This is a genomic window from Halomonas salsilacus (assembly GCF_051216275.1).
Classification (GTDB): Bacteria; Pseudomonadota; Gammaproteobacteria; order Pseudomonadales; family Halomonadaceae; genus Halomonas.
Genome location: NZ_JBPKAQ010000002.1, coordinates 333933 through 388781 on the forward strand (window position 1 = coordinate 333933; position 54849 = coordinate 388781).

56 protein-coding genes (2 of these 56 running past the window's edge) are annotated in these 54849 nt (G+C 68.1%); 37 read left to right on the top strand and 19 right to left on the bottom strand.

The annotated features are described in order from the left end of the window. From ACR80S_RS04990 to ACR80S_RS05020, 7 genes are all read left to right on the top strand, one after another. Window positions 1–847, top strand: partial view of a RodZ domain-containing protein gene (locus ACR80S_RS04990; protein ID WP_435399400.1) — the 3' portion only. 119 nt of this gene lie to the left of the window's left edge; 847 of the gene's 966 nt are visible here — the last part of the coding sequence; its start codon lies off the left edge, out of view; the stop codon is at window positions 845–847. A 9-nt stretch (window positions 848–856) separates the two neighbouring features. After that, window positions 857–1969 (top strand): flavodoxin-dependent (E)-4-hydroxy-3-methylbut-2-enyl-diphosphate synthase, encoded by a 1113-nt coding sequence (gene ispG / locus ACR80S_RS04995; protein ID WP_435399401.1) that lies wholly within the window; start codon window positions 857–859, stop codon window positions 1967–1969. Between the two features lie 44 nt (window positions 1970–2013). Beyond that, entirely contained in the window at window positions 2014–3324 is a 1311-nt protein-coding gene (hisS, locus tag ACR80S_RS05000) for a histidine--tRNA ligase (protein WP_435399402.1), read from the top strand. A gap of 55 nt (window positions 3325–3379) precedes the next feature. After that, window positions 3380–4120: a YfgM family protein gene (locus tag ACR80S_RS05005; protein WP_435402697.1), complete on the top strand. Its 741-nt coding sequence runs from the start codon at window positions 3380–3382 to the stop codon at window positions 4118–4120. Next, entirely contained in the window at window positions 4117–5265 is a 1149-nt protein-coding gene (gene bamB, locus ACR80S_RS05010) for an outer membrane protein assembly factor BamB (protein ID WP_435402698.1), read from the top strand. The genes ACR80S_RS05005 and bamB overlap by 4 nt, the downstream gene beginning before the upstream one ends. Beyond that, the gene (gene der, locus ACR80S_RS05015; protein ID WP_435399405.1) at window positions 5262–6668 is read left to right on the top strand and encodes a ribosome biogenesis GTPase Der; all 1407 of its coding nucleotides are present in this window, start codon (window positions 5262–5264) and stop codon (window positions 6666–6668) included. The genes bamB and der overlap by 4 nt, the downstream gene beginning before the upstream one ends. A 188-nt stretch (window positions 6669–6856) precedes the next feature. Next, window positions 6857–7483 (top strand): hypothetical protein, encoded by a 627-nt coding sequence (locus ACR80S_RS05020; protein WP_435399406.1) that lies wholly within the window; start codon window positions 6857–6859, stop codon window positions 7481–7483. 47 nt (window positions 7484–7530) lie between these two features. On the opposite strand, the gene ACR80S_RS05025 is transcribed toward ACR80S_RS05020, so the two are convergent. After that, window positions 7531–8397, bottom strand: coding sequence for an ATP-binding protein (locus tag ACR80S_RS05025; protein ID WP_435399407.1), 867 nt, complete (start codon window positions 8395–8397; stop codon window positions 7531–7533). A gap of 127 nt (window positions 8398–8524) precedes the next feature. Here ACR80S_RS05025 and ACR80S_RS05030 point away from each other — a divergent pair, with 127 nt between their 5' ends. Both ACR80S_RS05030 and ACR80S_RS05035 read left to right on the top strand, forming a co-directional pair. After that, window positions 8525–9328 carry a M48 family metallopeptidase gene (locus ACR80S_RS05030; RefSeq protein WP_435402699.1) on the top strand — a complete coding sequence of 268 codons (804 nt, stop codon included), beginning with the start codon at window positions 8525–8527 and terminating at the stop codon, window positions 9326–9328. A 37-nt stretch (window positions 9329–9365) separates the two neighbouring features. Further along, window positions 9366–9623 carry a hypothetical protein gene (locus tag ACR80S_RS05035; protein WP_435399409.1) on the top strand — a complete coding sequence of 86 codons (258 nt, stop codon included), beginning with the start codon at window positions 9366–9368 and terminating at the stop codon, window positions 9621–9623. A 38-nt stretch (window positions 9624–9661) separates the two neighbouring features. Here ACR80S_RS05035 and aroE read toward each other — a convergent pair whose 3' ends face one another. Genes aroE through ACR80S_RS05060 form a run of 5 tightly spaced genes read right to left on the bottom strand, consistent with a single transcriptional unit; the run spans window position 9662 to window position 14231 of the window. Then, window positions 9662–10474, bottom strand: coding sequence for a shikimate dehydrogenase (gene aroE, locus ACR80S_RS05040; RefSeq protein WP_435399410.1), 813 nt, complete (start codon window positions 10472–10474; stop codon window positions 9662–9664). After that, window positions 10471–11400, bottom strand: coding sequence for an oxygen-dependent coproporphyrinogen oxidase (hemF, locus tag ACR80S_RS05045; RefSeq protein WP_435402700.1), 930 nt, complete (start codon window positions 11398–11400; stop codon window positions 10471–10473). The genes aroE and hemF overlap by 4 nt, the downstream gene beginning before the upstream one ends. A gap of 39 nt (window positions 11401–11439) precedes the next feature. Next, window positions 11440–11997 carry an L-threonylcarbamoyladenylate synthase type 1 TsaC gene (tsaC, locus tag ACR80S_RS05050; RefSeq protein ID WP_435402701.1) on the bottom strand — a complete coding sequence of 186 codons (558 nt, stop codon included), beginning with the start codon at window positions 11995–11997 and terminating at the stop codon, window positions 11440–11442. 53 nt (window positions 11998–12050) lie between these two features. Then, window positions 12051–13163: a DNA-processing protein DprA gene (gene dprA / locus ACR80S_RS05055; protein ID WP_435402702.1), complete on the bottom strand. Its 1113-nt coding sequence runs from the start codon at window positions 13161–13163 to the stop codon at window positions 12051–12053. A gap of 9 nt (window positions 13164–13172) precedes the next feature. Next, a complete protein-coding gene (locus ACR80S_RS05060) occupies window positions 13173–14231 on the bottom strand; it encodes a LysM peptidoglycan-binding domain-containing protein (RefSeq protein ID WP_435402761.1) in 1059 nt (352 codons plus the stop codon). A 227-nt stretch (window positions 14232–14458) separates the two neighbouring features. Here ACR80S_RS05060 and def point away from each other — a divergent pair, with 227 nt between their 5' ends. The 7 genes from def (at window position 14459) to ACR80S_RS05095 (ending at window position 21970) form a co-directional block, all read left to right on the top strand. Then, on the top strand, window positions 14459–14971 hold the full coding sequence (gene def / locus ACR80S_RS05065; RefSeq protein WP_435399414.1) for a peptide deformylase: 513 nt from the start codon (window positions 14459–14461) through the stop codon (window positions 14969–14971). Between the two features lie 112 nt (window positions 14972–15083). Beyond that, window positions 15084–16088 (top strand): methionyl-tRNA formyltransferase, encoded by a 1005-nt coding sequence (fmt, locus tag ACR80S_RS05070; RefSeq protein WP_435402703.1) that lies wholly within the window; start codon window positions 15084–15086, stop codon window positions 16086–16088. Continuing rightward, window positions 16085–17455, top strand: a complete 1371-nt coding sequence (gene rsmB / locus ACR80S_RS05075) for a 16S rRNA (cytosine(967)-C(5))-methyltransferase RsmB (RefSeq protein ID WP_435399416.1) — start codon at window positions 16085–16087, stop codon at window positions 17453–17455. Before fmt ends, rsmB begins: the two co-directional genes overlap by 4 nt. Before the next feature lie 45 nt (window positions 17456–17500). Then, complete coding sequence (locus tag ACR80S_RS05080) at window positions 17501–17707, top strand: dodecin (RefSeq protein WP_435399417.1); 207 nt, start codon at window positions 17501–17503, stop codon at window positions 17705–17707. 100 nt (window positions 17708–17807) lie between these two features. Then, entirely contained in the window at window positions 17808–19181 is a 1374-nt protein-coding gene (gene trkA / locus ACR80S_RS05085) for a Trk system potassium transporter TrkA (protein WP_435399418.1), read from the top strand. 27 nt (window positions 19182–19208) lie between these two features. Further along, window positions 19209–20657: a TrkH family potassium uptake protein gene (locus tag ACR80S_RS05090; RefSeq protein ID WP_435402704.1), complete on the top strand. Its 1449-nt coding sequence runs from the start codon at window positions 19209–19211 to the stop codon at window positions 20655–20657. A gap of 65 nt (window positions 20658–20722) precedes the next feature. Next, window positions 20723–21970: a TraB/GumN family protein gene (locus ACR80S_RS05095; RefSeq protein WP_435402705.1), complete on the top strand. Its 1248-nt coding sequence runs from the start codon at window positions 20723–20725 to the stop codon at window positions 21968–21970. A 5-nt stretch (window positions 21971–21975) separates the two neighbouring features. Here the strand turns inward: ACR80S_RS05095 and ACR80S_RS05100 are convergent, their stop codons facing one another. Together ACR80S_RS05100 and ACR80S_RS05105 are read right to left on the bottom strand one after the other, a co-directional pair. Continuing rightward, window positions 21976–22770, bottom strand: a complete 795-nt coding sequence (locus ACR80S_RS05100; protein ID WP_435402706.1) for a tRNA-uridine aminocarboxypropyltransferase — start codon at window positions 22768–22770, stop codon at window positions 21976–21978. 54 nt (window positions 22771–22824) lie between these two features. Then, window positions 22825–23562 (bottom strand): SIR2 family NAD-dependent protein deacylase, encoded by a 738-nt coding sequence (locus tag ACR80S_RS05105; RefSeq protein ID WP_435399421.1) that lies wholly within the window; start codon window positions 23560–23562, stop codon window positions 22825–22827. A gap of 138 nt (window positions 23563–23700) precedes the next feature. Between ACR80S_RS05105 and ACR80S_RS05110 the strand changes: the two genes are divergently transcribed. Beyond that, on the top strand, window positions 23701–24288 hold the full coding sequence (locus tag ACR80S_RS05110; RefSeq protein WP_435402707.1) for an ATP-binding cassette domain-containing protein: 588 nt from the start codon (window positions 23701–23703) through the stop codon (window positions 24286–24288). On the opposite strand, the gene ACR80S_RS05115 is transcribed toward ACR80S_RS05110, so the two are convergent. Next, window positions 24279–25046, bottom strand: a complete 768-nt coding sequence (locus tag ACR80S_RS05115; RefSeq protein WP_435399452.1) for an ADP-ribosylglycohydrolase family protein — start codon at window positions 25044–25046, stop codon at window positions 24279–24281. The genes ACR80S_RS05110 and ACR80S_RS05115 overlap by 10 nt on opposite strands. A gap of 24 nt (window positions 25047–25070) precedes the next feature. Further along, window positions 25071–25490: a SpoIIAA family protein gene (locus tag ACR80S_RS05120; protein WP_435402708.1), complete on the bottom strand. Its 420-nt coding sequence runs from the start codon at window positions 25488–25490 to the stop codon at window positions 25071–25073. A 261-nt stretch (window positions 25491–25751) separates the two neighbouring features. Between ACR80S_RS05120 and ACR80S_RS05125 the strand changes: the two genes are divergently transcribed. Then, complete coding sequence (locus ACR80S_RS05125) at window positions 25752–27200, top strand: DUF2867 domain-containing protein (RefSeq protein WP_435402709.1); 1449 nt, start codon at window positions 25752–25754, stop codon at window positions 27198–27200. Here ACR80S_RS05125 and ACR80S_RS05130 read toward each other — a convergent pair. Continuing rightward, complete coding sequence (locus tag ACR80S_RS05130) at window positions 27182–28114, bottom strand: TIGR01777 family oxidoreductase (protein WP_435399455.1); 933 nt, start codon at window positions 28112–28114, stop codon at window positions 27182–27184. The genes ACR80S_RS05125 and ACR80S_RS05130 overlap by 19 nt on opposite strands. 131 nt (window positions 28115–28245) lie before the next feature. Between ACR80S_RS05130 and ACR80S_RS05135 the strand changes: the two genes are divergently transcribed. Then, window positions 28246–28770 carry a DUF2867 domain-containing protein gene (locus tag ACR80S_RS05135; RefSeq protein ID WP_435402710.1) on the top strand — a complete coding sequence of 175 codons (525 nt, stop codon included), beginning with the start codon at window positions 28246–28248 and terminating at the stop codon, window positions 28768–28770. Between the two features lie 58 nt (window positions 28771–28828). Here ACR80S_RS05135 and ACR80S_RS05140 read toward each other — a convergent pair whose 3' ends face one another. Next, entirely contained in the window at window positions 28829–29344 is a 516-nt protein-coding gene (locus ACR80S_RS05140) for an MgtC/SapB family protein (protein ID WP_435399457.1), read from the bottom strand. Window positions 29345–29483: 139 nt separating this feature from the next. Between ACR80S_RS05140 and ACR80S_RS05145 the strand changes: the two genes are divergently transcribed. The 6 genes from ACR80S_RS05145 to ACR80S_RS05170 all read left to right on the top strand — a co-directional run bounded on the left by ACR80S_RS05145 (window position 29484) and on the right by ACR80S_RS05170 (window position 34920). Next, on the top strand, window positions 29484–30824 hold the full coding sequence (locus tag ACR80S_RS05145; protein ID WP_435402711.1) for a glycosyltransferase: 1341 nt from the start codon (window positions 29484–29486) through the stop codon (window positions 30822–30824). A 150-nt stretch (window positions 30825–30974) separates the two neighbouring features. Then, window positions 30975–31940: a phosphate/phosphite/phosphonate ABC transporter substrate-binding protein gene (gene phnD, locus ACR80S_RS05150; RefSeq protein ID WP_435402712.1), complete on the top strand. Its 966-nt coding sequence runs from the start codon at window positions 30975–30977 to the stop codon at window positions 31938–31940. A gap of 89 nt (window positions 31941–32029) precedes the next feature. Then, a complete protein-coding gene (gene phnC / locus ACR80S_RS05155) occupies window positions 32030–32878 on the top strand; it encodes a phosphonate ABC transporter ATP-binding protein (RefSeq protein WP_435402713.1) in 849 nt (282 codons plus the stop codon). Then, window positions 32875–33684, top strand: a complete 810-nt coding sequence (phnE, locus tag ACR80S_RS05160) for a phosphonate ABC transporter, permease protein PhnE (RefSeq protein ID WP_435402714.1) — start codon at window positions 32875–32877, stop codon at window positions 33682–33684. The genes phnC and phnE (ACR80S_RS05160) overlap by 4 nt, the downstream gene beginning before the upstream one ends. Window positions 33685–33715: 31 nt before the next feature. Then, window positions 33716–34531, top strand: a complete 816-nt coding sequence (gene phnE / locus ACR80S_RS05165) for a phosphonate ABC transporter, permease protein PhnE (protein WP_435402715.1) — start codon at window positions 33716–33718, stop codon at window positions 34529–34531. Window positions 34532–34557: 26 nt separating this feature from the next. Beyond that, window positions 34558–34920, top strand: a complete 363-nt coding sequence (locus tag ACR80S_RS05170; protein ID WP_435402716.1) for a phosphoglycerate mutase family protein — start codon at window positions 34558–34560, stop codon at window positions 34918–34920. Between the two features lie 7 nt (window positions 34921–34927). Here the strand turns inward: ACR80S_RS05170 and ACR80S_RS05175 are convergent, their stop codons facing one another. Further along, the gene (locus ACR80S_RS05175; protein ID WP_435399464.1) at window positions 34928–36157 is read right to left on the bottom strand and encodes an MFS transporter; all 1230 of its coding nucleotides are present in this window, start codon (window positions 36155–36157) and stop codon (window positions 34928–34930) included. Between the two features lie 243 nt (window positions 36158–36400). Between ACR80S_RS05175 and ACR80S_RS05180 the strand changes: the two genes are divergently transcribed. The 4 genes from ACR80S_RS05180 to ACR80S_RS05195 all read left to right on the top strand — a co-directional run bounded on the left by ACR80S_RS05180 (window position 36401) and on the right by ACR80S_RS05195 (window position 40683). Continuing rightward, window positions 36401–37570, top strand: coding sequence for an ABC transporter ATP-binding protein (locus ACR80S_RS05180; RefSeq protein WP_435402717.1), 1170 nt, complete (start codon window positions 36401–36403; stop codon window positions 37568–37570). 16 nt (window positions 37571–37586) lie between these two features. Next, window positions 37587–38870: an ABC transporter substrate-binding protein gene (locus ACR80S_RS05185; protein WP_435402718.1), complete on the top strand. Its 1284-nt coding sequence runs from the start codon at window positions 37587–37589 to the stop codon at window positions 38868–38870. Window positions 38871–38950: 80 nt separating this feature from the next. Next, window positions 38951–39838 carry a carbohydrate ABC transporter permease gene (locus tag ACR80S_RS05190; RefSeq protein WP_435399467.1) on the top strand — a complete coding sequence of 296 codons (888 nt, stop codon included), beginning with the start codon at window positions 38951–38953 and terminating at the stop codon, window positions 39836–39838. Further along, window positions 39835–40683: a carbohydrate ABC transporter permease gene (locus tag ACR80S_RS05195; protein ID WP_435399468.1), complete on the top strand. Its 849-nt coding sequence runs from the start codon at window positions 39835–39837 to the stop codon at window positions 40681–40683. The genes ACR80S_RS05190 and ACR80S_RS05195 overlap by 4 nt, the downstream gene beginning before the upstream one ends. A gap of 11 nt (window positions 40684–40694) precedes the next feature. Here the strand turns inward: ACR80S_RS05195 and ACR80S_RS05200 are convergent, their stop codons facing one another. After that, the gene (locus ACR80S_RS05200) at window positions 40695–41369 is read right to left on the bottom strand and encodes an SDR family oxidoreductase (RefSeq protein ID WP_435402719.1); all 675 of its coding nucleotides are present in this window, start codon (window positions 41367–41369) and stop codon (window positions 40695–40697) included. 178 nt (window positions 41370–41547) lie between these two features. On the opposite strand from ACR80S_RS05200, the gene ACR80S_RS05205 reads away from it, so the two are divergent. The 4 genes from ACR80S_RS05205 to ACR80S_RS05220 are packed head-to-tail and all read left to right on the top strand — an operon-like array spanning window position 41548 to window position 44723. Then, a complete protein-coding gene (locus ACR80S_RS05205; RefSeq protein ID WP_435402762.1) occupies window positions 41548–42750 on the top strand; it encodes a cation diffusion facilitator family transporter in 1203 nt (400 codons plus the stop codon). Between the two features lie 54 nt (window positions 42751–42804). Next, window positions 42805–43578, top strand: coding sequence for a pseudouridine synthase (locus ACR80S_RS05210; protein WP_435399470.1), 774 nt, complete (start codon window positions 42805–42807; stop codon window positions 43576–43578). 13 nt (window positions 43579–43591) lie between these two features. Further along, window positions 43592–44449, top strand: a complete 858-nt coding sequence (gene tcdA / locus ACR80S_RS05215) for a tRNA cyclic N6-threonylcarbamoyladenosine(37) synthase TcdA (protein WP_435399471.1) — start codon at window positions 43592–43594, stop codon at window positions 44447–44449. Between the two features lie 49 nt (window positions 44450–44498). After that, complete coding sequence (locus tag ACR80S_RS05220; protein ID WP_435399472.1) at window positions 44499–44723, top strand: DUF1653 domain-containing protein; 225 nt, start codon at window positions 44499–44501, stop codon at window positions 44721–44723. Between the two features lie 117 nt (window positions 44724–44840). Here ACR80S_RS05220 and bfr read toward each other — a convergent pair whose 3' ends face one another. The 5 genes from bfr to lptF all read right to left on the bottom strand — a co-directional run bounded on the left by bfr (window position 44841) and on the right by lptF (window position 48444). Further along, on the bottom strand, window positions 44841–45323 hold the full coding sequence (gene bfr, locus ACR80S_RS05225) for a bacterioferritin (protein WP_435399473.1): 483 nt from the start codon (window positions 45321–45323) through the stop codon (window positions 44841–44843). Window positions 45324–45492: 169 nt separating this feature from the next. Next, window positions 45493–45699 (bottom strand): bacterioferritin-associated ferredoxin, encoded by a 207-nt coding sequence (locus ACR80S_RS05230; protein ID WP_435399474.1) that lies wholly within the window; start codon window positions 45697–45699, stop codon window positions 45493–45495. Between the two features lie 111 nt (window positions 45700–45810). After that, window positions 45811–46287, bottom strand: coding sequence for an RDD family protein (locus ACR80S_RS05235; RefSeq protein ID WP_435402720.1), 477 nt, complete (start codon window positions 46285–46287; stop codon window positions 45811–45813). 13 nt (window positions 46288–46300) lie between these two features. Next, complete coding sequence (gene lptG / locus ACR80S_RS05240; RefSeq protein ID WP_435399476.1) at window positions 46301–47365, bottom strand: LPS export ABC transporter permease LptG; 1065 nt, start codon at window positions 47363–47365, stop codon at window positions 46301–46303. Next, window positions 47362–48444 carry an LPS export ABC transporter permease LptF gene (gene lptF / locus ACR80S_RS05245; protein ID WP_435402721.1) on the bottom strand — a complete coding sequence of 361 codons (1083 nt, stop codon included), beginning with the start codon at window positions 48442–48444 and terminating at the stop codon, window positions 47362–47364. The genes lptG and lptF overlap by 4 nt, the downstream gene beginning before the upstream one ends. A 134-nt stretch (window positions 48445–48578) precedes the next feature. On the opposite strand from lptF, the gene ACR80S_RS05250 reads away from it, so the two are divergent. The 4 genes from ACR80S_RS05250 to ACR80S_RS05265 form a co-directional block, all read left to right on the top strand. Then, complete coding sequence (locus ACR80S_RS05250) at window positions 48579–50111, top strand: leucyl aminopeptidase (protein ID WP_435402722.1); 1533 nt, start codon at window positions 48579–48581, stop codon at window positions 50109–50111. Between the two features lie 145 nt (window positions 50112–50256). Beyond that, window positions 50257–51357 carry a branched-chain amino acid aminotransferase gene (locus ACR80S_RS05255; protein ID WP_435399479.1) on the top strand — a complete coding sequence of 367 codons (1101 nt, stop codon included), beginning with the start codon at window positions 50257–50259 and terminating at the stop codon, window positions 51355–51357. A 10-nt stretch (window positions 51358–51367) separates the two neighbouring features. After that, entirely contained in the window at window positions 51368–51829 is a 462-nt protein-coding gene (locus ACR80S_RS05260; RefSeq protein WP_435399480.1) for a DNA polymerase III subunit chi, read from the top strand. 103 nt (window positions 51830–51932) lie between these two features. Then, a protein-coding gene (locus ACR80S_RS05265) for a valine--tRNA ligase (RefSeq protein ID WP_435402723.1) crosses the window boundary here: on the top strand, window positions 51933–54849 show its 5' portion. Its footprint extends 74 nt past the window's final position; only the first 2917 of its 2991 coding nucleotides appear in the window; it begins with the start codon at window positions 51933–51935; its stop codon lies beyond the right edge, outside the window.

Genomic DNA, 54849 nt, shown 5'->3' on the forward strand with positions numbered 1-54849 from the left:
CAACCTGCGCCCGGCGGTGGTTCGCGGGCTCGAGGAAGACAGCTACGAGGAGGTGCCGGTCGCCGCCTATCGGCGCGGCTATCTGCGCGCCTATGCTCACCTGCTGGGCATCGATGACAAGCCGGTACTCGACGCCTATCGCACTCGCTTCGGCGGCGAGGAGGCAGAACGCCGCGTCACGCCCGTGCAGATCACCCGGCCGCCGTCGCGCATCGGCGCCTGGCTGTTTCGGCTGGTGACCCTGCTGGTGATCGCCGGCCTGATCGGCCTGACCCTGATGTGGTGGCAGAGTCGCGGCGGCAACGAGCCCCCCGGCATCGGTGACAGTAGCCCGGTAGCCGTAGACGGTCTGGACGGCACCACCACCACCATCGCCGAACCCGAGACCCCTCCGGTCACCGAAGCGCCCGCCGAGAGCCTGCCGCCGCTGCCCGCGGGGGCAGAGAGCCTGGGGCTGGTGGAAGACCCCGCCGCCCTGGCCGATGAGCCCGCCGAGGTCGACGCCGAGAGCGCCCTGGCGCTGGACGATGCCGAGCCCGACATTGGCGACGAGGTGTCCGACGAGGCCGCCGCGGAGGAAGAGGTCACCACGACCGCCGCCAGCCCGCGCCGGCTCGAGTTGACCTTCAACGAGCAGTCCTGGACCGAGATCTTCGATGCCAACAACCAGCGCATCTTCGTCGGCCTGCAGGAACCCGGCACCACAGCCAGCGTCGAAGGCGAACCGCCCTTTCGCCTGACCGTGGGCAACGCCACCGGCGTCGAGCTGGTGTGGGCCGGCGACAGCGTCGACCTCCCCGCCCGCGCCGGCGCCAACAACGTCGCTCGCTTCACCCTGGGAGATTGATCCGTCATCATGCACGCCCCATCCCCCATCATTCGTCGCAAGTCACGCCAGATTCACGTCGGTCATGTACCGGTCGGGGGCGACGCCCCCATCTCCGTGCAGAGCATGACCAACACCAACACTCTGGACGTGGCCGCCACCGTGGCGCAGATCCGTCAGCTCGAGACCGCCGGCGCCGATATCGTGCGCGTCTCGGTGCCCGACATGGACGCCGCCGAGGCCTTCGGCAGGATCAAGCGTGAGGTGGACGTCCCGCTGGTCGCGGACATCCACTTTGACTACAGGATCGCCCTGCGCGTCGCCGAGCTCGGCGTCGACTGCCTGCGCATCAACCCCGGCAACATCGGCCGCGAGGACCGGGTGCGCGCCGTGGTCTCGGCCGCCCGGGACAACGGCATCCCGATCCGCATCGGCGTCAACGCCGGCTCGCTGGAGAAGGACCTGCAGAAGAAGTACGGCGAGCCCACCCCGGACGCCCTGGTCGAGTCCGCCATGCGCCATATCGACCATCTCGACCGCCTCGACTTCCAGGAGTACAAGGTCAGCGTCAAGGCCTCCGACGTCTTCATGGCGGTGGCCGCCTACCGCAAGCTGGCCGGCCTGATCGAGCAGCCCCTGCACCTGGGCATCACCGAGGCGGGCGGGCTGCGCTCGGGTACCGTCAAGTCCTCGATCGGCCTGGGGCTACTGCTGATGGACGGCATCGGCGACACCATCCGCGTGTCGCTGGCCGCGGATCCCGTCGAGGAAATCAAGGTCGGCTTCGACATGCTCAAGAGCCTGCGCCTGCGCGCCAAGGGCATCAATTTCATCGCCTGTCCCAGCTGCTCGCGCCAGAACTTCGACGTCATCGGCACCATGAACGCCCTGGAGGAGCGCCTCGAGGACATCATGACCCCGCTCGACGTCTCGGTAATCGGCTGCGTGGTCAACGGCCCCGGCGAGGCCAAGGAAAGTGACATCGGCCTCACCGGCGGCACCCCGGCCAACCTCGTCTACATCGACGGCAAACCCGCCAGCAAGCTGCGCAACGAGCACCTGGTCGACGACCTCGAGCGCCTCATTCGCGACAAGGTGCGCGAGAAGCAACAGGCCGACCAGGACATGATCGCCCGCGGCTGAGCCGCAGCCCCCCATCGCCGCGGCGACCCATCGAGGAGCAAGCGTTGAGCAAGTCCGACAGTAGCAAGAAGAAGATCCAGGCCATCCGCGGCATGAACGACCTGCTGCCGGAGCACTCCCCGCTCTGGCAGTACTTCGAGGGCAAGGTGCGCGGGCTGCTGGCCCGCTACGGCTATGCCGAGATCCGCACCCCTATCGTCGAGCAGACGGCGCTGTTCAAGCGCTCCATCGGCGAGGTCACCGACATCGTCGAGAAGGAGATGTACACCTTCGAGGACCGCAACGGCGACAGCCTGACCCTGCGTCCGGAAGGCACCGCGAGCTGCGTGCGCGCCGCCATGGAGCATGGCCTGCTGCACAACCAGACCCAGCGGCTCTGGTACCAGGGCCCGATGTTTCGCCACGAGCGTCCCCAGAAGGGCCGCTACCGCCAGTTCCATCAGGTGGGCGTGGAGGCCTTCGGCCTGGAGGGCCCTGACATCGACGCCGAGGTGATCCTGCTCTCCGCTCGACTGTGGCGCGAGCTGGGCCTGATGGAGCACGTCTCCCTGGAGCTCAATTCCCTGGGCTCCAGTGAGGCCCGCGCCACCTACCGTGACACCCTGGTGGCCTACTTCGAGCAGCACCAGGAGCGGCTCGACGAGGACTCCCGCCGCCGGCTGACCAGCAATCCGCTGCGCATCCTGGATTCCAAGAATCCCGAGATGGCCGCGATACTGGCCGATGCCCCGAAGCTGATTGACCACCTGGACGACGAATCCCGCGAGCACTTCGAGGCGCTGTGCACCATGCTCGACGCCGCTGGCATCGCCTACGTGATCAATCCGCGGCTGGTGCGCGGCCTGGACTACTACGGCCGCACCGTTTTCGAATGGACCACCACGGTGTTGGGCAGCCAGGGCACGGTGTGCGCCGGCGGCCGCTATGACGGCCTGGTAGAGCAGCTGGGCGGCAAGCCGACCCCGGCGGTTGGCTTCGCCATGGGCATCGAACGCCTGGTGCTGCTGCTCGAGACCCTCGCGCTGGTACCGGAGACCGCCCACGGTGTACTCGACCTCTACCTGCTGCCCATGGATGACGCCGCCACCGCCAGCGCCCTGCTGCTCGGCGAGCGGCTGCGCGGCGAGCTACCCGGCCTGCGCGCCCAGCTACACTGCGGCGGCGGCAGCTTCAAGAGCCGCATCAAGAAGGCCGACAAGAGCGGTGCGCGGCTGGCGCTGCTGCTGGGCGAGGACGAGCTGGCCCATAGCACGGCGACCCTGAAGTTCCTGCGCGAGGAGCGCGAGCAACAGAGCCTCACCCAGGACGCCCTGGCCGAGACCCTCACGGGGCTGCTGGCTGAGCAGGACACCTGATCACCCGGGCAGCCGGCCATTTACCGGCGCCCACACGTACACAAGGAGACCGCCCGTGGCGGAGTTGAGAACCGAGGAAGAGCAGCTAGATGCGCTCAAGCGCTGGTGGAAGGAAAACGGCATGGCGCTGATCGCCGGGGTGGCCATCGCCGCCGCCGGCGTCTTCGGCTGGAACGCCTGGCAGAACTACCAGGAGAATCAGGCCAGCGCCGCCTCGGCCCGCTACCAGCATCTTATCAACCTGACCGCCGGCACCCAGCTCGACGACGCCAGCATCGTCGAGGCCCGCGAGTTGGTGATCGAGATCACCGACAACCACGGCAAGACCCTCTACGCCGACCTGGCCAGACTGATCGACGCCCGCCTGGCGGTGGCCCAGGAGGATCTGGCCGACGCCCGCGCCACCCTGGAAGCGGTGATCGATGCCAGCGACCGCGACTACGTCAAGGGCCTGGCGCGACTACGTCTGGCCCGCCTGCAGGTCGCCGACGGCAACGCCGAGGCCGCACTTTCCACCCTCGAGGCCGGCGTGCCCGATGCCCTGGCCGCCCAGCGCGCCGAGGTGCGCGGCGACGCCCATCACGCCCTGGGCCGCGAAAGCGACGCCGGCGCGGCCTGGCGCGAGGCGCTGGACATGGCCGAGGCTCGCGGACAGCAGCTCTACGGCGTACAGCTCAAGCTCGACAACTTAGGTCTTGACTACTCAGGTCTTGACCACTCAGGTCTTGAAAACTCAGGTCTTGAAAACTCAGGTCTTGAAAACTCAGGTCTTGAAAACCGGGGACTGGACTCATGAAACCGACTTTCCTGATCGCCGCCGTGGCTGGCCTCGCCCTGCTGGCGGGCTGCGCCGGCAACAAGGTGGAGCCGCAGTATCCGCCCAAGGAGCTCGGCAACTTCGAGGAGCGCGTCGAACTTTCCAGCGTCTGGAGCCAGCGGGTCGGCCGTGGCCTGGGTCGCGCCTCCTACCCGATCGCCCCCTCCCGGGATGGCGACACCCTGTTTGCCGCCGACGAGCGCGGCCGGGTGGCCGCCTTAGCCGCCGAAGACGGCGACCGCCAGTGGCAGGTGGACCTCGAGGTGCCGGTCTCCAGCGCCCTGACCGCCGTGGCCGGCGACGTCTACCTGGGCACCCGCACCGGCGAGGTGCTGGCGCTCAGCCAGCGCGACGGTAGCGTGCGTTGGCGCGCCCGCGTACCCAGCGAAATCCTGGCCGCCCCGCAGCCCAACCAACAGCTGCTGGTGGTGCAGAGCGTCGACGGCAGCGTCACCGCCCTGGATCGTGTCAGCGGCGAGGAGCGCTGGAGCTACACAGCCACCCGCCCGTCGCTGACCCTGCGCGGCACCGGCACCCCCACCGTGATCGACCCGGTGACCTTCGCCGGCTTCGCCAACGGCCGCCTGGTAACCCTGGACAACAACAGCGGACAGCCGCTGTGGGAGCGGCGCATCGCCGTGGCCCAGGGCCGCAGCGACATCGATCGCCTGGTGGACCTGGCCGCCCAACCGGTGCTGACCCCCGACGGCCGCCTGTTCGTCACCAGCTTCAACGGCCGCCTAGCCTCCCTGGAAGCCACGCGCGGCGAGCCGCTGTGGGCCATTGACTTCTCCAGCTACCACACCCCGGTGCTGGTCGGTGACTTCCTGTTCGTCGTCAACGAGGCGGGCCACATCCATGCCCTGAATGCCGACAACGGCGAGGAGATCTGGCGCAACACCGCCCTGGAGGGTCGCAGCATCACCTCCCCGGCCTTCGCCGACGGCAACCTGGTGTTCGGCGACTTCGAGGGCTATCTGCATCTGATCGACGCCCGCAGCGGCGAGATCGTCGGCCGCGAGCGAGTCGACCGCTCCGGCATCAGCGTGCGACCGATCACCGAGGGCCGTCGCATCCATGTGCTCGCCAATGACGGCAGCCTAGAGACCCTGGACATCCAATGACACCCGTGATCGCCCTGGTCGGCCGCCCCAACGTGGGCAAGTCGACCCTGTTCAACCGCCTGACCCGCTCACGTGACGCCTTGGTGGCCGACTTTCCAGGCCTGACCCGCGACCGCAAGTACGGCAACGGCCTGCTCGGCGACAAGGCCTACACGGTGATCGACACCGGCGGCATCAGCGGCGACGAGGACGGCATCGACGCGGCCATGGCCGAACAATCACTGGTCGCCATCGACGAGGCCGACATCGTGCTGTTTCTGGTGGATGCCCGGGCCGGCCTCAACGTCGCCGACCAGGCCATCGCCAACCACCTGCGGGTCAACCAGAAGAAGACCTGGCTGGTGGTCAACAAGACCGACGGCCTGGACGAGGCCACCGCCACCGCCGAGTTCTGGGAACTGGGCTTGGGCGAGCCGCGCCCCATCGCCGCCGCCCACGGCCGTAATGTCACCACGCTGATCGAGGAGGTGCTCGCGCCCTTCCCCGAGCGCGATGAGAGCATCCCGGCGGACACCGGCACCAAGGGAATCCGCATCGGCGTGATCGGACGCCCCAACGTGGGCAAGTCGACCCTGGTCAACCGCCTGCTCGGCGAGGAGCGGGTGGTGGTCTTCGACGAGGCCGGGACCACCCGGGACGCCATCGAGATCCCCTTCGAGCGCCGCGGCAAGCCCTACGTATTGATCGATACCGCCGGGGTCAGGCGGCGCAAGAACGTCCACGAGATCGCCGAGAAGTTCTCGATCATCAAGACCCTGGAGGCGATCAAGGAGTGCCACGTCGCCATCGTGGTGCTGGATGGCCGCTCGGGCCTGGTGGAACAGGATCTGCACCTGCTCGACTACGTGCTGACCAGCGGCCGCGCCCTGGTGCTGGCGGTCAACAAGTGGGATGGCCTGGAGCATGAGGCCAAGGAGAAGATGCGCGCCGAGATCAAGCGCCGCCTGGGCTTTGCCGACTACGCCGACCTGCATTTCATCTCGGCGCTCCACGGCACCGGCGTGGGTGACCTCTACCCGTCGCTGGAACGTGCCTTCGCCTCGGCCAATGCCCACTGGTCCACCAACCGCCTGACCACCATCCTCCAGGACGCGGTAGAATCCCACCAGCCGCCCCTGGTGCATGGCCGGCGGATAAAGCTGCGCATGGCTCACCAGGGCGGCGCCAATCCGCCGATCATCGTGGTCCACGGCAACCAGACCGAGTCGCTGCCCGAGGCCTACCGCCGCTACCTGACCAACACCTTCCGCAAGGTGCTGAAGGTTCGCGGCACGCCGATGCGCTTCGAGTTCCGCTCGGGCAAGAACCCCTTCGACCCGATGGCCGACGCCAGCGACCGCGAGAAGGCCAAGAAGCGCGAACTGGGACGCACCCAGGAGGCTCGCAACAGCCGCCGCCGCTGAGGCACCCCGCCAGACCGACAGCGCCTGCGCCTGCGCCTGCGCCTCACATTGAGCCGGCCACTGTCGCTTTCCGGACCCTTCCCGGCATCGCATGGTCAGTTCAAACACGCCGTTTTGCGCTGCAGCATCGCGGCCATCAGGGCCCGCCTGCTTCCCCTACGCGTTCCTGAAAGGAGATACCCACACCTATGTTTCGTCTTGTTCCTGCCCGTTTCCGGCGCTGGCGGCTGCTCGCACCGCTGTGCCTATCCGCCCTGCTGGCCGGATGCCTGGCCCTGCCCCAGACTGGGCTCTTCGCCTTCCGCCTGGCGGTGACCTCGCTGGGAGTGGAGGAGGTGCGCATCGGCCCCTACGCCGTGGATGCCCGACTGGACACCAGCGACATCATGTCGCTGGCGATGTCGAGCTTCGGCGCCGGCAGCCTGCCGGTGCAGGCGACACTGGCCATGGGCCTGGGCCTGCCGATGGGCATGCCACCGGTGGAGATGTCGGGCTTTCGCTGGTCACTGGACATGCCGGGCGTCGACCCGGTGAGCGGCAACTACGAGCAGGATGTGACCCTGACCTCGGGTGACGATGCCAACCTGCGCCTGCCGGTGGCCTTCGACTTGCTCGGCGGCGGCCGCGAGCAGTTGAGCCCCATGGTGGAACTGGCCAGCCAACTGGCCCGCCAGGGGGAGCTGCCCGCCGGCAGCGAGTTGGCCATCACCCCCGGCGACCTGCGCGGCCTGGGCATGACCCTGCCCGCCGGCCTGCTCACCCCCACCATCCGCCTGGGCGTGGGCGAGGACGGCTCGCTGATTCCGCGGGGGTAATGCGGATACTAGGTCGACTCGGTGCTACCCCGTCGACCGGCCTCCCACTACTTCCCATGCAGGCGCCGGCGGCCCACCCACTGGGTGGCGAACTGCCAGGCGCCGCGGCCGCTGCGTCCGCCGCGCAGGGTGGCGAAGCGGATCGCCTCGGCGCGAGCCTCGGCGTTCCAGTCGTCCCGGCGACCCAGTTGGGTGACCCAGTGGCAGCAGGCCTCCAGGTAGACATCCTGATTAAAGGGATGGAACCCCAGCCACAGGCCGAAGCGGTCGGAGAGTGAGATCTTCTCCTCCACGGCGTCGCCGTGGTGCAGCTCGTCGCCCACCAGCCGCGAGCCCTCGTTGTCGCTCATCGACTCCGGCAGCAGGTGGCGGCGGTTGGAGGTGGCATAGAGCAGCACGTTGGGCGGCGGGCCGGTCAGGGCGCCGTCCAGCACGCTCTTGAGCGCCTTGTAGGCGTCGTCATGGCCCTCGAAGGAGAGGTCGTCGCAGTAGACCACGAAGCGCTGGTCGTGGTGGCGCAGCTGCTCCACCAGCATCGGCAGGCCGGCGAGATCATGGCGATCCACCTGCACCAGGCGCAGCCCGTCCGGCGACAGTGAGTTGAGCAGCGCGCGGATCAGCGACGACTTGCCGCTCCCCCGGGAGCCCCACAGCAACGCATGGTTGGCCGGCAGCCCCTGCAGGAAGGCGCGGGTATTGTCGACCAGCGCCAGCTTCTGGCGCTCGATTCCCAGCAGGTCGTCCAGGCTCAGGGCATCCCGGGGCGGCACCGGCAGCAGCCGTCCCCCCAGGCTGTGGCGCTGCCACAGGGCCGCCACATCGCGGTGCCAGTCCACCTCCTGGGGAGGAGGCGGCAACCAGTGCTCCACGTGATCCAGCAGGTTCATCAATCGGCGCGTCAGCTCGGCGTCCATGGGGGCTCCTTCTCCGTGTCGAGCGGTTGACCTTGCAGGCATTCAGGGTATCTTGTGGCGAACCTTGTCGTGCCGTCCAGCGTCATACCGCACTGAGACGAACAAGACCGGTCACAGGAGACCCCCCATGCGCTGGTTCCCATTGCTCGCCGTCGGCGTGCTGAGCCTCACCCTCACCGCCTGCGCCACCTCGCCCACCGGACGACAGCAGCTCACCCTGGTTTCCGATGCCCAGCTCAACGAGATGGGCGCCCAGGCGTTCGACCAGTACCAGCAGGACCTGCCCACCGTGGGTGGCGCCACCCACCACTACGCGCAGTGCGTGGCCGAGGCCATCGTCGGCGCACTGCCGGCGGAGCAGCAGCGCGCCCAGGACTGGCAGATTCGCGTCTTCGAATCGGAGCAGGCCAACGCCTTCGCCCTGCCGGGTGGCTACATGGGCATCAACACCGGACTGCTGAACGTTGCCCGGACCCAGGACCAGCTGGCCGCGGTGGTCGGCCACGAGATCGGCCACGTGCTGGCCCGTCACACCAACGAGCGGGTCTCCACCCAGACCGCCACCCAACTCGGCCTCTCCGTGCTCTCCTCTGTCTCCGGCATGCAGGGGCCGGGGGGGCAGCAGATGATGGGGGCGTTGGGCCTCGGCGCCCAGTACGGCGTGCTGCTGCCCTTCTCGCGCCGCCACGAGAGCGAGGCCGACGTGATCGGCCTGCGGCTGATGGCCGATGCCGGCTTCGACCCGCGCGCCAGCGTCGCCCTGTGGGAGAACATGGAGGCCGCCGGCGGGGCTCGCCCCCCGGCCTGGATGTCCACCCACCCCAGCCAGGGCCAACGCATGGCGGGCCTGCAGGCCAACATGCCCGAGGCGGTAGCGCGATTCGAACAGGCCCGCCAGGCGGGACGCACGCCGAACTGCCCGCGCCCCTAGGACAACGATGATTCCCCACCCTACCTCTGGATAGCGAATGCTGAAGCTTGGACTGCTGCTGTTGATCGCCCCCATCCTGCTGCTGATGGGGGTCTACTTCTGGGAGCTGTCGGACGTGCGCGACTGCCTCCACGCCGGCGGCTACTGGGATTACCTGGAGGGGGTGTGCCGCGACACGCCCCAGCCCTTCGTCTCCTGGCTACAGCGCTATCCATGGCTGGTCAACGGCGGCATGCTACTGTCGGTGGTCGGCATGGGGCTCTGCATGGTGGGGCTGTACGTCAAGAGACGCTGAGGGCTCCATGTCTAGCGCCGCTGAAGGCGGCGCCGAGATTAAAGCGACGCCCTGAGCGCCTCCAGCACCGGGGGGGTGTCGGGGCGCTTGCCGCGCCACTGGAAGAAGGACTCCGCCGCCTGCTCCACCAGCATCCCGAGGCCATCCACCGGGCGAGCCCCGCGCTCGGTGGCCCAACGCAGGAAGACCGTGGGCGCCGCACCGTACATCATGTCATAGGCAGTGGCCCCCGCAGCGAACAGCTCATCCGGCAGCGGCGGCAGGTCACCGGCGAGGCTGGCGCTGGTGCCGTTGATCACCACGTCGAACCGACCGGCCACGGCGTTGAAGCCGCCGCCGGCGATCTCGCCCAGGTCGCGGAAGTCGGCGGCCAGGGCCTCGGCCTTGGCGGCGGTGCGGTTGGCCACCCGCAGGCTCGCCGGCCCCTCGGCCAGCAGCGGCGCCAGCACCCCGCGCACCGCCCCACCCGCGCCAAGCACCAGGAGGCGGACGCCGGCCAGGGTCACCCCGTGGCGCTTCAGGTCGCGCACCAGGCCAACACCGTCGGTGGTGTCCCCATACGTCAGGCCGTTCTTGCCCAGTAGCAGCGTATTGACCGCCCCGGCCCGCCGGGCCCGCTGGCTCAGCGTATCGCAGAGGCGGAAGGCCTCCTCCTTGAAGGGCACGGTGACGTTGGCGCCGCGCCCCCCCTCGGCCACGAAGCGCCGCCAGGCGCCGGCGAAGTCGTCCAGGGGCGCCTCGATGGCGGTGTACTCGAGCGCCTCGCCGATCTGGGCGGCGAAGGCGGCATGGATGGCCGGGGACTTCGAATGGGTAACGGGATGGCCGAAGACGCAGTAGCGGTCGGTCATGGGCAGGCCTCCTCTTCCCCCAACCAGTCGCGGGGATGCAGATACGCCTCGTAGAGCAGCGCCTCGGGGCTGCCGGGCTCGGGCGTCCAGCCGTACGCCCAGCGCGCCAGGGGCGGCATCGACATCAGGATCGATTCGGTGCGCCCGCCGCTCTGCAGCCCGAACAGGGTGCCGCGGTCCCACACCAGGTTGAACTCCACGTAGCGTCCGCGGCGATAGAGCTGGAAATCGCGCTCGCGCTCGCCCCAGGCCGCCTCTCGGCGGCGGCGGACGATGGGCAGGTAGGCCTCGAGGAAGGCGTCGCCCACGGCGCGCTGGAAGGCGAAGCAGGTCTCGAAGCCGCCCTCGTTGAGGTCATCGAAGAAGAGCCCGCCCACGCCGCGGGTCTCATCGCGGTGCCTGAGGAAGAAGTAGTCGTCGCACCAGGCCTTGTAGCGGGAGTAGACATCCTCGCCGAAGGGCGCGCAGGCGTCGCGGGCGACACGATGCCAGTGCACCACATCTTCAAGCACCGGGTAGTAGGGGGTCAGGTCGAAGCCGCCGCCGAACCACCAGACCGGGTCTTCGCCGGGCTTCTCGGCGATGAAAAAGCGCACGTTGCCGTGGCTGGTGGGCACGTGGGGGTTCTCCGGGTGCAGCACCCAGGAGACGCCCACCGCGTGAAAGCTGCGCCCTGCCAGCTCGGGCCGGGCCGCAGTGGCCGAGGGGGGCAGGCGTTCGCCGAAGACGTGGGAGAAGTTGACGCCGCCCTTCTCGAACACGCGGCCATGCTCGATCACCCGGGATCGCCCGCCGCCCCCTTCAGGGCGTTCCCAGGCCTCCTCACGAAAGCCTTCGCCGCCGTCCTCGGCGGCCAGGCCCGCGCAGAGGTGGTCCTGTAGGTCGAGCAGGTAGGTCTTGATGTCATCGAGTCGGGCGTGGGCCAAGGCGATCTCCTCGAAGCCAGGCGGATAAAAAAACAGGTATCAGGGGCGCATCAGCTGGCCGGTGACCAGGTCGCGGATGGTGCTGGGGCGCTCGAGGCCGCCGAGCTCTCCCTCGACGATGGCATCGAGTTCATCGCCGAAGGCGGCGTGGACCTCATCGGCGCTCATGGCCGATGGCTCGCTGGCCCGGTTGGCTGAGGTGGAGACGATGGGCCCGCCGAGGGCGTCGCACAGGGCCGCGACCAGGGGGTGGGCGCTGACCCGCAGCGCCACCCTGGCGTGACCGCCGCGGACCAGGCCGTGGCTGCGGCCATTGTCGGGCACCAGCCAGGTGTGGGGGCCCGGCCAGCTGGCCGCCAGGGGGGCGTGAAGCTCGATGGGCAGCCCCTCGAGCCAGGGCGCGAACTGATTGATACTGCCGGCCACCAGGATCACGCCCTTGGCGGGATCGCGCTGCTTGAGACGCAGCAGCCGGGTCAGGGCCTCGTCGTTGTCCGGGTCGCAGCCGAGCCCCCACACGGCCTCGGTGGGATAGGCGATCACGCCCCCCCGACGCAGGGAGGCAACGGCGTGCGTGATCTGGCTGGCCTGACTCATGGGGTCTCCTCGGTGAAGGACACGGCTGGATTCAAGAATGGCCGGGGATTCTATCACGCCCCCGAGAGGCGCACCCAGCCGCCGGCGGCGTGGGCCACTCGCCCCTCCAGCTCGAGTTCCAGCAGGCGCCGCTGGCACTCGGCAATGCCGAGCCCCGAGAGCCCCACCAGAGTGTCCACCGGCGTCGGCTGGCCGCTCAGCCAGCGCAGCAGCGGGTCGCCGGGCGAGGACTCGCCTCCGGCGGGAAGCTGGCCGGGGCGCGCCTGGGGGCTCGATGCGGGCAGCCACTGGGTCAGCTCGGCGACGATATCGTCGACGTCGCGCACCAGCACCGCCCCGTCGCGGATCAGCCGCAGGCAGCCGCGGGCCTGGGGGTTGTGGATGGAGCCCGGTAGCGCGAACACCTCGCGCCCCTGCTCGCCGGCCAGGCGGGCGCTGACCAAGGAGCCGCTGCGCTCGGCCGCCTCCACCACCAGCACACCGAAGGCGAGGCCGGTGACGATGCGATTGCGCCGGGGAAAGAAGGCTGCCCGCGCCGGGGTGCCGGGCGGATGCTCGGAGAGCAGCAGGCCGCCGGGCTCGCGCAGCCGCGCATGCAGCCGGTGGTGACGCGGCGGGTAGGCCACGTCCACGCCGCAGCCGAGCACCGCCACACTGGTGCCATCGGCGTCAAGCGCCGCCTGCTGCGCGGCGGCGTCGATGCCCAGCGCCATGCCGCTGACCACGCACCAGCCTCGCCCGGCCAGTTCGCGAGCGAAGGTCGAGGCGTTGGTCAGCCCCTCCCGGGTGGCGCGCCGTGCGCCCACCATGGCCAGCCGGGGAGGCGCGAGCGCGGCCAGATCCCCCCAAGCCCACAGCAGCGGCGGCGGGTCGGGGATCTCGGCGAGCAGGGTCGGCCAGTGGGGGTGGTCGGGGTGGAGCAGGTGGCGATCGGGGGCCTCGGCGAGCCACGCCTCGGCCCGGGCGATCTCGTCAGTCAGCGGGCTGCGCCCGGGATGATCCAGCCACAGCCGCAGCGCCGTGGCGGCCTCCCGGGGTAGCAGCGCCAGCCAGCCATCGGGCCAGGCCGAAGCCGTGGCGGCCAGCTCGGCCAACCGAACGGCCCCCAGGCCCGGCAACCGGGAGAGGGCCAGCCACTCCCGGGCGCCGGGACGCTGGGTGGTCATGGCATTGCCTCAGCGCAGGGCGGCGGCGCCCAGGGCGCGCTCGGGGGTATGCACGCGGTCACCCACCGAGAGCGTGCGGCTGGCCTTCATCACCAGGCCGTAGCTCATCTTCTCGTAGGGCTGGAAGACCATCACCAGGCCGGCGTCCTCGCCGGGCAGGCGCAGGGATTCGCCGGTCCGCGGGTCGCTGACCAGCTCGCCGCGCTGTTCGACCATCAGCACATGGCCGGGCTCGAGGCCGTCGCGGCGGCCACGATCCAGCGTCACCACCTGCAGGCGGCCGATGAACTGCACGCCCCCAGGCACCGACAGTAGGGTGCCTTCCACATCGCGATCCGGGGCGCGGGGGTAGAACTCGGTGACCAGGTCGCGGACCTCCAGCGGCAGCACGATGTCGTCGTTGCGCACCTCCTGGCGGGACGAGGTCACCTCCAGCACCACGATCTCGTCGGCCTGGCGCTCGCGACGCGCCTGGCCGACGCTCTCCAGTTCCAGCCCCAGCAGCTCGCCGCTGGCCGGATCGAGGAAGCGCTCACCGACCCGATAGAACCCGACCCGGCCGCTGCCCTCTACCTCGCCGCGTGCATAGAGGCGGTCGCCCACGCCGCTCATCAGGCGGCGGTCGTCGCCACCGACCACATAGGCCAACTCGTCGAGGGACTCGGGGTCATCGACGATGCGATGATCGCGCAGGAAGTGGCGGACCGCCTCCAGGGGGATCGGCTCGATCGCTTCGCGGTGGGAAATGGTGCGCATCTCCGGCGAGAGCCGTACCTGGCCCTGGCCGCGCTCCAGCCCCAGGCAGGGACGGCCGTTGCAGTCATAGAGGTAGACGACGTCGCCCGGGTAGATCAGGTGCGGATTGCGGATCTGGGGGTTGACCTGCCACACCTCGGGCCACTGCCAGGGGTGCTGAAGGAAGCGGCCGGAGATGTCCCACAGGGTATCGCCACGCACCACCGTGTAGCGGTCCGGGGCGTCTCCCCGCAGGCCATCGTTCCAGCTGAGCCCCTGGGCCAGGGCGCCCCCGGCCAGGCTCCCCAGTGCCACCGCCATGCCCAGCAGCATCGCCGCCGTGGCGGGCCAACGGCGCTGCCCCTTGCCCTCGTTCGTCTGCTTCATCCCTGCTCTCCCCGCGTCGTTGCACCTGGCCCTGTGCGCTCTCATCGAACCTGGCCGGCATGCTATAGTCTGAGGTTATCGACGTGATGCGCGTTCGGCGGTTTCTCTACCGACGGCGCCCCTCTAGAATAGTGTCATTCTGTAAATGACAGCATAACGGTGAAACCAACGCCATGGCCAAATTACCGATCCTCGAATTCCCCGACGAGCGGCTGCGTACCCGAGCAGCGCCGGTGGATGCGGTCGACGACGAGGTCCGCCAGCTGGTCGATGACATGCTCGAGACCATGTACGACGCCCGCGGTATCGGGCTGGCCGCCACCCAGGTGGACGTCCACCGCCGGGTGATCGTGATGGACGTCAGCGACGACCAGTCACGCCCGCTGGTGCTGATCAATCCCGAATTCACGCCCATCGGCGGCGAGCGCGACCTCATGTCCGAGGGCTGCCTGTCGATCCCCGAGTACTACGCCGAGGTGCCCCGGGCGCTCAGGGTCCATCTCAAGGCACTGGGTCGCGACGGGAAGCCCTACGAGCTCGAGGCCGACGGCCTGCTGGCCCACTGCATCCAGCATGAGCATGACCACCTCGAGGGCGTGCTGTTTGTCGACTACCTGTCGCCGCTCAAGCGTGATCGGGTGATGAAGAAGATGCAGAAGCGCCACAGGCAGATGCAGACCGCCTGAGACCGCTCCACCGCCTCTCCCCAGCCGGAAGGCCGACCACGCGTCGGCCTTCGTCGTTTGGGGCTGGCTCCGTTATCATGAGAGGGCATCCACTCCCTGCCAGGCCCGAACCATGTCCCGACCCCTCGACTCTCACTCCCTCAGCGTCATCTTCGCCGGCACGCCCGATTTCGCCGCCGAGAGTCTGCAGGCGCTGCTGGACAGCCACCACCGCGTCATCGCCGTCTACACCCAGCCGGACCGCCCCGCCGGCCGCGGCCGCAAGCTGACTCCGAGCCCGGTCAAGCGCCTCGCCCTCGAGCACGGGCTGCCGGTCCATCAGCCCGATACGCTCAAGGCGCCCGAGGCCCAGGCCGAGCTGGCCGCCCTCGACGCCGATATCATGGTGGTGGTGGCCTATGGGTTGATCCTGCCCAGGGCGGTGCTGGAGATTCCCCCCCTGGGCTGCCTCAACGTCCACGCCTCGCTGCTCCCGCGCTGGCGCGGCGCCGCCCCCCTCCAGCGCGCCCTCGAGGCCGGCGATGCCGAGAGCGGGGTCACCATCATGCAGATGGACGAGGGGCTCGACACCGGCGCCATGCTGCTGGTGCGGCGCACGCCGATTACCGCGACGACCACCGGCGGCGAGCTCCACGACCGCCTGGCCGCCCTTGGCGGCGAGACCATCGTCGAGACGCTGGACGCCCTCGCCGGCGAAGGCCTTCCTGCCACGCCCCAGCCCGAGGCCGGCGTCACCTACGCCGCCAAGCTCTCCAAGGCCGAGGCCGAACTGGACTTCCGCGAGCCCGCCACCGCCCTGGCCGCCCGGGTGCGCGCCTTCAACCCCTGGCCGGTGGCCTGGTGCGCACTGGGGGACGACCGCCTGCGCCTGCTGATGGCCGAGGCGAGCGAGCTCGCCGAAGACGAAACGCCCACCGTCCCCGGCACCCTGCGCGCGCACGCTCCCGATGCCCTGCGCATCGCCTGCGGCCCCGAGGGTGACCAGGTCCTGCGGGTGACCCAGGCCCAACTGCCCGGCGGCAAGGTGCTGCCGGTGAGTGAGCTGCTGCGCGCCCGAGCCGAGCGGTTCACGCCTGGCCTGTACCTGGGCCACCATGACGAGGAGGCCTCCGCATGAGCCAGCCCTCTAACCATCGACCCCGGGAGCCTCGCCAGCGCAAGCGCGGCCTGGAAAACGACGGCGGCCTGGCGGTGCGCGCTGCCGCCGCTCGCGCCCTGGTGCCGGTGATCACCGGCAAGGGGTCACTCACCGGCCTCGATGACCACCAGGTGGTGGCCCGCGACCGCGCCCTGTTCAAGGCGCTCTGCTACGGCACCTGCCGCACCCTGCCGCGTCTCGAGGCACTGGCGGCGAAGCTGCTGGACAAGCCCTTCAAGGTACGCGACGCCGACATCCAGGCGCTGCTGCTGCTGGGCATCCATCAACTGCTCTACCTGCGCATTCCGGCCCATGCCGCGGTTGGGGAGACCGCCGGCGCGGCACGCCTCCTCGGCAAGGAGTGGGCCACCCGGGTGCTCAACGGCTGCCTGCGCCGCCTCCAGCGGGAGGCCACCGAGTTGCAGGCCGAGGTGGACCAGGACCCCGCGGTGGCGCTGCTGCACCCCCAATGGTTGATCAAGGCGCTTCGCCAGGCCTGGCCCGACGACTGGCGCGCCATCTGCGGCGCCAACAACGTACCCGGCCCCATGACCCTGCGCGTCAACCGCCGCCATGGCGACCGGGAGGCCTATATGGACCGGTTGGCCGCTGCCGGCATTCAGGCGCGGCTCTGCCTGCATGCCCCGGACGGCATCACCCTGGAGACGCCCTGCGACGTCCAGCTTCTGCCGGGCTTCGCCGAGGGTGACGTCAGCGTCCAGGACGAGGCCGCCCAGCTCACCAGTGTCCTGCTCGGCCCGGCCCTGGCGCCCCGCCCCGGCGCCCGGGTGCTGGACGCCTGCTGCGCCCCCGGCGGCAAGACCGGACACCTGCTGGAGCTCTTCGACATCGATGTGCATGCGGTGGACAGTGATGCCGAGCGCCTGGCCCGGGTCGAGGACGCACTCGGCCGGCTGGGCCTCGCGGCACGGCTGGAACACGGTGACGCCACCGCCCGGGAGTGGTGGGACGGCGCCCCCTTCGACACGATCCTGCTCGATGCCCCCTGCTCCGGCAGCGGGGTGATCCGTCGCCATCCCGACATCAAGCGCCTGCGCCGCCCCAGCGACATTGCGTCCCTGGCCGCCCTGCAGACGCGGCTGCTCGACAACCTGTGGCCGCTGCTGCGTCCCGGGGGTACCCTGCTCTACGCCACCTGCTCGGTGCTGCCGGAGGAGAACATCGAGCAGATCGCCGCCTTCCTGTCGCGCACCCCGGACGCCGAGGTCACCACTCCCGGTGACGTAGCCTGGGGACGGCCGTCGGGCGCAGGCCTTCAGCTGCTGCCGCAGATCGACAGCCACGATGGCTTCTTCTATGCCAGACTGAAGAAACGGCCGGGCTGAGCCATCGGTCGACCGATCCCCTTTTGGCGAGCAACCGGAGTCCGCATGAGCAACCATACCTACAAGCATATCGAACTGACTGGCTCCTCCGAGGAGGGCATCCAGCAGGCCATCGAGAGTGCCATCACCAAGGCCAGTGAAACCCTGCACGGCATGCGCTGGTTCGAGGTGATCGACACCCGTGGCCAGGTGGAGCACGGCCGCGTTTCTCACTGGCAGGTCACCATCAAGGTCGGCTTCACCCTCGACTGATGGCGCGCTGTTCTTCTCCCCGCGGCTGGTTTAGGCTTGCCGCCACCCTGTTGCGGCGCACAAGATGCGCCGCGCTCGCTGCCAGCGGACATCAGACTCCATGAAGATCATCATCCTCGGCGCCGGCCAGGTCGGCGGCACCCTGGCCGAACACCTGGCCCGGGAGGAGAACGACATCACGGTGGTGGACACCGACGGCAACAAGCTGCGCGAGCTGCACACCAAGCTCGACATCCGCACCGTGGTGGGGCCCGGCTCCTACCCGATGGTGCTACGCCAGGCGGGCTGCGAGGACGCCGACATGCTGATCGCGGTGACCAGCCAGGACGAGGTCAACATGATCGCCTGCCAGGTCGCCCACACCCTGTTCCGCACCCCCACCAAGATCGCCCGGGTGCGCGCTACCGCCTACCTCACCCGCAAGGGGCTGTTCGCCCACGAGGCAGTGCCCATCGACGTGCTGATCAGTCCCGAGCAGGTGGTCACCGACCACATCCGCCGGCTGATCGAGCACCCTGGCGCCCTGCAGGTGCTGGAGTTCGCCGGCGGCCTGGTGCAGCTGGTGGCGGTCAAGGCAATCTACGGCGGCCCCCTGGTGGGCCAGGACCTGGCTTTCCTGCGTCGCCACATGCCCAGCGTGGATACCCGCGTCGCGGCCATCTATCGCCAGAACCGGCCGATCATCCCGCGCGGCGACACCGTAATCGAGGCGGACGACGAGGTGTTCTTCATCGCCGCCCGCCGCGACATCCGCGCGGTGATGAGCGAGCTGCGCCGCCTCGACCGCGACTTCCGCCGGGTAGTGATCGCCGGTGGCGGCAACATCGGCGAGCGCCTCGCCGAGCACCTGGAGCACAGCCACCAGGTGAAGATCATCGAGCACAACCTGGAGCGCTGCACGGTGCTCTCCGAACGCCTCGACCGTACCGTGGTGCTGCACGGCAGCGCCACCAGCAAGCGGCTGCTGGAGGAAGAGAACATCGAGGAGTGCGACATCTTCTGCGCCCTGACCAACGACGACGAGGTCAACATCATGTCGTCGATGCTGGCCAAGCGCATGGGCGCCAAGAAGGTGCTGACGCTGATCAACAATGCCGCCTACGTGGACCTGGTGCAGGGCGGCGAGATCGACATCGCCATCTCGCCCCAGCAGGCCACCATCGGCAGCCTGCTGACCCACGTGCGGCGCGGCGACATCGTCAATGTGCACTCGCTGCGCCGCGGCGCGGCGGAGGCCATCGAGGCGATCGCCCACGGTGACACCCAGTCCTCCAGGGTGGTGGGGCGCGCCATCGGCGAGATCGAGCTGCCCAAGGGCACCACCATCGGCGCCATCGTGCGTGGCAAGGAGGTGCTGATCGCCCACGATGACGTGGTGGTGAAGTCCGGCGACCACGTGATCCTGTTCGTGATCGACAAGCGCCGGTTACGCGACGTGGAGCGGTTATTCCAGGTCGGCCTGACCTTCTTCTAGCCAGACAACCATGGGGAGCCTCGCGCGATGAGCCTGCGCATGATCCTGCGCATCCTCGGCATGCTGCTGATGCTGTTCAGCCTGACCATGATGCCGCCGGTCCTGATCTCGCTGCTGTTCGGCGACGGCCAGTGGGACGCCTTCGCGGTGGCCATCGGCATCACCGTGCTGACGGGCCTTGCGATGTTCCTGCCCAACCGCCGAGCCCGCAAGGAGCTGCGCACCCGCGACGGCTTCCTGATCGCGGCGCTGTTCTGGAGCGTGCTGGCGCTGTTCGGCTCGCTGCCGCTGATGCTCACCGGCGAGTCCGCCCTCTCCATTACCGATGCGGTGTTCGAGTCCTTTTCGGGGCTGACCACCACCGGCGCCACGGTGATCACCGGCATCGAATATCTCCCCGAGTCGATCCGCTTCTACCGCCAGCAGCTGCAGTGGCTGGGCGGCATGGGCATCGTGGTGCTGGCGGTGGCGATCCTGCCGACGCTGGGCGTCGGCGGCATGGCCCTCTACCGCACCGAGATCCCGGGGCCGCTCAAGGACTCCAAGCTCACCCCGCGCATCACCGAGACCGCCAAGGCGCTGTGGTACATCTACGCCTCCCTCACCGTGGCCTGCATGCTGGCCTACATGGCCGCCGGGATGAACTGGTTCGACGCCCTGGGCCACAGCTTCTCCACCGTGGCCATTGGCGGCTTTTCCACCTACGACGCCAGCATCGGACACTTCGACAGCGCCGTGATCGAGATGATCTGCGTGTTCTTCCTGATCGTTTCCGCGGTGAGCTTCAGCCTGCACTTCGTCGCCTGGCGCGAGCGGCGACTCACCCACTACTTCCAGGACCCCGAGGCCCACTTCCTGCTGCTCTTCCTGCTCGGCCTATCGGTGATTACCGTGGTCTCGCTGTGGCTCACCAATACCTACGACACCGAGCGGGGCCTGCGCCACGGCATCTTCATGGTGGTCTCGGTGGCCACCACCGCCGGCTTCGGGGTGGCCAACTTCTCGATCTGGCCGGGTGCGTTGCCCTTCCTGCTGTTCATGGCCGCCTTCGTCGGCGGCTGCTCGGGCTCCACCGGGGGCGGCATGAAGGTGATCCGCATCATCCTGATCATCAAGCAAGGCATGCGCGAGGTGATGCGTCTGATCCACCCCAACGCGGTGATCGCGGTGAAGGTGGGCAAGGTGAGCGTACCGGACGGCATCGCCCAGGCGGTGTGGGGCTTCTTCTCGGTCTTCGTGATGCTGTTCTTCCTGATGCTGGTGGGCGTGATGGCCACCGGCGTCGACCAGGTCACCGCCTGGTCCACCGTGGCCTCGGCGCTCAACAACCTGGGCCCGGCGCTGGGCGATGCCTCCCGCAACTACGGCGAACTGCCGACCCTGGCCAAGTGGATCCTGGTGATGGCCATGTTGCTCGGCCGCCTGGAGATCTTCACCGTGCTGGTGCTGTTCACCCCCGCCTTCTGGCGGCGCTGAGGTGATTTGGCCTGCCTGGGCCCATCGTGGATAATCCCCTTCTCACTCCTTCATACCGAGCGTCCATGACCGACTCCCAGGACACCGTGATGCCCACCGAACCAACGGCCGGCGTCACCGGCCCGCGCCGCATCATCCAGGTGGGCGAGACCCGCTACACCCTGCTGGGCACCGCCCACGTCTCCGCCGAGAGCGCGCTGGACGTGCGCGCACTGATCCGCTCCGGTGAGTACGACGCCGTGGCCATCGAGCTGTGCGACTCGCGCCACCAGAGCCTCTCCAACCCGGACGCCATGCACAATCAGGACCTGTTCGAGATCTTCCGCCAGGGCAAGGCCGGCATGGTGGCGGCGAGCCTGGCGCTAGGTGCCTTCCAGCAGCGCGTGGCCGAACAGTCGGGCATCGAGCCCGGCGCCGAGATGCGCGCCGCCCTGGAGGAGAGCCGCGAGGCCGGCCTGCCGCTGCTGCTGATCGATCGCGATGTCGGCGTGACCCTCAAGCGCATCTACCACAACGTGCCTTGGTGGCAGCGATTCTCGCTGTTCTCAGGCCTGCTGGGCAGCGTGCTGTCGCGCCAGGACGTCTCCGCCGCGGAGATCGAACGGCTCAAGGAGGGCGATGTGCTGGAGTCCACCTTCAGCGAGTTCGCCGCCGAGTCCGAGACGCTCTACACGCCGCTGATCAGCGAGCGCGACCGCTACATGGTGCTGCGCCTGGCCGAAGATGCCCCTCCGGGGCGCTACCGCCACGTGCTGGTGGTGATCGGCGCCGGCCACATGAAGGGCATGGCGGAAGAGTTCGAGGCCCCGCTACCCGAGGCCCCGACGCCAGAGCGTGAGGCCCTGGAGGTCACCCCGCCGCCCTCGAAGCTTTGGAAGTCGCTGCCCTGGCTGATCACCATATTAGTGCTGACCGGCTTCGCCATCGGCTTCTCGCGCAACACCGAGCTGGGCTGGCAGCTCGTCGGCGAGTGGTTCCTGATCAACGGCGTGCTCTCGGCCGCCGCCACCCTGGTCGCCCTGGCCCACCCGCTGACGGTGACGGCGACCTTCTTCGCCGCCCCGCTCACCTCGCTGAACCCCACCATCGGCGCTGGCTTCGTGGCCGCCGGGGTCGAGCTCTACCTGCGCAAGCCCAAGGTGCGTGACTTCTCCACCCTTCGCCACGACGTCACCGAGCTTGCGGGCTGGTGGCGCAACCGGGTCTCGCGCACCCTGCTGGTCTTCATCCTGGCCACCCTGGGCTCCGCCGCCGGCACCTGGATCGCCGGTTTCCGGATCGCCGGGGCGCTGTTCGGCAGCGGTACGGCCTGAAGCGATCAGGTCTTGCGGGCCAGCAGGCGTTGCATCGCCGCCGTCGGCGCTTCGATCTTCTCGAAGCGCCGGCTGGCGGCGTAGCTGTCGTTGAAGGCGTCGAAATAGTCGCCCAGGGCCTGGGCGGCGTCGATGTCGCCGCCTTGACGCAGCAGCTCCGCGGCCACCTCGGCGGTACACAGGTGCTCGGCGGAGGCCGGCTTGCGCAACCGGTAGCGGGTCAGCCGCTCGGTGCGCAGCGGCAGCACCGGCAGCTGCTTGAGGTAGGGGCTCTTGCGGAAAATGCGTCGGGCCTGGCGCCAGGTGCCGTCCAGCAGCACATAGACCGGAATCCGCCCTTCCTGCTTCACCTGTTCCACGGTGTCGATGCCCACCACCCGTTCGGCGTAGTCGGGCTGATCATCGGGGAAGACCACGAAGGGCGCGTAGCGCGCTTCCTCCAAGAGCGCCAGCAGCCGCTTGTCCGGCGCGGTGCGATACCAGGTGAAGACTTCGGTCTCGACCAGCACGTCGCGGATCAGCCGCCCGGTGTTGGTGGGCTTGTGGTGCTCCATGGGGTGGGTGAGCAGCCACACCCGGGCATGGCTTTCTGACGTCACCGCATAGGGGCAGAGACAGTTGAGCTCGGGCAGATTGCAACCCGGACAGCGCTCGACGAGGCTGCCGCGGGACTTGAACTCGCGGCGCGGCGGACGCGGATGACCGGTACCGGGGTCATGGGAAAGCCCGGTACCGGGGTCTCGGGAAAGCACCCCGTCGGGAAGACGATCGGCACAGCTATCGGGCGTATCGTGCTGCATGGCGGCTACCGCATCGGAAGAGGCGCCGCATTCTAGCACCTCCTCAGACGCCCTTCAGGAAGCCAGCAGGGTATCCGGCACCCAGAGCCGCCCCTCGCGCTTCCAGTGGCGTACCAGCGCCGGCACCCCCTGGCCGGCGGGCTGGCTGACCCGGGTCACGCCCGGCGGCGCCAGCGTCTCGGCCTCGGGGTCCACCAACACGCAGGGCGCGTCGAAGGGCGCATATTGCAGCAGCGAGGCCGCCGGCATCACGGCCAGCGATGTGCCCACCACCAGCAGCAAGTCCGCCTCGCTGACCAGTTCACAGGCATCAAGGAAGTGGGGCACCTCCTCGCCGAACCAGACCACGTCGGGCCGGAGCTGGCTGCCCTTGTCGCAGATGTCGCCCAGTTCAATGCCGCCGCGGGGCAGCGGATAGTGCATGCGGCGGTCCACCGTGGAGCGCGCCTTGAGGATCTCGCCGTGCAGGTGCAGCACCTGACGGGAACCGGCCCGCTCGTGGAGGTCATCGATGTTCTGGGTGATGATGCTGACCCGGAAGCCCTGCTTCTCGAGCGCCGCCAGCGCCTTGTGGGCAGTATTGGGGCGCGCTCGGCGCACCTGGTCGCGGCGCTGATTGTAGAACGCCAGCACCCGGGCCGGATCCTTCCGCCAGGCTTGAGGCGTGGCCACCTCCTCCACCGGGTGATCGGCCCACAGGCCATCCTCAGCCCGAAAGGTCTGGATACCGCTCTCGGCACTGATACCCGCCCCGGTGAAGACCACCAGGTGCGGCGCTCGCTGCTCCGCCATTCACCACCTCTCGCCGATCGCTCTCTCGCCCCGAACGTCACGCCCACCTGCCGGGCCCTTGAAATTACCACTCGCAACCCCGGCGCGGCCAGAAGGGCGTCATCGAGGTCGAAGAGAGGCAAGGCGCATGACAGGGCTATGACGAGGGCCGCGAGGAGCCACTGTCACTCCGGCGGCCAGCGCCAGCGGGTGGCCATGGCCCGCGGTCTGGTGCGTGAGCCGGCGGTGTTCCTGTTCGACGAGCCGCTCTCCAACCTGGACGCCAAGCTGCGGGTGCAGATGCGGGTGGAGATCAAGAAGCTGCAGCGCCGCCTGAAGACCACCAGCCTCTACGTCACCCACGACCAACTCGAGGCCATGACCCTGGGCGACCGCCTGGTGGTGCTCAACGACGGGCGCATCGAGCAGGTGGGGTCACCCATGGAGATCTACGCCCGGCCCGCTTCACTGTTCGTGACCACCTTCATCGGCTCGCCGGCCGTGAACCTGATTCCGCTGGACTATCTACACACCAATGGGGGCGGCGACACCGCAAAGGCCCTGCTCCACGACCTGCCCAAGGGCACCGATATCGTCGGTATCCGCCCCGACGACCAGCCCACGGTGATCCGCATCGCCGGCCAGCCGCCGGTTGCCGAGGGCGAGACCCTGCGCTTCCACGTCACCCGCGAGGCGCTGCACCCCTTCAATCGCGGGAGCGGTAAACGTACCGGGGATCACGGGTAGCGGCGCTCGAAGGCCTCTAACACCCGGCGCAGGTCGACAGGCAGGCGGGAGAGGGTCTCGCGGCGCAGCGCCTCGGGCAAGCCGCCGTGGAAGGCCTCCGCCATGGCCCCGGCCATGCACGCCTGGGTATCCGCGTCGCCACCCAGCGAGATGGCGTTACGAATCGCGTCCTCGACGCTGTCGGACTCCAGGAAGGCGATGATCGACTCCGGCACCGAGCCCTGGCAGGAGACATCGAACCGGTAGCCGGGGCGGATCGCATCCAAGGAGCGCGCAAGGTCATAGCCAAAACGCGCTTCTACCTCCTCGCGAAGACCGGCCTTGTCGGCCCCCTGGCGCGCCAGGTAGATCACCGCGGCCACGGCCTGGGCCCCGCGGATGCCCTCGGGGTGATCGTGGGTCACCTCGGCGCTGCGTTTTGCCAGCTCAAGAGCTTCCTCAAGGGAGCGGGCCGCGAAGCCCACCGGCGGCACCCGCATGGCCGAGCCGTTCCCCCAGCTGAAGTAGGGTTGCCGGTCCCGGCTCGCCGCCCAGCGCATGAAGCCGCCGCCGAAGCCTGCATCGGGGTAGCGATGGAAGTACTCGTGGAAGGTGTCGACGTAGTCGACGCCGTTAAGCAGCACCTCCGCCACCGCCACGCAGAGCACGCTGTCATCGGTGAAGGTGCTGTGCGGCGTGAACAGCGGAAAGTCACGGTGCTTGGTGCCCCGGCCTTCGTGCACCGAGCCGATGATGTCGCCGGCAATCGCGCCCAGCATGGCGTTTCCCTCCCCTGTTGCCGTTCAGGCGCCGTGATAGCCATCCTCTTCGGGATCCTCGTGGGAATTCCTGGGCAGCTCCGCGGCCCAGGCCATGGCGTCGGCGTGCTCATCGCCCCGGAAGGTGCGGATTTCCACGGCCTTGAACAGTCGCTCTTCCAAACGGACGATCTGTTCGATCCACATCTGGTCGGTGACCACGGCGGCGCGATGGTAGCGGCCGAGATCGCCGAGTTGGGTCAGACCGTAGCCGATGTCCTTGAGCAGGGCGGTCAGGGTCATCAATCGCAGGTCGTCGACCTCGACCACCAGACTGATCACCGGATGCGCCCGCTTGGTGGCCTCGATGGCATCGATGGCACGCTGCAGTTCTGCGCCGGTCACGATACCCCCCGCCTTCATCGCCACCACATGGGCCGCCGGGTGGGAGATCAGGTCCAACATGTGCGTTCTCCTTGAGGTCAGAGAGCAGAGCCAGGCGGCTCGCTCACCTTCAGCATAGTGCGCCGGGGCAGGCCCAGCGCGCAGTGATGGTTGCCCGGGTGCAGAGTTTTCTGACAACGCCTAAGATGACCTGTCGCGCCCCCGGCGCGCCGAGAGTTCGCAACACATGGAGCCAGGCAGAATGACCGATCACCTTCCCGGCGGGACACGCGGCATCGCCGAATGCCCTCCTGCCATCGCCAATGGCTCTGACACCCCCGCATGAGCGCTTCTGATCCCCTCTGGCTGGTGTTCGGGGCCAGCGGCTATGTCGGGCGCAACATGGTGCCGCATCTGGTGGCCCAGGAAAGGCGCGTGCGCGCCGCCGCGCGGCGGCTATCGGCGATGGAGGCCGAAGGCTGGCAAGGGGTCGATCTGGTGCGCGCGGATGCGCTCGACCCGTCCACCCTGGGTCCGGCCCTTGCCGGGGTCGAGGTGGCCTTCTATCTGGTGCATTCCATGGGGGGCGGTCGCGGCTTCCCCGCGCGCGACCGGGAGGCGGCGCGCCATTTCGGCCAGGCCGCGGCGGAGGCGGGGGTACGCCGCATCGTCTACCTGGGCGGGCTTGCGCCGGAAGGGGCCGACACCGAGCATCTCTCCTCGCGGGTGGAAACCGGCGAAGTCCTGCGCGCGGGACCGGTGCCGGTGGTCGAACTGCGAGCTGGCATCATCATCGGGGCAGGGTCGGCCGCCTTCGAGGTGATGCGCGATCTGGTGGCACATCTGCCGGTCATGGTGACACCGAGATGGGTGAGTGTGTCGTCGCCGCCGGTGGCGCTTGAGGATCTGCTGGCCGACCTGGTGGGGCTGGCGGCGCTGGCCGCAGCCGAGGGCGGCGTGTTCGAGATTGGCGGGCCCGAGCGGCTGACCTATGCGGCGATGATGCGCGGGTTGGCCCGCGGGCTGGGACGGCGCAGGCCGGTGATCGTGCCGGTGCCATTTCTGACCCCGAAACTGTCGAGCTACTGGATGGATCTGGTGACCGGCGTGCCCGCCCCGCTGGCGCGGGCCCTGATCGGCGGGCTGCGCCATGACCTGCGCGCCGATGACAGCGCCCTGCGGGCGCTGGTGCCGCGCGACTGCCTGGGGTTCGACGCCGCCGTGGCGAAGGCATTCGAGGCCGAGCGTGACATGCTCTCCGGCGACCGCTGGCGCGAGGGGGCCTTCGACCTGCGCGGGTATCGCCACGATATCAGCTTCTACGGCAAGCGGATAACGTTGGCGCGGGACTGTGCGGCGTCGCCGGCAGCGGTGTGCCGGACCCTCGAGGGGCTGGCAACGCGGGCGGTGGGCTACTTCGCCCTGACCCCGATCTGGCGGCTGCGCGGGGCGGCGAACCGCTTGTTGAGGGGGGCGGACGCTGGAGCGCGCACGCACGCAGGACCGTTCGCCGAAGGCGAGGCCTTCGATTTCTGGCAGGTGCACCGGGTACGACCCGGCGAACGGCTGATCCTGCTGTCGCGTCTGCGCGCGCCGGGCGAGGGCGGCATGGAGATCACGCTGGAGCCCGACGCGGCGGGCGGGTCACGCATCACGCTGGTGCTGCACTGGCATCCGGCCGGGGTGTGGGGGCTGCTCTACTGGTTCCTGCTCTGGCCTGCCCATGCGGTGGTGCTGCGCGCGTTCCTGCGCGGCCTGGAGCGGGCCGCGGCTCAGGAGAAGAGGCCGTAGATCGCCGGTTCGATCTGCGCAAAGCGAAAGTTGAACCCGTCGGCCAGCAACCGGTCAGGATGCACGCGCTGGCCGTCAAGCACCACGGTGGCGCCATCGCCCAGCACCTGACGGATCACCATACCGGGCACCGGTACGCGCACGAAGCTGCGCGACACGCGGCCGAAGGCGTCGGTCACTTGACGCATCCGCACGGGATTGGGCGAGGTGGCGTTGTAGGCTCCCCGCATCTTGGCGGTGTCCAGGGCGCGCAGCAGGATATCGGTCGCATCCTCGCGGTGGATCCAGCTGACCCACTGCCGCCCCGAACCGATGCGCCCGCCCAGAAACGGGCGCAGCCGCTTGAGCGTTTCGCGGCCGCTCTGGGTGAGCGCAAGCGCGAGGCCAAAGCGCAGGATCACCACCCGCAGATCGTGGTCGGCGGCGCGCTGCGCCTCGGCCTCCCAGAGATGCGTGGTGTCGGTCAGGTAATCGCCAGGCGGGCCCCGGGGACTCTCTTCGGAAAAGCGCGTGCTCTCGCTGACCCCATAATAGCGGCAGGCCGAGGCCGAGATCAGCGTAGCCGGCTGGCCGGACATCCCGCCGATGGCGGAGACAAGCGCGCGGGTGCCCGCCTCGCGGCTCTGGCGGATGGCGGCGCGCACCCCGGGTGTCCAGCGGACCGAGATGGGCTCGCCCGCCAGATGCACCACCGCCGAGGCGTCGGCCAGTGCCGGGGCGATGGTCGCGGGATCGAATGGGCTGTAGCTCGCCACCGTGACCTGCGGAAACTTCGCCGTGGGGAACCGGGCTGCGGCCGCCACGGGATTGCGGCTCAGCGCCGTGACGGGGGTGCCGCGCGCTGCCAGCTTTTCCACCAGGCGGCTGCCAAGAAACCCCGTCGCCCCGGTGATCGCCACTCTGCTTTGGGTCATGAGCCTGTCATCTAGTGCCATTGGGCCACTCTGGATCTGAACGTATAGGATACTCTGATCCCGATCAACGCGCCCAGGATCACCCCTGACACAACCCGTTCGGAGACGTTTCCTATCGGCAGGAGCCTTTTATGCCCAATGCAACGTCACTTCACGACTACCGCCACTACCCTCTTCACGCGGGTGGCACAGCCTACACGCGCGCCCCGGCACAGGCGGTGTGGCGGGTTGTCTCGGCGATCGGCGGCGACAATCGCTATTACGCCCTGAACGGCCTCTGGTCCATGCGCGAATGGCTCGATTCGGTGGTGGGCGGGCCGGGCAGGCGCCGCGGGCGACCCGAAGGTCGACCGATCAGGGCCGGAGACCAGATCGACAGCTGGCAGGTGAGGATCGCTGATGCACCCGAGTTGCTGGCGCTGGACTTCGGGATGAAGGCGCCGGGGCATGGGGTGCTGGAATTCAGGGTCGCGCCCATGGGAGATGGCGCCCGGGTGACGGCCACCGCGTTCTGGGACCCGCAAGGCACGGCGGGGAAGATCTACTGGGCGGCGATGAAGCCCGCGCATCTGGTGCTGTTCAAGCGCCTGACCGCCGAGATCTGCCGCCGGGCCGAGCAAGTCCCCTTCGATGGGCGTGTCGGTCAGGGCGGATAACGAAACACACAACACGCCTACCCATGACAGCCTAATGTTGATTTTTCAGTTTTCAGCATCACAGAGTTTTCTTGCGTCTTAAATGCGTAAAGAAAGGCACCACATACAGCACCATCCAAGCCAGAGCGGTACACAACACCGCAGTCTGCTCGCGCCCCAGACCAACCGCTATCCCTATGGCTGCCGTGAACCAAATGCCAGCCGCCGTGGTAAGCCCTGAAGCTCCTTGCTCACCCTTACGAGTGATGATGGTTCCGGCACATAGAAAGCCGATGCCGGCAATCACCCCCTGAATGACTCGACTCATCTCGGAATCCGAGATACCGGCTTGCTGTGGGATAAAGATAAACAGAGCAGCCCCCATGCAGACCAACATATGGGTACGGACGCCAGCCGCCTTCCCACGCTGCTCTCGCTCGAGCCCAAGCAGGCCACCCAGAAGGGCAGCGAAAAGCAATCGAATCACAACAATCACAAGCTCGCCCAAATCGTTAAAATCCGAAAACTCTGACATGATGGTATTGCCAATAAGCTCCATCTTTACGTTCCCCTGAATCCCGAATTCAAGTAACAAGCGCAGCACCTGGGCCACTCTTCAGCATAGCGCGCTATGGCACCCCTGCCGGTGATCACTGGGGACGTCGAATGAGTTCACGAAAACGTCACCATCGCGCGCAACCATGGGCGAAACACCCACAAGGGAGTCGCTGGGTATGCCCACGCGCGCGCGCGAACCGCTCAGTGAAGCGGAGGTGGAGTCACTGATCCGGCTGGCCAGGGGCAATGCACTGGCCCAGCAGATCCAGGCTGAGCATGAGGCGCGGCTGGACCCGGCCACTCTGGCACTGCAGACGGCGGAAAACGCCACCGACCCCCAACCGGGTGGCATGAAGATCCTGATGCTCTCGGACGTCTACTTCCCGCGCATCAACGGGGTCTCCACCTCCATCGCCAGCTTCCGAGCTGCCCTCGAGCGACAGGGCCACTCGGTCACCCTGGTCTGTCCGGACTACCCGGTGGGCCAGTTGGATGAACCGGGTGTGCTGCGCATCCGCTCGCGCGGGGTGCCGGGTGACCCGGAAGACCGCATGATGCGCTACCGGGACCTGCTGGCTCTGGCACCACCACTCCCCGAGCACGCCTTCGACCTGATCCACGTGCATACGCCCTTCGTGGCCCACTATGCCGGCATCCAGCTGGGGCGACGGCTCGGCGTGCCGGTGGTGGCCACCTATCACACCCTGTTCGAGGAGTATCTCCACCACTACGTGCGCTGGCTGCCGCGCCGCTGGCTGCGCTTCGTCGCGCGGCGCTTCTCGGTGCACCAGTGCCACCAGCTCAGCGGGCTGATCGCCCCCTCCCGGGCCATGCAGTCGGCGCTGAACCGCTACGGGGTGACCACGCCCATGGCGGTGATTCCCACCGGGCTGGGGCTGGAGGCCTTCACTCGCCCTCGGGAGGAGAGCGACTTTCGCCACCGCTATGGGCTGCCCCCGGAGGCGCGGTTGCTGCTCTTCGTGGGGCGCGCCGCCCATGAGAAGAACATCGGTTTCCTGATCGAGATGCTGCCTCGCGTACTGGTCGAGCACCCGGAAGCTCGCCTGATCATCACCGGCGAGGGGCCCGCCCAGGAGGAACTGGCTCGCCAGGCTCATGAGCAGGGCGTGGCAGAGGCCATCCTCTTCCTCGGCTATCTCGACCGCGATGGCCCCCTGCAGGCCGCCTACCGCGCCGCCGATGCGTTCGTCTTCGCCTCGCGCACCGAGACCCAGGGGCTGGTGCTGCTGGAGGCCATGGCGCTGGGCACGCCGGTGGTCTCGACTGCGGTGATGGGCACCCGTGACGTGCTGAAGGAGGGCGAGGGCTGCCTGATCGCCGATGAGGATCTCGGCGACTTCGCGGCCAAGGTCAACCGCCTTCTGGGCGATGCCCCCCTGCGCCGGACCCTCTCCGCACGCGGCCAGGCCTACGCCGCCGGCTGGCACGAGGATGCCAAGGCCGCCGAGCTCGTCGCGCTCTATCGCTGCCAGCTCGCGTGCGTCATCGCCGGTTGACCATGTACTCCGCGGCGAAACCGCGCACCGACACGCTGCGTTCATTGGCTGTTCATCGCTTCGTCACCTCGTCGACCCGGCGCTGTCATGGGCAACCGTCAGAGTGAGCGCCGTTGGCATCCTTCCCTATTATCACGCCACGGAGTCCCCATGACCGCCAAGACCTTCCCTCGCACCCTGCTGGCCGGCACCATCGCCGCACTCTTCGCCGCCACGAGCCTGGCCGCCAGCGCCGATCTTTCCTCGCGCTATGTCGATAGCGACGGCGACATGGTGGCCGACATCCCCGCCGATGCGTCCCAGTGGGCCGACCCCGACACCCTGGTCTTCGCCTACACCCCGGTGGAGGACCCGGCCGTCTACGCCGACGTCTGGTCCGACTTTCTCGACCACCTCACCGAAGAAACCGGCAAACGGGTCCAGTTCTTCCCGGTACAGTCCAACGCCGCCCAACTGGAGGCACTGCGCTCGGGTCGCCTGCACGTGGCCGGCTTCAATACCGGCAGCGTACCCGTGGCGGTGAACTGCGGCGGCTTCCGCCCCTTCACCATCATGGCCAGCGAAGACGGCAGCTTCGGCTACGAGATGGAGATCATTACCTACCCGGGCAGCGGCATCGAACAGATGGAAGACCTGGCCGGCCGTCAGCTCGCCTTCACCGCTCCCACCTCCAACTCCGGCTTCCGGGCCCCCTCGGCCCTGCTGCGCTCGGAGTACGGCCTGGAGGCGGACGAAGATTACTCGACCGCCTTCTCTGGCTCTCATGACAACTCCATCCTCGGCGTGGTCAACAAGGACTACGAGGCGGCCGCCATCGCCAACTCGGTTGGCCATCGCATGCTGGCGCGCGGCGTTATCGACGAAGGTGATTACGAAATCCTCTATACCTCCGAGACCTTCCCCACCACCGCCTACGGCACGGCCCACAACTTGCACCCCGAGCTGCAGGAGGCGATCCAGCAGGCCTTCTTCAGCTACGACTGGGAGGGCACGCAACTCCAGGCAGAGTTCGCCAACTCCGGCGAAGCGCAGTTCATCCCAACCACCTATGAAGAGCGCTGGTCGGTGATCCGGACCATCGCCGAGGCCAACGGCGTGACCTACGACTGCGACTGATCCGTCGTACTGTCGATGACGATTTACTGATTCTGCACGGGCCAGGAGGGTCTCGCTCTCCCGGCCCGTCTTCGTGAAGGGAGACACTCATGCTGACACTTTCCCAGGTCAATAAGCGCTACCCCACCGGGGACCGCGCCCTGACCGACATCGACCTGAGCCTGCCCCGGGGTCAGGTGATGGCCCTGATCGGCCCCTCGGGAGCCGGCAAGAGCACCCTGATTCGCTGTGTGAACCGCCTGGTGGAGCCCAGTTCGGGCAGCATCCGCCTGGGCGACACCGAGCTGACTTGGCTCTCCGGTCGCCAACTGAGGCGGGCGCGACGCTCCATGGGCATGATCTTCCAGGAGTATGCCCTGGTGGATCGCCTGACGGTGATGGAAAACGTGCTCTCCGGACGGCTCGGCCAGGTGGGCTTCTGGCGCAGCTTCCTGCGTTGCTACCCCGCCGATGCCGTGACCGAGGCCTTCCGCCTGCTGGAGCGGGTCGGCCTGCCCGACGGTATCGACAAGCGCGCCGATGCCCTCTCCGGCGGCCAGCGCCAGCGCGTCGGCATCGCCCGGGCGCTGCTGCAGGACCCGCAACTACTGCTGGTGGACGAGCCCACGGCGAGCCTCGACCCCAAGACCTCACGGCAGATCATGCGGCTGATCCGTGAGCTGTGCGCCGAGCGCGACCTGGGCGCCATCATCAACATCCACGACGTGGCCCTGGCCCGCCAGTTCGCCGACCGCATCGTCGGCCTGCGCGCCGGCGAGATCGTCTTCGATGGCTCACCCGAGGCGCTGGATGCCGAGACCCTCACCACCATCTACGGCGAGGAGGAGTGGGATACCCAGGCCGACAACGAGCAGCCGGCCGCACCGCAGGATAACGTCACGCCCTTGGCTCACCAGCCCGTGCTCAGCCGGGTGTTATCCGGGGGAGTGTCACGATGACCCGCGAACAGCTGGCAAGTCAGGGACAGTGGCGGCGGCGGCCGTCGATCCAAGACCCGAGGCTGCGCTGGGGCCTGGTGCTCGGCGCTCTGGTCTATCTGCTGCTGGCACTCTCCACCATCGACGTCAACTGGGCGCGGGTCGCCGAAGGCGCCAGCCGCGGCCTGAACTTCCTGGCCGCCTTCGCCCAGCCCGACTTCATCTCGCGCCGCACCGACATCCTCAATGGCATCCTCGAGAGCCTAACCATGGCCCTCACCTCCACGGTGATCGGCGTGGTACTGGCCATTCCGGTGGGGCTGGGCGGGGCTCGCAACATCGCTCCCTGGCCCATCTACTACCTGTGTCGGGCCATCATCACCGTGTCGCGCACCTTCCAGGAGATCATCATCGCCATCCTCTTCGTGGTGATGTTCGGCTTCGGGCCGCTGGCCGGCATGATCACCCTCGCCTTCGCCACCATCGGCTTCATGGCCAAGTTGCTGGCCGAGGACATCGAGGACCTGGACTGGCGCCAGGTGGAGGCCGTGCGCGCCACCGGGGCGAGCTGGTGGCAGACCATGAATCACGCCGTGCAGCCCCAGGTGATGCCGCGGCTGATCGGGCTCTCCATGTACCGTCTTGACATCAACTTTCGCGAATCGGCGGTAATCGGCATCGTCGGCGCCGGCGGCATCGGCGCCACGCTCAACACCTCGATCAGCCGCTACGAATATGACACCTCGGCAGCCATCCTGCTGATCATCATCGGCATCGTGCTGCTGTGTGAGTACAGCTCGAGCCATGTCCGCCGCTGGACCCAGTAAGCCGACCCAGTAAGCCCCGGAGACCCTCATCATGCCCGTTTCAACAACGCCGCAGGGCACGCCGACCTGGCGCCTGCGCACCCCCCGCGCCCAGTGGCTGGGATACCTGGCCTGGCTGGCCGGCACCTGCCTCTTCCTGCTTTGCTGGAAGCTGATCTCCGACAACACCATGTGGGTGTTCATCGGGGACGCCGGCCGCCAAGGCAGCGACCTGATCAGCCGTATGATGCCGCCCCAGTGGAGCTATGCCCATCGGCTGTGGCAGCCGATGTGGGACACCATGAACATCGCCACCCTGGGCACCGTGCTGGGCATTGCCATGGCCTTTCCGGTGGCCTTCCTGGCGGCGCGCAACACCACACCCCACCCACTGGTTCGCAGCGCCGCTCTGCTGATCATCGTCGCCTCACGCTCCATCAACTCGCTGATCTGGGCGATGCTGCTGGTCACCATCCTGGGGCCGGGGGTGCTGGCCGGCATCATCGCCATTGCGCTACGCTCCATCGGCTTCGTCGGCAAGCTGCTCTATGAGGCCATCGAGGAGATCCACCCCACCCCGGTGGAGGCGATCAGCGCCACCGGCGCCAGCCGCCTGCAGGTGATGAGCTACGGCGTGCTGCCCCAGGTGCTGCCCGCCTTCGCCGGCATCAGCGTCTACCGCTGGGACATCAACATCCGCGAATCCACTGTGCTGGGCCTAGTCGGGGCCGGCGGCATAGGGTTGCAGCTCAACGCCGCCATCAACAGCCTGGCGTGGAATCAGGTCAGCGTGATCTTCCTGATGATCTTCGTCACCGTGCTGGCCTCGGAGTGGATCTCCGCCCGGGTTCGCCACGCCGTCATCTGAGTCCCCTTTCCAACAGGAGCACGACCATGCGCTTTCCCGACGCCGAGGTGACCACCCTCGACCTGCTACGCCACGGCGAGCCGGTGGGCGGCAGGATGCTGCGCGGCACCACCGACCACCCGCTGAGCGAGCTGGGCTGGCAGCAGATGCAGAGCGCCTTCGATGCCCGGGTCGGCGCCGCCTGGCAGGAGCTGCTGGCGGAACCACCCGGGCGCCATGTACTAGTGGTCTGCCATCTCTTCGTGACCAATGCCCTGCTGCACCAGGTGCTGGAGCAGCCGCTCTCGCGCCTGCTGGCCTTCGACCTGCCTTACGCCGCCACCTGCCGCATCCGCCACGAGCGCCACGCCCGGGGCGACACCAGCCTGGTGGAGTGGATCGGCCGATAGGGCGGCTTCAGACGGCCCGCGGCGCGGCGTCGCTGCGCACGCAGCTCAACAGACAGAAGACGGCCAGGGCGCCGGTCACCATGGGCAGCAGGAAGCCCACCGAATAGCTGCCGGTGAGCCACACGATCAGGCTGAACAGCGCCGGACCCACCAGTACCCCCATGTAGGTGAGCACCAGCACGGCGGCGGTGGCCTCGCCCACCTCGCCGGGCTCGCAGCGCCGCGCCACCTCGCCCAGATAGACCCCGTTCCATCCCACCGCCGTGGCGCCGGCTATCACCATCAGGGTGAGGGTCACCCAGGTCGGCACCAGGGTGCCGAGCACGGCCAGCAGGAAGAAGATAACGGCGATGACGCCGGCCAGGCCGAACAGCACCGGCAGGCTGCCCCCCAGGCGGTCGGCCAGGGCGCCCCAGCCCAGGCGACCCGTCACCCCGGCAACGTGCACCAGTGACACCACGGCGCCCGCCATCACCAGGCTCAGCAGCAACTCTTCGACCATATAGGCCACCGCGAAGCTGAGCAGCGAGAGCTGGGCCGCGGAGAGGCAGAAGCCGGTGGCGCCCAGCCAGCGCATGGCGCTATAGCGGCGCAGCACGCTCAGGCTGCCGGCGCCCTGCATGCGCACGCTGTCATCCCGGCTGGCATCCCAGCGGCCACGCCGCGGCTGGAGCAGCAGCAGGGTGGCCAGGCTAGCTACCCCCACCGCCAGGAAGGCGGCCTGCCAGTTCCACAGCGCGGCCAGCGGCGGCGCGATCAGGCCGGCCAGCACCCCGCCCAGGGGTACGCCGGTCTGCTTGATCGAGTAGACGAGGTTGCGCCGCTCGGGAGCCGTGAAGCGGGAGAGCAGCTCCGCCGCCGCCGGGCTGGTGATGCCGTAGGCGAGACCCAGCAGCACAGTGGTGGCCAGCAGCGCCAGCGGCGTGCCGATCAGCGCCAGCGCACAGCCTCCCATCACCAGCGCCATGGCCAACTGGCTCGCCCGGCAGCCGCCCAGGCGCCGGGCCAGCACCGCCGACTGCAACGAGGTGAGCATCGCCACCCCGTAGAGCAAGCTGACCTGCAGCCCGACCCAACCGGTCGGCACGCCGAAGGCCGCCGCCACCTGGGGCGCCAGGGTCGGCACCAGGAGCATGCCGCCGCTGCACAGCACCTGCACCCAGGTGGTGGCCGCCAGGACCCGCCAGCCTTCCGCGCGGGGCGGCGATGATGAAGCGGCGGGAGGCGAGGCAGGCATGGCAGGCTCCGGTAACGACGAAACCGTTAGCCTACACAGATAGTTAACGATGCGGCCAGCGCCATTGGCGAAACCCGCGTTCGTCGCCGGTGCAGGCTACGCTGACACAGCATCGTCACAAAATCGCCAGGCATTCGTTACCTATGCCCCTCATCTTCGAACCATGACAGATTCCACTCAGCGACTACGCTGTTGAAAACGCCACCATGAGCATCTCCCTTCGCCCGCCGGACAGAGAGCCCCATGAGCCACGCCAGTCAGCAGCGCATTCGTCTTGAAGGGGTCACCAAGCGCTGGGGTGACAGCCGAGGTGTCGACGGAATCTCCTTCGATGTCGACCCCGGCCAGTTCGTGATCCTGCTCGGCCCCTCGGGGTGCGGCAAATCGACGACCCTGCGCATGATCGCCGGCCTCGAACAGGCCACCGAAGGCAGCATCCACATCGGCGAGCGTGACGTGACACTTCTTCCGCCGGGGGATCGAGGCCTCAGCATGGTGTTCCAGTCCTACGCGCTTTTCCCCCACCTCGACGTGGCCGACAACATCGTCTTCGGCTTGCGCAGCCGCAAGGTGCCCAGGGCGGAACGCCGCGAACGTCTGCAGCGGGTCGCCGAGCTGGTCGACCTGGGCGCCTATCTGGATCGCAAGCCGGCTCAGCTCTCCGGCGGCCAGCGCCAGCGTGTGGCCCTGGCCCGGGCGATCATCTCCGAGCATCCCATCTGCCTGATGGACGAACCGCTCTCCAATCTCGATGCCCGCCTGCGCGCGGAGATGCGGCGCGAGATCAAGGCGCTGCAGTCACGACTCGGCATGACCGTGGTGTATGTCACCCATGACCAGGTCGAGGCGATGAGCATGGGCGACCGGGTGATCCTCATGCAGGACGGCGTCATCGTCCAGGACGACAGCCCGGATGACCTCTACAACCGCCCCGCCACCGCCTTTGCCGCGAGCTTCATCGGCAGCCCGGCCATGAACCTGGTGCACCTCGAAGCGGTGGATGGGAAAGCCGTGATCGACGGCGAGCCGAGCGTTGCCGTCGCTCCCGTCGAAGCGAGCAACGGCCAGCTTGGGCTGCGCCCCGAGGACATCGTGGTGCTCGGCCCCGACGACGCCGGGCTACCCGCCCGGGTCATCGACGGAGAATACCTGGGCGCCGATACCATCCTGCGCCTGGCCGTTGGCAGTCAGGTACTGCGCGCCCGGCTGCCCGGCAGACAGCCGCTGGCCGATGGCGAGCGCTGCCGGCTCGGCTGGGCCCCGGCCGCGACCCACCTGTTCGGTGACGACGGCGCGCGCCGGGATGACCTCACTCCCCTGACAGTTTCCGCGGCCGTCGGCCGCCCCTCGGGCGACGGCGGACACAGCGCGTCGCCTTCGCACTCCGGCACCCGCCCGGGCATTCCCTCGTGAATACAGGAGTCATTCCATGCGTGCGCGTCTCTCTTTCCCCCTGACGGCCCTGGCCGCGGGCCTGCTCGCTGCCAACCCCGCCCTCGCCGACGACCCGGTCGAACTGACCCTGTACTACCCCATCGCCGTGGGGGGTGCCCTCACCGACGTCATCGACGGCCTGGTCGACCAGTTCGAGGCCGAACACCCCGAGATCGCCGTGGACGCCATCTACGCCGGCAACTACGACGACACCCGGGTGCGCGCCATGTCGGCCATCGAGGCCGGCGACGCTCCACAGCTCTCGGTGCTGTTCTCCATCGATCTGTACGAGCTTCTGGAGCAGGACGCCATCATCGCCTTCGATGAGGTCATCGAGACCGACGAGGAGCGCGAGTGGCTCGACGGCTTCTATCCCGGCCTGATGGAAAACGGCCAGGTGGATGGCATGACCTACGGCATTCCCTTTCAGCGCTCGACCATCGTGCTCTACTGGAACAAGGACGCCTTCGAGGCCGCCGGGCTCGACCCGGAGACACCGCCGGAAACCTGGGACGACATGGCGCGGATGGGCGCCGCGGTGCGCGAGGCCTCCAATGGCGACCAGTGGGGCGTGATGGTCCCCTCCACCGGCTACCCCTACTGGATGTTCCAGGCCTTCGCCTTCCAGAACGGCCACCGGCTGATGAGCGAGGATGGTACCGAGGTCTACTTCGACGACCCGGCCGCCATCGAGGCGCTGGAGTACTGGGTCTCGCTGGCCACCGTGCACGACGCCATGCCCGACGGCGCCATCGAATGGGGCACCCTGCGCCAGAACTTCATCGAGCAGTCCACGGCCATGATCTGGCACACCACCGGCAACCTTACCGCGGTGCGCAACGAGGCCGACTTCGCTTTCGGCGTGGCCATGCTGCCCATGAAGACCCAGCGCGGCAGCCCCACCGGCGGCGGCAACTTCTACCTCTTCAAGGACGCCAGCGAAGAAGAGCAGCGGGCCGCCATGACCTTCATCCGCTGGATGACCGACCCGGAGCGGGCCGCTGCCTGGTCCATCGAGACCGGCTACATGGGCGTGAGCCCGGCCGCCTACGAGACCGAGGCGCTGCGCGACTACATCGAGCAGTTCCCACCGGCCGCGGTGGCCCGGGACCAGCTGGAACACGGCACCGCCGAGCTCTCCACCTATCAGGGTGGCCGGGTACGGCGGGCGCTGGACAACGCCGTCCAGGCGGCCCTGACCGGGCAGATGACACCCGCCGAAGCGCTGGCCCAGGCCCAGGCCGAAGCCGACGCGGCCCTGCGGCGCTACGCCCGCTGATGCCATGAGACCCGCAACCTGACCGACCCCCCGGGCGGCGGCTGCCGCCTCGGGGGGTCGGGTAACCCCGGAGGGCCGACATGGTCGAGATGAACGCCCATCGCCGCATGCAGCTCTATGGCGCCCTGCTGCTGCTACCGGCCGCCGTGCTGCTCTCTACATTTGCCTACCTGCCGACCATCACGACCCTGATCAACAGCCTCTTCCTGCCCGGCTTTCGCGGCGCGCCGACGGAATTCGTCGGGCTGGAGAACTACCGGCTCTTGATTGAGGACAGCACCTTCTGGCGGGTGGCGCGCAACAACCTGATCTATGCGCTGGGCACGATTCCCACCTCCATCGCCTTGGCGCTGGCCATGGCGCTGTTCGTCAACGCCCGCCTGCCGGGACGCGGCTTCGTGCGCATGGCCTATTTCACGCCGACCATCCTGCCGATGATCGCCGCGGCGAACATCTGGATGTTCTTCTACGCCCCGCAGATCGGGCTGTTCAACAAGGTGCTCGGCGCGCTCGGTTTCTCCGGGGTGAACTGGCTGGGAGACCCCAGCGTCGCGCTGACGTCGGTGATCGTCATGACGGTGTGGAAGGAGGCCGGCTTCTTCATGATCTTCTATCTCGCCGCCCTGCAGGGCATGGCGCCCGAGCTCAAGGAGGCTGCCGACCTGGAGGGCACCAGCCGCTGGAGCTTCTTCTGGCGGGTCACCTTCCCGCTGCTGATGCCGACCACGCTGTTCGTGCTGATCAACGCGCTGATCAACGCCGTGCGAGTGGTGGACCACCTCTTCATCCTGACCAAGGGAGGGCCCAACAACGCCACCAACCTGCTGCTCTACTACGTCTACGAGAACGCCTTCTCGTTCTTCGATCGCACCTATGCCGCCACCATCACCGTGGTGATCCTGGTGGTTCTGGCGATCGTGGCCACGGTGAAGTTCGCCATCCTCGACCGCAGGACGCACTATCAATGAGCCAGCCCAGCACCGCCAAGACCGCCGGATGGCCGATGGCCCTGCGCCTTCCCGGCCTCGAGACCACCGCCGCCTGGCTGCTGGCGGTGATCTGGATCTTCCCGCTGCTCTATGCGGTGTGGGCGGCCTTCCACCCGCCGGCCTTCATGGTGCGCTTCGACCTGTTCGCCCCGCTGACCCTGGACAACTTCACCAACGCCTGGGCCCAGGCCCCGTTTTCCCGTTACTACCTCAACACCTTCCTGCTGGTCACCGGGGTCGTGTTCGCCCAGTTCGTTGTCTGCACCCTGGCCGGCTTCGCCTTCGCGCGCTTCCCGATCCCCGGCAGGGACTTCCTGTTCATGCTGGTGCTGATCCAGCTGTTCGTGTTTCCCGAGGTGTTGATTGTCGAGAATTACCGCATCGCCAGCTCCCTGGGGCTGGTCGATACCATCACCGGCATCGGGCTGCCCTACGTGGCCAGCGCCTTTGGCATCTTCCTCCTGCGCCAGACCTTCAAGACCATCCCCCGGGAGTTGGAGGATGCCGCGCGGATCGAGGGCTGCGGCTGGATGGCGATCCTGCTCAAGGTCTATGTGCCGCTGGCCAGGCCCACTTACCTGGCCTACGGGCTGGTCTCGATCAGCCACCACTGGAACAATTTCCTGTGGCCGCTGGTAGTCACCAACTCGGTGGAGAGCCGTCCGCTCACCGTCGGGCTGGGGGTCTTCTCGGCGCCGGAAACCGGAGTCAACTGGGCCACGGTCAGCGCCGCGACCCTGCTCAGCATCGCCCCGCTGCTGATCGCCTTCCTGCTCTTCCAGCGCCAATTCGTGCAGTCCTTCCTGCGCTCCGGGATTCGCTAGTCAGCACGCCCCTACCAGGGCAGCGGCTCGCCGTTGCTGTGCCAGAAAGTGCCGGTGGTCTCCAGAGTCAGCCCCTCGATGCGCGCGGCGATGCCGGCGGCGGCCTCGTCCGGGGTGATCAGGCCACCGAAATTGACCATGCGGGTCTGCACATAGCCGGGGTGGAGCTGGACCACGGCGATGCCGCGGGGCCCGAGGTCCATGGCCAGCGACTTGCCGAAGGCGTTGAGCGCCGCCTTGGAGGCACGATAGCCGTAGCGCCCGCCGGAGTCGTTGTCGGCGATGGAGCCCATGCGGCTTGTGATGTTGGCCACCTTGCCGCCCTCGCCCAGGCAGTCGAGCAGCGCCTCGGTCACGCGCAGAGGCGCGTAGGCGTTCACCTCCATCTGGGTGCGGATCGAATCGAAGTCGATCTCTCCCAGGCGCTCGTCCCTGAGCAGGCCGGCGTTATTGATCAGCACCTCGAGGCGCTGCCCCTCCAGCTCCACGGCGAGCCGGGCGACATCCTCGGCGCGGGTCACATCGATGCCCTCGATCACCCGGGCGGCCACCTCGCGCAGCTCGGCGGTGTCGTCGCCGCTACCGCGGCAGACGCCGACCACCGCCCAGCCGGCATGATGGTAGTGGCTTGCCAGGGCGAGGCCGACGCCGCGGTTGGCGCCGGTGATCAGTACGGTGGAAGTCATGACAACTCCTCATCAGTAAGGTGACAGCACGACAGTGGCGCAGCCCGGCGCCGACATCAAGCCGGGCCGTTGCAGGAAAGAGGACCTATTCGGTACTATTTTGCATTTCAGAACGTCCATGACCGGAGTGCGGCAAGTACCCGCCGACCGCGTCGCCTGAGACCTGGCCACCATGATCATGCAGAACACCGATCCCGAGATCAGCCACCCGCAGCGGACTCGCGAGACCCGACGCATCACCGTGCTGGCCATCTGGGTCGACGGCATCGTCGGCCTGGTCAAGGTGATCACCGGCGTCCTGGTGGGCTCGGCGGCGCTGGTGGCCGACGGCATCCACTCCTTCTCGGACCTGATCACCGATGGCTTCGTGCTGGCCGCCACCCACTACGGCAGCCAGGGCCCGGACCACGACCATCCCTATGGACACGGTCGCATCGAGACCCTGGCCACGCTGTTCCTGGGCAGCGTGCTGATCTTCGTGGCCGGCGCCATCGCCTGGTCGAGCGTGGAGCGCCTGTTCTCCGGCGCCCAGATCCCACCGCCGGGCCTCTGGGCCATGCTGATTGCATTGGCCACCCTGCTCGCCAAGGAGGCCTTGTTCCAGGCTACCATGCGCGTGGCGCGCCGCCTGGGCTCCAAGCTGCTGGCGGCCAACGCCTGGCACTCCCGCTCCGATGTGCTCTCCACCGGGGTGGTGCTGGTGGGCCTGGTGGGCACCCAGTTCGGCCACGGCTGGCTGGACACGGTGGCCGCGGTGATCGTGGGGCTGCTGGTCGGCAAGGTGGGCTGGGACCTGCTGTGGGAGTCGGGCCGCGAGCTGGTGGATACCGCCCTGCCGGTGACGCAGCAGGAGGCGATGCGCGAGGTGGCGCTGGGCGTGCCCGGGGTGGAGGGCATCCACGACCTGCGCACTCGCCAGTCGGCCGGGCGCACCATGCTGGATCTGCACGTGGTGGTATCGCCGCGCATCAGCGTTTCCGAGGGCCACGAGATCGGCAACGAGGTGAGCCGCCGACTGCGCCAGGCCTTTCCCGAGCTGACCGACCTAACCTTCCACATCGACCCCGAGGATGACGCCGGCGCGGGCGACCCCAGCCGCCTGCCCGGCCTGCCGCTGCGCCCCGAGGTGGAGGCGGCACTCACCCAGCGCTGGTCCACCCTGCCCGCCTGGCTTGAGCTGCGCGACCTGGAGCTGCACTATTTGCAGGGCCGGGTCACGGTGGTGGCCTGCCTCGACGAGCACTCGCCGCTCGAGAGCCGGCAGACAGCCCGCCGGCTGGAGACCGCCGCCGCGGACCTCGACTGGTTCTCTCACGTGGAGATTCGCCGCCTGGCGCCCGATCCGTCGACCGATCGCCGAGCCTCTCAGGGCTATGGGTGACATCACCACCCCGTGCGGCGACAATGGTCGCCCCCTTCCCACGATCCGGACAGCATGAGCGACCCCCTGCGCATCCTGCATCGCGACGAGCACCTGGTGGCCGTTCACAAGCCGGCCGGCCTGCTGGTGCACCGCACCGCCCTGGCCCGTGGCGAGCGCGAGTTCCTGCTGCAGCGACTGCGCGACAAGCTCAGCCAACGGGTCTACCCGGTGCACCGGTTGGACCGCCCCACGTCCGGGGTCATGGTGTTCGCCCTGTCATCCGAGGTCGCCACCCCGCTGGCCGAGGCCTTTGCAGAGCGCCGGGTTACCAAGCGCTACCTGGCGGTGGTGCGCGGCATCGGTCCCGAGGCCGAGCGGCTCGAGTATCCGCTGCGCGAGGAGGACGGCAGCCGCCCCAAGGCCGAGATGCCCGTCATGGAGGCGGTGACCGACATCCGGCGCCTGGACAGCGTGGAGCTGCCGGTGCAGGTGGACCGCTACCCGCACAGCCGCTATTCGCTGATGGAGGCGCGCCCGCTCACCGGGCGGCGCCACCAGATCCGGCGCCATCTCTCCCAGCGGGGCTATCCGATCATCGGCGATGCCAAGCACGGCAAGGGCAACCACAACCGCTTCTTCGCCGAGCGCCTGGACGCCCCGCGGCTGCTGCTGGCCGCCACCGGGCTGGCCTTCGTGCACCCCGTAACCGAGCAGCCGCTGCGCCTGAGCTGCGCCCTGGACGCCACCATGACGGCCCTGTTCCGGCGCTTCGGCTGGGCCGGCCACCTGCCGGTGGACGCCGTGGGCGAGCCCCGGACGCCTCCCCAACCCGCCGCCATCGACTGACCGACACGCCGCCATGACCGATCTGCCCTTTGCCTCTTCCGCCATCGCCACCCAGGACAGCGTCGACACGGACGACCACGCCCTGCGCTTCGGCGGCATTCGCCGGCTCTACGGCGCCCGCGCCTTCGAGCGCTTCCGCACCGCCCACGTGGTGGTGGTGGGCGTCGGTGGCGTGGGCAGCTGGACGGTGGAGGCGCTGGCCCGCTCCGGCATCGGCCGGCTCACCCTGATCGACCTGGACGACGTCTGCGTCTCCAACGTCAACCGCCAGCTCCACGCCCTGGACGGCTCCATCGGACGGCCCAAGGTGGAGGTGCTGGCCGAGCGCTGCCGGGCCATCCAACCGGGCATCGAGGTGGTGGCCGACGCCGCCTTCGTCACCCCCACCAACCTGGCCGAGCGCATTCCCGAGGACCTCGACCAGGTGGTGGACGCCATCGACAGCGTGGTAGCCAAGGCAGCGCTGATCGCCTGGTGCAAGCGTCGCAAGCTGCCGATCATCGTCACCGGCGCCGCCGGCGGCCAGACCGACCCCACCCGCATCCGGGTAGCGGATCTCGCCCGCACCGAGCACGACCCGCTGCTGGCCAAGGTGCGCGCGCGGCTACGCCGCGACTTCGGCTTTTCGCGCAACCCGAAGCGGCGATTCTCGGTGGAGTGCGTCTACTCTGACGAACAGCTGGTCTACCCGGGCAGCGACGGTGAGGTGTGCCTCCAGAAGCCCGGCAGCGGCGAGGCCACCCGACTGGACTGCGCCTCCGGCTTCGGCGCCGCCACCTTCGTGACCGGCAGCTTCGGCTTCGTCGCCGCCTCCCGGGTGCTGGCGCGGCTGGCGAAACAGGCCGCCGCCGATGACGCCTCGACGCCCTGACCCGACCTCACCCCAGCACAACCTCTGACACCCACCCCTGGAGTCTGCCATGCCCCGCTCGCTTCCCGTCCCCGGCATCTACGCCCACTACAAGGGCAACCGCTACGAGGTGCTGGGCCTCGCCCACCACAGCGAAACCGAGGAGCCTCTGGTGGTCTACCGTGCTCTCTACGGCGAGTACGGCCTCTGGGTGAGGCCGCTTGCGATATTCACCGAACTGGTGGAGGTGCGGGGCGAGCCGGTACCGCGCTTCGAGCTGGAGAAGGCGTTCTAATCCTTTTCGTTCTAACCCCTTTCGCTCCAGCCCCTTTTCAGAACGACAACCGACAGAACGACAACCGGCGCCACGGGGGCGCCGGTGTCTGCGAGATGATGAGTCGGACTTAAAGGCTTACTCTTCGCCGGCCAACTGCATCTGCTTGAGCATGTAGTTCTCGATGCCGACCTTGTCGATCAGGCCGAGTTCGGTCTCGATATGGTCGATGTGGTCTTCCTCGTCAGCGAGGATGTCACGGAAGAGGTCGCGGCTCACGTAGTCCTTGACCTGCTCGCAGTGGGTGATCGCCTCGATGTAGTCGGTGCGCCCCTCGTGTTCGATCTTGAGGTCGCTCTCGAGCATCTCGCGGACGTTCTGGCCGATGTTGAGCTTGCCGAGGTCCTGAAGGTTGGGAATACCCTCGAGGAACAGGATGCGCTCGATCAGCTTGTCGGCGTGCTGCATCTCCTCGATGGACTCGCCGTACTCCCACGTGGCCAGCTTCTGCAGGCCCCAGTCCTTGTACATCTTGGCGTGCAGGAAATACTGGTTGATCGCGACCAGTTCGTTGCCCAGGGCCTTGTTGAGATGCTCGATGACCTTGCTGTCGCCTTTCATGGATTCACCTTGTGGCTGTCGTCGGGGAAGTGTCGCTGCAGCTTGGCATGCCAGGGACGGCATTGCCAGGCGCTGCTCACCAGTCTAGCGAATCCTGTCGAAAAGCCAATGAAATCAACCTTCTGATAACGAAAGCGAGAATGATCTCGATTCCGCCGAAGGACTACTGTCACACCGCGTAAGCGAGATCCTCGGTGCCCACCATCAGCTCCGACTTCACCGCGTCGCGGGTGATGCCCTTGGCCTGCACGGCGCACTTGCCGCACTGGGTGCCGCAGCCGGTCTCGCGCTGGACGTCGCGCCAGCTGCGAGCGCCGTCCTCGACGGTCTGGCGGATCTGGTGGTCTGAGACCCCCTTGCAGAGACATACGTACATCGACATCACCTCGCTGACGACTGCAAGAATAAATGTAAATGATTCGCATAGACTCTTGCAAGCGAGAAACGACCAATGTCTGATCCGAGTCAATATCCCCGCTACGCACGGCTACCTGGATGGCTTGGGCAGCGCCACCACCCGGGTGCCGGAGGCGATATCCGACCAGCTGCGCCGCTCGGCATCGAACAGGATCCACACATAGCCCAGGCCGAGGGCAGCGATCGACAGGCAGGCCACCAGGAAACGCACCGCCGCCTGGGCCAGGGTGATGGAGTCGCCGTCGGGAGTCTGCACCCGCAGCCGCCAGGCCTGCATGCCGAGCGTCATGCCGCCGCGGCCCCAGAAGAAGGCGAAGAAGGCGAAGGCCGAGACCAGCAGCAGCAGCTGCAAGGAGAGCCCCCAGAGCGGACTGGCCCCCACCTGCTCGGCGGAAATCCCCAGCAGGTGGCGGCCTACCCATAGGTGCAGGCCTGCCACCAGGAGCCAGATGGCGGCCACCAGGAAGCTGTCGTAGAGCATGGCGCCCAGCCGGCGGGCAAGCCCCGCCGGCCAGACGTCGTCGAGGTTCCCGAAACGTCGTTGCATGGAAGTTCCTTGCTCAGGCGGTTCGCCGCAGCAGGTAGAGCCCCACTGCGGCACAGATCAGGGTCGGCGCCAGCACCGCCCAGGCGGGTGAGAAGCCGAACACCATGGAGGCCGGCGCCAGCAGGTCCTGCAGGTACTTGAAGACCAGGCCCGTGACCACGCCGTAGAAGACCCGAGTGCCGGCGGCCACGGTGCGCAGCGGGCCGAACACGAAGGAGGCCGCCACCAGCACCAACGAGCCCATGGTCAATGGCATCAGCATCTTCTGCCAGAAATAGAGCAGCGGCTGGGTCGCCGCCTGTCCCTGGGCTTGCAGGTAGCGGGCATAGGCCAATAACTCGCTGGGCGCCTGGCTATCGATGGGCCGCAGCAGGCGGCTGAGCTGCTCCGGCGTCAGGCTGGTCTCCCAGGGCAGGATGTCGTGGCGCTTGGCCTCGGTGCTTTCGTCGTGGAAGCGGGTGAGCTCCACGCCCTCAAGCCGCCAGCTGCCGTCGCGCCAGGCGGCACGCTCGGCGCTGGCGGCCTCCACCAGCCGCTGGCCCTCGAATCGGTAGCGGGTCAGGTCGAGCACAGTGTCGTCGGCACGAATGGCCCCGAAGCGGTAGAAGCTGTCCCCCTCTCGCTGCCAGCCGCCGCGCTCGGTGAGAATGGCCCCGGCGCCCTGGATGCGCTCCAAGCGCCAGGCATTGGCGAACTGCTCGGTACGCGGGGCCACGTATTCCGCCACCAGCAGTACCGCCACGATCACCAGGATGATCGGCTTCATTGCCCCCCACAGGATGCGGGTCAGGGAGCGTCCGGCGGCACGCATCACGGTGAGCTCGTTGCTCGAGGCCATGCTGCCCAGGCCGATCAGCGCGCCGATCAACACCCCCACCGGGGCATACTGGTAGAAGCGCCAGGGCAGGCGCATCACCAGGTAGAGCAGCACCTGGAAGGCGCCGTAGTCGCCCTCCACGTCGTCCAGATCGTTGATGTAGGTGATCACCAGGTCCAGGCCCAGCAGCACCACCTGCACCACGATGATGGCCCCCAGCACATTGCGCGCCAGGTAGCGGTCGAAGCGATCGGCAATCATCCGCTCATCCCCTTGCGCTGTGCGCGTGCCATCATGATCAGCCCCAGGGCCAGGAAGGCGCCATGGATCGGCCACATCCCCACCAGGGCAGGCAAGGCTCCGCGGCCGATGGCGTCCAGGGCGGCCAGCAGTAGGCTCAGGTAGGCCACGTGCAGGAAGATGGCCGGCAGCAGCTTCGCGAAGCGCCCCTGGCGCGGGTTGACCCTGGAGAGCGGCATCGCCAGCAGGGTCAGGATGAAGACCATCAGCGGCAGCCCCAGCCGCCACTGCAGCTGGGCCTGGGCTCGAGACGAGCCGTCGCCGAACAGCGCCGCGGTGGTGGCGTACTCGGGCGCGTCGAGCTCGCGCATGTCGTCGGCCTGGGAGAGGCGCACCGCGTAGGTATCGAACTCGAGCCGCTCCGCCTCGAAGCGCCCGGGGTCGACGCTGTAGCGCTCGCCGTCGGCGAGGACCAGGAAACGGCTGCCGGTCTCCATGTCCAGGGTCTGGTAGCCCCCCTCGGCGCGGGTCACCGCCGTCTCCGGGGTGCCGTCGCGGCGGCGCTGGCGCTCGCTGATGAAGACGCCGCGCATCTCGCTACCGTCATCGCTGAGCCCCTCCATGTAGGCGGTGCGGCCGCTGCCAAACTCCTGGAAGCGCCCCGGAGCCAGGGCCGAGAAGTCGATGCGGCTGCGCTGCTCCTCGAGCATCACCGCGTTGTGCAGGGCACCGGCGGGCGTCAGCCACAGGCTGCACAGTGCCACCAGGACCGCCACCAGGGTGGCCGGCACCAGGCTCACCTGCAGCAGCTTGTTGGGGCTGGTGCCACAGGCCACCAACACGGTGATTTCGCTGTTGAGGTAGAGCTGGCCATAGGCGAGCAGGATGCCGAGGAAGAAGGCCAGCGGCAGGATCAGCTCGAGGAAACCCGGCAGATGGAACAGCATCAGGGTGCCGAGAATGCTGGCTGGGATATCGCCCTCGGCGGCGTTAGCGAAGTAGCGGATGAAGCGACTGCCCATGATCACCAGCAGCAGCACGCCAGCGACAGCGGCCATGGTGAGCAGGATCTCGCGGGTCAGATAACGGAAGATGATCATGCGGCGCCTGCCATGCAATGGGGCCATGCCTTGGGTACACTGGGGCGACACGGCGACGTGCCGGCATTATCCAGAATCCCCCTGCACTTGTAACCCCGACGTCTGCAACCAACACGCTTGTCTGTGGAGATGCCATGGAATTCCCAGTAAAGACGGGTAACCCCGCCAAGGTCGAGACCGCCTGCCTCGTCATCCCGATGTATCAGGATGGCGAACTGCTGCCTACCGCCGCACGCCTCGACGACGCCAGCGAGAGGCTCGTCGGCCAGCTCATGGAGCGCGGCGACTTCGATGCCAAGCTGGGCAAGGTGCAGATGATTCCCTTCGCCCCGGGCCTCTCCGCCGAGCGGCTGCTGCTGGTGGGCCTGGGCAAGCGTGACAAGTGCCAGGAGGCCGCCTTCCGCAAGGCGCTGGATGCCACCTTCACCGCCCTGTCCGACCTGCCGGTGGAAGACTGCGCCGTGGCCTTCACCGACGTGCCCCTGGCCGAGCGCGGCGCCGACTGGAAGGCGCGCATGGTGGCCGAGGCGACCCATCGCGCCCTTTACCGCTTCGACGCCTTCAAGTCCGAGAAGCCCCCCGCCCCGCGCCTGGAGCGGGTGACCCTGCTGGTCAGCGAGGACAGCGAGGCCGGCGCCGCCCGCGAAGGCGCGCGCATCGGCGACGCCGTGGGCCAGGGCATGAACACCGCCCGCACCCTGGGCAACCTGCCGGGGAACGTCTGCACCCCGAGCTACCTGGCCGAGCAGGCCGAGGCGCTGGGCAAGGCTTCCCGCGGGGCGCTTGAGGTCGAGATCCTCGACGAGGAGGCCTTGGAGGCGCTTGGCGCCTACAGCCTGCTCTCGGTAGGCCGCGGCAGCGAGCAGCCCTCGCGGCTGATCGTGATGAAGTACCTGGGCGCCGAGAACCCCCAGGAGGCCCCCCATGTGCTGGTGGGCAAGGGCATCACCTTCGACACCGGCGGCATCTCGCTCAAGTCTGGCGAAGGCCTGGACGAGATGAAGTTCGACATGTGCGGTGCCGCCAGCGTGCTGGGCACCGTCGAGGCGGTGCTGGGCATCCGCCCGAAGGTCAACCTGGTGGCCATCGTCGCCGCCGCCGAGAACATGCCCGACGGCCGTGCCACCAAACCCGGCGACATCATCAAGACCCTCAAGGGCCTGTCGGTCGAGGTGCTCAACACCGACGCCGAGGGCCGCCTAGTGCTGTGCGACGCCCTCACCTATGCCGAGCGCTTCGAACCGGCCAGCGTGGTGGACATCGCCACCCTGACCGGGGCCTGCATCATCGCCCTGGGCCACCACGCCACCGCCCTACTCGCCAACGACGACGACCTGGCCCTGGACCTGCTCGACGCCGGCGAAGCGGCCTGGGACCGCGCCTGGCACCTGCCCCTGTGGGACGAGTACCAGGAGCAGCTCGACTCCAACTTCGCCGATCTGGCCAACATCGGCGGCCGCCCGGCGGGCACCATCACCGCGGCCTGTTTCCTCTCGCGCTTCGCCGACCAGTTCCCCTGGGCACACCTGGATATCGCCGGCACCGCCTGGGCCTCCGGCAAGGAGAAGGGCGCCAGCGGCCGCCCGGTGGGCCTGCTGACCCAGTACCTGCTGGACCGCGAAGGCGACGCCGTGGTGGAGACCGACGTGGAAACCAATGCGGAATAGCGGCGGGGCTTGCGTTTTTCCCGCGTCGCCTTTCTCATGTGGGACTGACAACAAATTCACGACCCGGGCCGGCAATCGCCGGCCCGAGCTTCCTGTATCACCCCGGGGCCGGCACCGCCCCGGGCGTAGCGGAGACCCCCTTGCCGTGTCGACTGCCAGCTTCGAACTCCTGCCCAACTCCACCCCCACGGCCGACTCGATCCGTGAGGACATCCTCGTCAACCCCGGCTTCGGTCGCTACTTCACCGACCACATGGCCCATGTGCGCTGGACCCTGGACGCCGGCTGGCACGGCCGCCAGGTACGCCCCTACGGGCCGCTGACCCTGGACCCCGCCGCCGCGGTGCTGCACTACGCCCAGGAGATCTTCGAGGGCATCAAGGCCTATCGCCACGCTGATGGCTCCGTGTGGACCTTTCGCCCGGAGAAGAACGCCGAGCGCTTCCGCCGCAGCGCCCGTCGCCTGGCCCTGCCGGAGCTCTCCGACGAGGATTTCATCGGTTCGCTCAAGGCGCTGCTGGCCCAAGATCACGCCTGGGTGCCCACGCCGGCCAGCGAGGCCGACGAGTGCAGCCTCTATCTGCGCCCCTTCATGATCGCCAGCGAGAAGTTCCTCGGCGTGCGCCCCGCCCATGAGGTGGACTACTACGTGATCGCCTCGCCCGCGGCGGCCTACTTCAAGGGCGGCGTGGAGCCGGTCTCCATCTGGCTCTCCAGCCACTACAAGCGTGCCGCCCCGGGCGGCACAGGCTTCGCCAAGTGTGGCGGCAACTACGCCGCCTCGCTGGCGGCCCAGAAGGAGGCCAGCGCCCACGACTGCGGCCAGGTGGCCTTCCTGGACGCCGTCGAGAACAAGTGGATCGAAGAGCTGGGCGGCATGAACCTGTTCTTCGTCTTCAAGGACGGCCGCATCGCCACCCCGCGCCTGACCGACACCATCCTCGAGGGGGTTACCCGGGACTCGGTGCTGACCCTGGCCCGGGACGAGGGCCTCGCCCCCGAGGAGCGCCCGATCAGCATCGACGAGTGGCGCGAAGCCGCCGCCTCCGGCGAGCTCACCGAGGTCTTCGCCTGCGGTACCGCCGCGGTGATCACCCCGGTGGGCGAGCTGGTGACCGAGGAGGGTACCATCCGCCTGGCCGGCGACAACGGCAACCCCATCGCCAAGCGTTTGCGCACCAAGCTGCTCGACCTGCAGTACGGCCGCACCGAGGACACCCACGGCTGGCTGACGCGACTGGTGTGATATCGGCCCCATGACCCAGATCGATTTCTACGTCCTCCCCGACACCACCCTGGAGGCACGTCTCGACTTCGCCTGCCGGCTGGTCGAGACCATCCAACGCAAGGGCTATCGGCTGCACCTGCACGCCGAAGATGAGGCCATGGCCCGGGAGCTCGACGAGCGGCTGTGGACCTTCCGCCCGGACGCCTATGTGCCCCACGCACTGTTGGGCGATGACCAGGCTGAGGGGGAGGGAGACGCGCGGATTCCGGTCACCATCGGCTGGCAGACCCCACCCTCCCCCGACCTGGCCGTGCAGGCGCTGCTCAACCTCTCGCCGGGCATTCCCGAGTGGTTCTCGCGCTTCGAGCGGGTCGCCGAGATCATCAGCCAGCACCAGGACGTGCTCACCGCCAAGCGCGAGTGCTGGCAGACCTACAAGAAGCGCGGATACCCGGTCAAGGCGCACCAGCTGCGCGGGCAGTCGGGCTGACGCCAGGCGCCCCGCCGCGCTATAATCGGGCCCATTTTTCGTCGCTCTCTCCTGCCGTGCGGCCCTCTGGCCGGCGGTGATCATTTCTGGACCCGGAACGCCCATGGACAAGACCTACCAACCCGAGCAGATCGAATCCCGCTGGTACGAGCGCTGGGAGGCCGATGGCCGCTTCGCCCCCACAGGCCAGGGCGAGCCCTACTCCATCATGATCCCGCCACCCAACGTCACCGGCAGCCTGCACATGGGCCACGCCTTCCAGGACACCATCATGGATACCCTGACCCGCTGGCGGCGAATGCAGGGGCGCAATACCCTCTGGCAGGTGGGCACCGACCACGCCGGCATCGCCACGCAAATGCTGGTGGAGCGCAAGGTCGCCGCGGAAGAAGGCAAGACACGCCACGACCTGGGCCGCGAGGCCTTCATCGACAAGGTGTGGGAGTGGAAGCAGGAGTCCGGCGGTCAGATCACCCGTCAGCTGCGCCGCATGGGCGCCAGCGTCGACTGGAGCCGCGAGCGCTTCACCATGGACGACGGCTTCTACAAGGCGGTCCAGGAAGTCTTCGTGCGCCTCCACAAGGAGGGACTGATCTACCGCGGCAAGCGGCTGGTCAACTGGGACCCCACCCTGCACACCGCGATATCCGATCTCGAAGTGGAGAACCGCGACCAGCAGGGCCAATTCTGGCACTTCCGCTACCCGCTGGCCGATGGCGTCACCACCGATGACGGCAAGGACTGCCTGGTCGTCGCTACCACCCGCCCGGAGACCCTGCTGGGCGATACCGGCGTGGCGGTCAACCCGGAAGACCCCCGCTACGCCTCGCTGGTGGGCAAGTTCATCACCCTGCCGCTGGTGGGGCGCCGTATCCCGATCGTGGCCGACGAGCACGCCGACATGGAGAAGGGCTCCGGCTGCGTGAAAATCACCCCGGCCCACGACTTCAACGACTATGAGGTCGGTCGGCGCCAGGAGCTGCCGCTGATCAACGTCTTCACCCAGGAAGCGAGTATTCTCGAGCGCGCGGAGGCCTTCGATATCCAGGGCCGCCCGCTGCCGGAGATCGACGCGAGCCTGCCTGCGGCCTACACCGGGCTGGACCGCTTCGAGGCGCGCAAGCGCATCGTCGCCGACATGGAGGCGGCCGGCCTGCTCGAGCAGATCGAGACAATCAACAACACCCTGCCCTTTGGGGACCGCTCAGGCGACGTCATCGAGCCACTGCTCACGGACCAGTGGTTCGTCGCCGTGGAGAGCCTCGCCAGGCCGGCCATCGCGGCGGTGGAGAAGGGCGACATCGAGTTTGTGCCCAGGAACTACGAGAACATGTACTTCGCCTGGATGCGCGACCTGCAGGACTGGTGCATCTCCCGGCAGCTGTGGTGGGGCCACCGCATCCCCGCCTGGTACGACGCGGACGGCAATGTCTTCGTGGCCCGCAACGAGGTGGAGGCCACCCGGGACTACCTGGTCGAGCTGGCCCACTTCATCGAGCACGAGCAGGGCGACTTCGATAGCGCCATGCGCCTGCGCGGCTTCAACCAGCTGCTGGGCGGCACCACCGAGCTGACCGCCGACGCCCTGACGACCATGGAGAAATTGGGGGTGCCGCGCCTCACCCAGGACGAGGACGTGCTCGACACCTGGTTCAGCTCGGGCCTGTGGACCTTCGGCACCCTGGGCTGGCCGGAGCGCACCGAGGAGCTGCGCACCTTCCACCCCTCGAGCGTGCTGGTCACCGGCTTCGACATCATCTTCTTCTGGGTCGCACGGATGATCATGCTGACCCTGAAGTTCACCGGCGAGGTGCCCTTCAAGCAGGTCTACGTACACGGCCTGGTGCGTGACGGCCAGGGTCAGAAGATGTCCAAGTCCAAGGGCAACGTGATCGATCCCATCGACTTGATCGACGGGATCACGCTCGACACCCTGGTGGAGAAGCGCACCGGCAACATGATGCAACCCCAGAAGGCCAGGGCGATCGAGAAGGCCACCCGCGGCGAGTTCCCCGAGGGCATCGAGCCCCACGGCACCGACGCGCTGCGCTTCACCTTCCTCTCCCAGGCCACGACCGGGCGCGACATCAAGTTCGACATGGGCCGCCTGGATGGCTACCGCAACTTCTGCAACAAGCTGTGGAACGCCTCCCGCTACGTGCTGATGAACGCCGAGGGCGAGGACACCGGCCTCTCCCTCAAGGAGCAGAGCGGCGCCTCCGTCGAGCTCTCCCTGGCCGACCGCTGGATCCTCTCGCGCCTGCAGCAGACCACCGTCCAGGTCACGAAGGCCATGGAGGAGTTCCGCTTCGACCACGCCTCCCAGGCCCTCTACGAGTTCGTCTGGAACGAGTACTGCGACTGGTACCTGGAGCTCTCCAAGCCGGTGCTGTGGGATGAGGCCGCCTCCGAGCAAGCCAAGCGCGGCACCCGCCAGACCCTGGTGCGGGTACTCGAGGCGATCCTGCGCCTGGCCCACCCGATGATGCCCTACATCAGCGAGGAGATCTGGCAACGCGTGGCGCCCCTGGCCGGCACCCTCGCGAAGGATGCGGACGGTTCCATCATGGCGCAGCCCTGGCCGCAGGCCGACGAGGCGCTGCTCGACGAGCAGGCGACCCGCGACATCGAGTGGCTCAAGGGGGTGATCGTGGCAGTGCGCAACATCCGCGCCGAGATGAACATCGCCCCCGGCAAGCCGCTGGAGGTGCTGCTTGCCAAGGGCGACCCGGCGGACCGCGAGCGCCTCGAGGCCAACCGCCGCTTCCTGGCCAAACTGGCCAAACTGGAGAGCGTCTCCTGGCTCGACGACCCCGCCCAGGCGCCGCTCTCGGCCACCCAACTGGTGGGCGAGATGGAGGTGCTGGTGCCGATGGCCGACCTGATCGACAAGGAGGCCGAATTGGCGCGGCTCGCCAAGGAGATCGACAAGCAGGAGAAACTGGTCGGCGGCATCGAGAAGAAGCTCGGTAACGAGGGCTTCGTGGCCAAGGCGCCGGAGGCCGTGGTCGAGAAGGAGC

Coding starts and splice junctions, on each gene's coding strand:
- ispG (WP_435399401.1), top strand. CDS start 857: ATGCACGCCCCATCCCCCATCATTCGTCGCAAGTCACGCCAGATTCAC.
- bamB (WP_435402698.1), top strand. CDS start 4,117: ATGAAACCGACTTTCCTGATCGCCGCCGTGGCTGGCCTCGCCCTGCTG.
- der (WP_435399405.1), top strand. CDS start 5,262: ATGACACCCGTGATCGCCCTGGTCGGCCGCCCCAACGTGGGCAAGTCG.
- ACR80S_RS05020 (WP_435399406.1), top strand. CDS start 6,857: ATGTTTCGTCTTGTTCCTGCCCGTTTCCGGCGCTGGCGGCTGCTCGCA.
- ACR80S_RS05025 (WP_435399407.1), bottom strand. CDS start 8,397: ATGGACGCCGAGCTGACGCGCCGATTGATGAACCTGCTGGATCACGTG.
- ACR80S_RS05030 (WP_435402699.1), top strand. CDS start 8,525: ATGCGCTGGTTCCCATTGCTCGCCGTCGGCGTGCTGAGCCTCACCCTC.
- ACR80S_RS05035 (WP_435399409.1), top strand. CDS start 9,366: ATGCTGAAGCTTGGACTGCTGCTGTTGATCGCCCCCATCCTGCTGCTG.
- aroE (WP_435399410.1), bottom strand. CDS start 10,474: ATGACCGACCGCTACTGCGTCTTCGGCCATCCCGTTACCCATTCGAAG.
- tsaC (WP_435402701.1), bottom strand. CDS start 11,997: ATGAGTCAGGCCAGCCAGATCACGCACGCCGTTGCCTCCCTGCGTCGG.
- dprA (WP_435402702.1), bottom strand. CDS start 13,163: ATGACCACCCAGCGTCCCGGCGCCCGGGAGTGGCTGGCCCTCTCCCGG.
- ACR80S_RS05060 (WP_435402761.1), bottom strand. CDS start 14,231: ATGCTGCTGGGCATGGCGGTGGCACTGGGGAGCCTGGCCGGGGGCGCC.
- def (WP_435399414.1), top strand. CDS start 14,459: ATGGCCAAATTACCGATCCTCGAATTCCCCGACGAGCGGCTGCGTACC.
- fmt (WP_435402703.1), top strand. CDS start 15,084: ATGTCCCGACCCCTCGACTCTCACTCCCTCAGCGTCATCTTCGCCGGC.
- rsmB (WP_435399416.1), top strand. CDS start 16,085: ATGAGCCAGCCCTCTAACCATCGACCCCGGGAGCCTCGCCAGCGCAAG.
- ACR80S_RS05080 (WP_435399417.1), top strand. CDS start 17,501: ATGAGCAACCATACCTACAAGCATATCGAACTGACTGGCTCCTCCGAG.
- trkA (WP_435399418.1), top strand. CDS start 17,808: ATGAAGATCATCATCCTCGGCGCCGGCCAGGTCGGCGGCACCCTGGCC.
- ACR80S_RS05090 (WP_435402704.1), top strand. CDS start 19,209: ATGAGCCTGCGCATGATCCTGCGCATCCTCGGCATGCTGCTGATGCTG.
- ACR80S_RS05095 (WP_435402705.1), top strand. CDS start 20,723: ATGACCGACTCCCAGGACACCGTGATGCCCACCGAACCAACGGCCGGC.
- ACR80S_RS05100 (WP_435402706.1), bottom strand. CDS start 22,770: ATGCAGCACGATACGCCCGATAGCTGTGCCGATCGTCTTCCCGACGGG.
- ACR80S_RS05105 (WP_435399421.1), bottom strand. CDS start 23,562: ATGGCGGAGCAGCGAGCGCCGCACCTGGTGGTCTTCACCGGGGCGGGT.
- ACR80S_RS05110 (WP_435402707.1), top strand. CDS start 23,701: ATGACGAGGGCCGCGAGGAGCCACTGTCACTCCGGCGGCCAGCGCCAG.
- ACR80S_RS05115 (WP_435399452.1), bottom strand. CDS start 25,046: ATGCTGGGCGCGATTGCCGGCGACATCATCGGCTCGGTGCACGAAGGC.
- ACR80S_RS05120 (WP_435402708.1), bottom strand. CDS start 25,490: ATGTTGGACCTGATCTCCCACCCGGCGGCCCATGTGGTGGCGATGAAG.
- ACR80S_RS05125 (WP_435402709.1), top strand. CDS start 25,752: ATGAGCGCTTCTGATCCCCTCTGGCTGGTGTTCGGGGCCAGCGGCTAT.
- ACR80S_RS05130 (WP_435399455.1), bottom strand. CDS start 28,114: ATGACCCAAAGCAGAGTGGCGATCACCGGGGCGACGGGGTTTCTTGGC.
- ACR80S_RS05135 (WP_435402710.1), top strand. CDS start 28,246: ATGCCCAATGCAACGTCACTTCACGACTACCGCCACTACCCTCTTCAC.
- ACR80S_RS05145 (WP_435402711.1), top strand. CDS start 29,484: ATGCCCACGCGCGCGCGCGAACCGCTCAGTGAAGCGGAGGTGGAGTCA.
- phnD (WP_435402712.1), top strand. CDS start 30,975: ATGACCGCCAAGACCTTCCCTCGCACCCTGCTGGCCGGCACCATCGCC.
- phnC (WP_435402713.1), top strand. CDS start 32,030: ATGCTGACACTTTCCCAGGTCAATAAGCGCTACCCCACCGGGGACCGC.
- phnE (WP_435402714.1), top strand. CDS start 32,875: ATGACCCGCGAACAGCTGGCAAGTCAGGGACAGTGGCGGCGGCGGCCG.
- phnE (WP_435402715.1), top strand. CDS start 33,716: ATGCCCGTTTCAACAACGCCGCAGGGCACGCCGACCTGGCGCCTGCGC.
- ACR80S_RS05170 (WP_435402716.1), top strand. CDS start 34,558: ATGCGCTTTCCCGACGCCGAGGTGACCACCCTCGACCTGCTACGCCAC.
- ACR80S_RS05175 (WP_435399464.1), bottom strand. CDS start 36,157: ATGCCTGCCTCGCCTCCCGCCGCTTCATCATCGCCGCCCCGCGCGGAA.
- ACR80S_RS05180 (WP_435402717.1), top strand. CDS start 36,401: ATGAGCCACGCCAGTCAGCAGCGCATTCGTCTTGAAGGGGTCACCAAG.
- ACR80S_RS05185 (WP_435402718.1), top strand. CDS start 37,587: ATGCGTGCGCGTCTCTCTTTCCCCCTGACGGCCCTGGCCGCGGGCCTG.
- ACR80S_RS05190 (WP_435399467.1), top strand. CDS start 38,951: ATGGTCGAGATGAACGCCCATCGCCGCATGCAGCTCTATGGCGCCCTG.
- ACR80S_RS05195 (WP_435399468.1), top strand. CDS start 39,835: ATGAGCCAGCCCAGCACCGCCAAGACCGCCGGATGGCCGATGGCCCTG.
- ACR80S_RS05200 (WP_435402719.1), bottom strand. CDS start 41,369: ATGACTTCCACCGTACTGATCACCGGCGCCAACCGCGGCGTCGGCCTC.
- ACR80S_RS05205 (WP_435402762.1), top strand. CDS start 41,548: ATGCAGAACACCGATCCCGAGATCAGCCACCCGCAGCGGACTCGCGAG.
- ACR80S_RS05210 (WP_435399470.1), top strand. CDS start 42,805: ATGAGCGACCCCCTGCGCATCCTGCATCGCGACGAGCACCTGGTGGCC.
- tcdA (WP_435399471.1), top strand. CDS start 43,592: ATGACCGATCTGCCCTTTGCCTCTTCCGCCATCGCCACCCAGGACAGC.
- ACR80S_RS05220 (WP_435399472.1), top strand. CDS start 44,499: ATGCCCCGCTCGCTTCCCGTCCCCGGCATCTACGCCCACTACAAGGGC.
- bfr (WP_435399473.1), bottom strand. CDS start 45,323: ATGAAAGGCGACAGCAAGGTCATCGAGCATCTCAACAAGGCCCTGGGC.
- ACR80S_RS05230 (WP_435399474.1), bottom strand. CDS start 45,699: ATGTACGTATGTCTCTGCAAGGGGGTCTCAGACCACCAGATCCGCCAG.
- ACR80S_RS05235 (WP_435402720.1), bottom strand. CDS start 46,287: ATGCAACGACGTTTCGGGAACCTCGACGACGTCTGGCCGGCGGGGCTT.
- lptG (WP_435399476.1), bottom strand. CDS start 47,365: ATGATTGCCGATCGCTTCGACCGCTACCTGGCGCGCAATGTGCTGGGG.
- lptF (WP_435402721.1), bottom strand. CDS start 48,444: ATGATCATCTTCCGTTATCTGACCCGCGAGATCCTGCTCACCATGGCC.
- ACR80S_RS05250 (WP_435402722.1), top strand. CDS start 48,579: ATGGAATTCCCAGTAAAGACGGGTAACCCCGCCAAGGTCGAGACCGCC.
- ACR80S_RS05260 (WP_435399480.1), top strand. CDS start 51,368: ATGACCCAGATCGATTTCTACGTCCTCCCCGACACCACCCTGGAGGCA.